A 55,684-nucleotide genomic window follows, 5' to 3' on the forward strand; every position below is an offset into this window, starting at 1 on the left:
CATATAGATTTTAACAGTGTATTACAAACGATCAATTGCTGATCGATAAGGAAATATCCTGTTTAACCGTGATTTTTCAGGATAAAGGGAAAGAATTTTTTGCTGAAGTGACATTTTTTGGCTAATAATATTCTGAAATAAATTGATCAAACAATGATCAGTTGGCTTACTTGTAATTTAGTTGCGGTATTAAAAGCAGATTAATAATTATCAGGGCAATCGAAAGGGGTTAAATTTGTTAGCTGAGTGTTAATTCAAGAATGTTTACAGACGCGGCGTATTACTTTTCAATACGTAGACGTTAAAAGGTATTTGATTTACTATTTATTCAGAAGCAACGTTACAGAAGATTTTAAATTTATTACTAACCACAACGTATTCAGTGTTATTTTCGGCCAGAAGTCATTCCTCAGTTGAAGGATATCTGTGTATGGCCTTCTGAAAATATACGGATTATCACCATGGGATGGACCCTGCTTTATTCTATAAGGTCGCGTCACCCATTCTGCTAAAACCCTTTCGGTGGCGTTTTTAAATCCTTATAGCGGTTATTGTACCTGGTACAACAAGTCTATATCTGTTTAATTTACAGAGGGGAAAGTGTTCCAAATGAAAATCAAAAATGTGGCGCTGGCGATTGCCGCGGCGGGGCTGCTGTTATCTTCTCAATCGGTACTGGCAAGCAGTGATTCTGGCGTTAATGCTTCTCTGGATACCGGTGCGGGTTCGCAAAGTACGGGCGGGGTGATCAATTTTACCGGGAAGATTACCCTTATTTCCTGTGATATTACTCCGGCCTCAAAAAACAAAACGGTAGACCTTGGGGCGTGGGCACAAAGTTACTTTGACGATCACAACGAAACGACGCCGCGCGAGTTCAAAATCAACGTGGAAAACTGCCCGAAGACGGTTGAATCGGTTGCGGTACTGTTTGACGGAACCAAAGATACGGTGAATGACACACTGCTACAGGTTACGCCAGGCGAAGGTATGGCGACGGGTGTCGGCGTGAAGCTTTATAACAGCGATCGCAGCACCGCGATTAAACCGGGTACGGTATCTGAAACAACCGCACCGGATGCAGAAGGCAATGCTGAATTAACTTTCTATGCCGCACTTGACAAAGATGGCACGGAAATCAACGCCGGCGATGTTAACGCCGTTTCTAACTTCCTGATGGTTTATAACTGATTTCACTGTCAGCCACCTCCAGAGATAATAATGATGAAACGTTTATCGTATATTATGCTCACTGCATTAATGGTTAGTTCTGCGTCAGTTTCCGCTGGCGTTGTAATGGGGGGAACACGGATCGTATACCCACAACACAGCAAGGAGGTGGCATTTTCTGTTTCTAATATGGAAAGTGCGGTTCCCTATCTTATTCAGTCGTGGGTTGAAGGCGATGGGCAGGGTAAAAATAACGCTGCGCCATTTATTGTCACGCCACCTCTGTTCAGACTTGATCCGGAGCAGACCAACACGCTGCGTATTCAATATACCGGCGCTCCGCTGCCCACAGATCGTGAATCTGTATTCTGGCTCGATATTAAAGCGATTGCGCCAAAGCCAAAAGAGAGCAGCAACGAATTACAAGTTAACGTTAAATCGAAATTTAAAATTTTCTATCGCCCGGACAATCTGAAAGGGGACGCTGCCACTGCCTGGCAGAAAATAACGTTTTCGCGGACGGGAAAAGGGCTTAAGGCCGCCAACCCGACGCCATACTACGTCTCTTTTTATCGGCTGTCCGTTGGCGGGCATAAAATTGAGCAGCCGGGCATGATCGGTCCAGGGGAAACCCGTGAATGGCCTGTGTCCGCCTCCGGGGGCGTAAGCTGGTCGGCTATTAATGATTTTGGTGCCATCACCGCCACCCACACCCAGCCTCTTTAAGACCATGCCTTTTCGCCTGTTTCGTTACGCGCCGCTTTCGGTGTTGCTGCTTAGCTTCAGCCGCGCGGGGATGGCCGAGGATTACTTTGATCCCGCCGCGCTGGAGCTTTCCTCTACCGAACAGAAAACGGCGGATCTGCACTATTTCTCTGAAAAGGGCGGGCAAATGCCAGGTACCTGGCTCGTGACGCTGGAGATTAACGGACGCGAGGAGCGGCATCAGGAGATCACCTTCGTCAATGAGAAAGGCAACCTGCAACCCGTTTTTAGCGTATCGCTGCTGGAAGCGCTTGGCGTAAATGTAGGGGCCATTCCTGCATTCTCCCGGTTGCAGGAGGGAGAAACGTTCACGCACCTCGAGGATTTTATTCCGGCAGCACGAACCTCTTATGATTTCAACCAGCAGCGTCTTTTTCTCAGCCTGCCGCAGGCGGCGATGAAACACCGCAGCCGTGGCTACGTGCCGCAGTCGCAGTGGGACGATGGTATCCCGGCGGCATTTACTGATTACAGTCTGTCGGGCGGCCAGGCACATCATCAGCGTGGCGTCACGACATCCAGCTATCTGAGCCTGCGTAACGGTATCAATCTGGGGGCGTGGCGGTTGCGCAACACCTCCGCCTGGAGCCACAGCGACGCGGGCGGCGACCATTTTCAGTCGCAAAGTAGCTGGCTGACCCGGGATATTCGCCGTCTTAACAGCCAGCTACGGATCGGCGATGCCTGGACCGCAGGTGACGTCTTCGATAGCGTGGCGTTTCGCGGGGTACAGCTCACATCAAGCGAAAGCATGTTGCCCGACAGCCAGCGCGGCTTCGCACCAACCATCCGCGGCGTCGCACACAGCTTCGCTAAAGTCTCCGTTTCGCAAAATGGCTATGTGATCTATGAAACCTGGGTGGCCGCCGGGCCATTTATCATTAACGATCTGTTCCCCGGCGCACAAAGTGGCGATCTACAGGTGACGATCACGGAAAGTGACGGCTCAACGCGCGTCTTTACCCAACCCTATTCTGCGGTGCCGTTTATGCGACGCCTGGGCAGCCTGAAATACAGCCTCAACGCCGGACGATTTCACTCCGGCTCCGGCGATGCGCGTTCACCTGAGTTTGTTGAAGGCGCTTTCTTCTACGGCCTGCTCTCGAGGATGACGGTGTATGGCGGCTTTCGTACGGCGAGCAACTATCAGGCCGGTGCAATTGGCGTAGGCAGAGGGTTTGGCGCATTCGGCTCGCTGGGCATTGACGATACGCTGGCAAAAAGCCGTTTACCCGACGGCAAAAGCGCGATGGGGCAAGCGTGGCGCATTCAGTACCAGAAAGATTTCAGCGCTACCGGCACCGCCTTCAACCTGGCGAGTTATCGCTATGCCTCGCGCAATTACTATGAATTTAGTGAACTGAATCAGTCTGACAGCCAACAGCTGCAACTCAATAATCGCCGTAGCCGCTCGCAGGTCACCTTCTCACAGACGCTGGGTCAGTTCGGCAGCCTCAGCGTCTCGGCATGGATGCAGGATTACTGGCATACGTCCGGGCAGGATAAAACCATCCACATTGGCTGGTACACCAGCTGGCGAGGCATTTCCTGGGGCGCGGGGTATGACTACACCGACTCAGCGCTTGAGCAGCATCCCGATCGTACCGTGTCGTTTAACGTCAATGTTCCGCTTGGTCACTGGTTACCGGACAGCTCGGTCAGTTACTTCATCAACCACAACAATCGTGGGATGACCACTCAGCAGGTGTCACTCAACGGCAGTGCGCTGGCGAATCGCAACCTTAATTACAGCGTTCAGCAGAGTAAGGCCAGCGAGGGACAAGCCGACAGTACCAGCCTTGCGCTGCAATACAACGGTGGCTACGGCAACGTCAGCCTCGGTTATGACCACAGCCGAAGCGGTAGCAACGCGAGCCTCGGACTCGCCGGAGGCGTTATCGCCACGCAGTATGGCGTCACGCTTAGCCAGCCGCTGGGCGATACCGTCGCCCTGCTACGCGTGCCCGGCGCGGCGAACGTTGAGCCGGAGGGCTACAACGGGATCCATACCGACAGCCGCGGCTATGCGGTCATGCCAACGCTCTCGGCGTATCGCAAAAATACCGTCAGCCTTGATACGGCGACGCTGGGTGAGAACGTCGACGTTGAGCAGAGCGGTCTGACGCTCATTCCCACCAGCGGCGCGGTGGTGCTGGCCAATTACAAAACCCACATTGGTTATCGCGTTCTGTTTTCCCTGCGCTACCACGGTGAACCGTTGCCGTTTGGCGCGCAGGCTGAAGTGGTGGAGCAGAACCGCCATTCTGCAAACCGAAGCATGGTCGCTGACGGCGGTCAGGCCTACCTGAGCGGCGTACCAGAGCGCGGCACCCTGCGCGTCACCTGGTATGAAAACGGGGAACAGCAGCAATGCCAGACACCTTTCAGACTGGGAAAAGCGCATATGGCCCCCGGTATCGCCACGCTGTCAGTTGAGTGCCATTAGAGGAATATCATGCGTCGTTTTATTCACTGGTTTTTCTATCTGAGCCTTCTTTCGCTTTTTGGCATGCTGAGTTTTCATGCCCATGCCCAGACTTCAACCTGCCGCACCACGCGCGATCAGTGGGTCGTTCAGGTGCCTTATGCCATTGGGTATGCGCCCGGCACGGCTGACTGGACGCCGATCTCAGCGCCGATACAGTCTACCGGGGCGGATTTCTACAGCTGTGATGGCGGGAATGATGCCTGGCGTAGTATTGGCTTTGTCGACGTGGATAACCCCGTCGGCACGGTGGTTGGTGAAGACGGCGCGTCACGTCACGTCTACAAAACTCAGATCGACGGCATCGGCTACGCGCTGGGATTCCGGGAACAGCAGTACTGCGGCGCCGATGCGATACGCTATATTGACGGCACCAGCCCGGTGAATGGCAATGAGTCCCGGCGCATTTGCGACGCATCGCAAAACCCCGCCTTTGCCAGCGCCTCAACGTACAAAATGCAGTTCTGGGTGGTGTTTTACAAAATTCCAACGACCAGCTCCATGCCTGACGATAACGCCAATTCCCAGGAGCAAAATGTCGGATCGCTGATATTGCAGGCGGGAGAAAATCAAGCCAGCGCCACCAACGTGGCGACACCGGTACAGATCCATCTCGCCAGCTTCACCGTCAGGCGTACCAGCTGTTCAGTGGGCTCTCGCAGCATTCTTGTTCCCATGGGGAGCGTGAGCCAGCGTGAATTTCACGGCATCGGCTCCCGCGCCGGAGGCGGACGCTTCAGCATTCCGGTGACCTGCGAAAATAACACAGCGGTGAAGATGGGTTTCTTTGGCGATACCACGCCGGGCAACGATCGGGCGCTGGCGTTGACGAAGCAGGAGAATAGCGCCAGCGGTGTCGGGATCGAACTGCTTTACGGTGACAATACCGGTTCGGTTCAGGGGCAGGTGGTACCGTGGAACACCCCGCAGGTGTCGGCGCTTGGGCAAGTGGGGGATAACCAGACGCAAACCTTCTGGTTTGATGCGCATTACATTCAGACGGAAGAGAACGTGACGGCGGGAAAAGCGGATGCGATGGCGACGTTTAACCTGATTTACAACTGAGTTTCCCCTGCCGCAGCGGCAGGGGAGGACGATCAAAACGCGGTCTTACAAAAACCCGTCATCTCTTTCAGGCCCATTTCGCGGCCAAGCTCAGTCATCGGGTGCACCACCACCAGGCCACGGACGCTTTTCTTCAGCTTACCCATGTCGGCCTGCTCTTTTTTGGTGATCGCGCGGCGATGCGGCATGTTCATCAGCTTCTGCGCTTCTTTACTCAGCTTCTGGCCTTTCACTTCGCGCAGGCGCTCAATTTCCGCCTCCAGCTTCACGGACTCTTTTTCCAGCTCGGCATATTTCTCGGCGGAATCGACCAGGGAGAGGCCAGCCATCTGATGGCGGATCAGATCCAGACGGTCGCTCAGGCGTTTAATTTCGTTCTTTTCGACTTCTTTCATGACAAATAACTCTGAAAACGGGGAATTTACAGGGAAGGATACACCAATGTGTGCGGGCTTACTTCTGAAACGCTTTTTTTAAGCTGATTTTAGAAATCAGCTCAGTCAGGGAAAGCACCATGGTGGAGCGCACAACCTGTTGATAACGCAGCTTTTGCATCGCGTACAGCTCTGGGTCGCTGTTATCAAACTGAGGTGCGGGAGGGAGCGCGGATACGCAGTGCAGTTCGCCGAAGGGCCCCAGTATCTCATCATCGGTAAAGGTGTACTCATTACCGTCATGATTGAGCTCTTCGCGCAGCGCCATTAACAGCTCGGCGTCCTCATACTCCTGGCGGTTCAGCACGCCAAGACCGTAAATCAGCTTCAGCCGTACCGATAAATCGCCCAGCGGTCCGTCTCCGTCCAGTAACGGTTCTACAGCATACTTTACCGCGTAGTCGTCTTTGCGAAACACCTGAAGCACCAGAATGTTCACCGCCTCGGTTAACAGCTCGACGGCGGCAATCAGGAAACTTCGTACGGTTTTGCCAGCATTCAGACGCTCAAGCACACGATTTTCAAAGGCCTGGGTTTGTTCCATTATTGCCTGCATATCTGACAATCTGTTATTCGGGCGCAGGCTAACCTGCGCCGGACTCTGCATCATTTGGTTGCGTTGTATGCGTTAACCGCCTCCACAACCACGTCGCTGTTGGCGTCCAGACCGGAGATCTGCGCCAGCGCAGCCTGCGCGCCTTTGTCATCAATCAGCTGAGCCAGCTCAATCGCCTGCGGGTCCTGCTCGCTGCGGTAGTGCATCGCGGCGGCAATCCCTTTCACCAGGTTGGCGTGCGGCAGGCCGTATTCCAGCGTGCCCAGCAGCGGTTTAATCAGGCGGTCACCCGCCCTCAGTTTGCGCAGCGGCTGACGACCCACGCGCTCAACGTCATCTTTCAGATACGGGTTTTCAAAACGACCGAGGATTTTCTGGATGTATGCTGCGTGTTTATCAGCATCAAAACCGTAGCGTTTGATCAGCACCGCGCCGCTCTCTTCCATTGCCCCTTTGACCACCGCACGGATGTTCTCATCGAGGATCGCGTCACGAATCGTCTGATGACCGGCCAATTTTCCGAGGTACGCGGTTATAGCATGCCCGGTGTTCAGCGTGAAGAGTTTACGTTCGACAAATGCCATCAGATTATTGGTTAATTCCATTCCCGGAATGGTCGGCAGCGCGCCCTTAAACTGGGTTTTATCGACGATCCACTCGCTGAAGGTTTCCACGGTCACTTCCAGCGGGTCGTTGGTGGCGGATTCTGACGGCGGAACGATGCGATCCACGGCGGAATCCACAAAACCGACGTGCGCTTCAACCCAGGCTTTATCTTCGTCGGCGACGGCTGCCATAACGTGGCCTTTCAGTTGCGTGGTGCCGCGCACCATGTTTTCACAGGCGATGATGTTCAGCGGCGTTTCAACGCCCTGTGCTTTACGTTTCGCCAGGCCTTTCGCAACCGCCGGGGCGATACGCTCAAGCACCACCGGACCCACGGCGGTGGTGACCAGATCAACGCTCGCGATGAGGTCAATCACGTCGTCGCCAATGCTGCTTACCGCGTTGACGCCAGAGACCGTTTCAACCTTTTCGTTTTCACCCACCACGTGAACCTGATAGCTATGACGGGCATTCAGGGCATCCAGAACCACCTGATTCACATCGGCGAATGTCAGGGTAATGCCCGCGTCTGCCAGCAGTTTACCGATAAAGCCACGACCGATATTACCTGCGCCAAAATGTAATGCTTTCATAGTGTTAACCTTCATCAATGTTTTTACCCGAGAGGGCTGGGGTGAGGAACGTTTTCCCCTCACCCTAGCCCTCTCCCCGGGGGGAGAGGGAAGAGGCGCTGTTACTTGTTCAGCAATGCCAGAACTTCTTCAACGCTGGTGGTGTTGGCCAGACGCTCAATAACCGTTTCGTCATCCAGCGCGTTGGTCAGGCTGGTAATCACCTGGATATGCTCGTTGTTGCGAGCGGCGATACCAATCACCAGACGGGCGATGTCGTCCTCTTCTTCACCGAAGCGCACACCATCAGGATACTGACAGAACACCACGCCGGTTTTCAGCACGCGGTCTTTGGCTTCCACCGTACCGTGTGGAACCGCGATGGATTCACCCAGGTAGGTTGGGGTCAGCTTTTCGCGTTCCAGCATCGCCTCAACGTACTCAGGCTGAACGTAGCCGCCTTTCACCAGCTGCTCACCGGCGAAGCGAATGGCCTCTTCTTTATTGGTCGCCGTGCGGCCAAGGAAGATGTTTTCAGCGCCCAGTTTGAACAGATGCGCGTTGCTCTCGTCGAAGCTGTCTTGCAGGCTGGTACGCACTTTCACTTCGTTATCTTCATGGCGCTGCGCCGCCACCAGGCGTTCGGTCAGGCTGGCGTACAGGCCGCTGTCGAGGAAGTTGGTCAGGGAAATGTGCTGTGCCTGCGGTACCTGACGCATAGCGCGTTCGGTCAGATCGCGGTGCGTGATCACCAGGTCAACGTCCGGCGGCAGGCTGTTAATCGCGCTGTTGGTGACGGAGATGTTGGTCAGACCCGCATCCTGCACTTTCTTACGCAGTACGCCCGCACCCATTGCGCTGGAGCCCATACCGGCATCACAGGCCACGATGATTTTACGCACGTGGCTCAGGTCGTTAGAGACATCGCCCGCCGCCAGCGGCGTTGCGCCTTTGGATTCGGCTTTCATGTCATGCATACGACGGGTTGCCGCTTCGATATCGTCGTCTTCTTTCACCTTGCTGGTTTTCAGCAGGATAGCGGAGGCCACGAAGGAGACCGCCATGGCCGCACAGATCGCCGCGATGTTCGCGAAGTAGGCGCCTTTCGGGGTCATCGCCAGCACCGCCAGGATAGAGCCCGGAGAAGCAGGAGACACCAGACCACCGCCCAGCACGCTCAGGGTGAACACGCCGGTCATACCGCCAAGGATAACGGCCAGGATCAGACGTGGGTTCATCAGCACATACGGGAAGTAAATTTCGTGAATACCGCCCAGGAAGTGAATGATCGCCGCGCCGCCAGCAGACTGTTTCGCGCTGCCGCGACCAAAGAACATGTATGCCAGCAGAACGCCCATACCCGGACCCGGGTTCGCTTCAATCAGGAAGAAGATGGACTTGCCGAGATCGTGTGACTGCTGAATACCCAGCGGTGAGAAGATACCGTGGTTGATGGCGTTGTTCAGGAACAGGATTTTCGCCGGTTCAACGAAGATAGACGCCAGTGGCAGCATGTCGTGCGCCACCATGAAGTTAACGCCCGCCGCCAGCAGCTTGGACAGCACTTCAACCGCCGGGCCAATGCCGAGGAACGCCAGAATCGCGAGGATCATCCCGATGATGCCCGCAGAGAAGTTGTTCACCAGCATTTCGAAGCCGGATTTGATCTTGCCATCAACCCAGACGTCAAATTTCTTGATCGCCCAGCCGCCCAGAGGACCGGCAATCATCGCACCGAGGAACATCGGCATATCCGCACCGACGATAACACCCATGGTTGTGATGGCACCCACGACGCCACCACGGTCACCGCCCACCAGACGACCACCGGTATAACCGATGAGCAGCGGCAGGAGATAGGTAATCATTGGGCCAACAAGTTTTGCCAGCGTTTCGTTAGGCAACCACCCTGTCGGAATAAATAATGCGGTGATAATACCCCACGCGATAAACGCGCCGATATTTGGCATCACCATGTTGCTGAGGAAACGACCAAAGCTTTGCACTTTGATCTTGAAATCGGATGACATAAAACACCCCTTCTTATGTTTACGCTTAGGCTTGTGGCCCGAGGTTTATCGTTAATGTGCGGCGGCAGAGGTAGCCGGGCCCTGTTCTGATGCTGTGAAATCTGGCACTGAATCGTTCAACTGTCCAGACAGCGAAATTTTGTGTGATCTGAATCACATGAATGTAGGGGGTGAGGACATTAATGAAGTGATCGCGATCACATAATGAGTGTGTAAAAAAAATACATCGCTCAGAATTACGCCAAAATGGGCGGCGTTTTGTGATTTGCATCACAATGTTACGTTGGCTGTTTGTTTCCAGATTGTGATTTGATTCACAAAATATTTTTATGCAGATTTCTTCCGTATCCCCTCACGGCAGGAATGCGATACGCACACCTGCCTTTTTCCACGGCTTGATCCATACTGACCTCTTTGTGGGCATTAAGGATAAGCAATGAAACTCATCGGCAGTTATACCAGTCCTTTCGTGCGTAAGATTTCGATTCTCCTGCTGGAGAAAGGGATTGAATTTGAATTCGTGAATGAACAGCCCTACAACGCAGAGAACGGCGTTGCGCAGTACAACCCGCTGGGGAAAGTCCCGGCGCTGGTAACGGACGAGGGCGACTACTGGTTTGATTCCCCGATCATTGCGGAGTACATCGAACTGCTTGGCGTTGCGCCAGCCATGCTGCCGGCGGACCCAAAAGCAGCGCTGGCGATGAAGCAAATTGAAGCCCTGGCGGATGGCATTATGGATGCGGCATTAACGTCCGTACGCGAACAGGCAAGGCCCGCCGCCCAGCAGTCAGAAAATGAGCTGCTGCGCCAGCGCGAAAAAATCAGCCGCAGCCTGGATATGTGCGAACAGCTGATCCGCGACGGGAAAATTCAGAGCGATAGCCTGAATCTGGCGACGATCGCCATCGCCTGCGCCATTGGCTACCTCAATTTCCGCCGCGTCTCGCCGGGCTGGTGCGTGGATCGTCCGCTGCTGGTCAAACTGGCGGAAACGCTCTTCCAGCGCGAAAGTTTTGCCCGGACTGAACCGCCAAAGGCTTGATGCGGGTTATAACACTTCCTGGCGGGAGGCGGTACAATCCCCCCACATGTTAACTCCCTCTCCCGTCGGGAGGGGGGAAGATATTTACTCGCCAGGCGCATTCATGACTACTCAACATTCCCTCTACAGCCAGATCCCCGCTACCGATCGTCTGCTTCGTGACCCGCGCATCACTGCGGTGCTGGAGCAGTTTGGCCATACTGCAACGGTCGACATGCTACGCCAGCTTCAGGACGATGCGCGTCGCCATATTCAGGCTGAGAACGCGCTACCCGGCTGGTGCGAGGCGTGGGAGCAGGAAGTTGAACGCAGGCTGAGCAAGCACGGGCAAAGCGCGTTGCGCCCGGTTATTAACCTGACAGGCACGGTTCTGCACACCAATCTGGGCCGGGCACAGCAGGCCGAAGAGGCAACAGAGGCCGTCACCCGTGCCATGCGCTCGCCGGTGACGCTGGAGTACGATCTGGACGGCGCCGGGCGTGGGCATCGCGATCGCGCGCTGGCGGATCTTCTCTGCCAGATCACCGGCGCGGAAGATGCCTGCATTGTGAATAACAACGCGGCGGCGGTGCTGTTAATGCTGGCGGCCACCGCGAGCGGAAAAGAGGTTGTCGTCTCTCGCGGCGAGCTGGTGGAGATCGGCGGGGCGTTTCGTATTCCGGACGTCATGCGCCAGGCGGGCTGCACGCTGCATGAAGTGGGCACAACCAACCGTACCCATGCAAAAGATTATCGCGCGGCGGTGAATGAAAATACCGCCCTGCTGATGAAAGTGCATACCAGCAATTACCATATTGAGGGGTTCACCAAAACGGTGGAAGAGGCTGAACTGGCCGCCATCGGGCGCGAGCTAAACGTGCCGGTGATTGCCGATCTCGGCAGCGGGTCGCTGGTGGATATGCGCCAGTACGGTCTGCCGAAAGAGCCGATGGTGCAGGAGATGATCGCCGCGGGCGTCAGCCTGGTCAGTTTCTCTGGCGATAAACTGCTGGGCGGGCCGCAGGCGGGGATTATCGTCGGCAGGCGCGAGCTGATTGCGCAGCTACAGCAGCATCCGCTGAAGCGCGCCCTGCGTGCCGATAAAATGACGCTGGCCGCGCTGGAAGCCACGCTGCGGCTCTATCTCCACCCGGAGAAACTGGCTGACCGCCTGCCCACGTTGCGTTTGCTGAGCCGTGATGCGGCCTCCATTCGCGCGCAGGCGGAAGCGCTACTGCCGCAGGTTGCTCCTCATTACCCTGAGTTTGACGTTCGTATCGAGCCTTGCCTGTCGCAAATTGGCAGCGGCTCGCTGCCGGTGGACAGGTTACCGAGCGAAGCGCTGACGTTCACCCCGCGCGACGGACGCGGAAGCCAGCTTGAGGCGCTGTCGGCGCGCTGGCGCGCATTACCGACGCCGGTGATTGGCCGGATCGGTGACGGGCGCATGTGGCTGGATTTACGCTGTCTGGAAGATGAAGTGCGGTTTCTGGAGATGATGTTGAAATGATTATTGCCACCGCCGGTCACGTTGACCACGGCAAAACCACGTTATTGCAGGCCATTACAGGCGTGAATGCCGATCGCCTGCCGGAAGAGAAAAAGCGCGGCATGACCATTGACCTGGGTTACGCCTACTGGCCGCAGCCCGACGGTCGCGTGCTGGGCTTTATCGACGTGCCCGGCCACGAGAAGTTTCTTTCCAATATGCTCGCGGGCGTGGGCGGGATCGATCATGCTCTGCTGGTGGTCGCGTGCGATGACGGGGTGATGGCGCAAACGCGCGAGCATCTGGCGATCCTCCAGCTGACGGGAAACCCGCAGTTGACCGTCGCCCTCACCAAAGCGGACCGTGTGGATGAGGCGCGAATCGACGAGGTGCGTGAAGAGGTGCTGACGGCGCTGAGTGAATACGGTTTTAAGGATGCCGCATTGTTTGTCACAGTGGCGACAGAAGGCCGCGGTATCGACGCTCTTCGCGACCATTTGCAGCAGATCCCGTCTCGTGAACAGGCCAGCCATCACCGCTTCCGTCTGGCGATCGACAGGGCGTTTACCGTGAAAGGGGCCGGGCTGGTGGTGACCGGTACCGCGCTGAGCGGCGAAGTGAACGTGGGCGATACCCTGTGGCTGACGGGCGTGAACAAACCGATGCGCGTGCGCGGGCTGCACGCGCAAAACCAGCCGGTGGAACGGGCCCACGCCGGGCAGCGTATCGCGCTGAATATTGCCGGTGATGCCGAAAAAGACCAGCTTAACCGCGGCGACTGGCTGCTGGCCGACGCGCCGCCGGAGCCTTCTGAACGGATCATCGTTTCACTCCAGACCCACACGCCGCTGACCCAGTGGCAGCCGCTGCATATCCACCACGCGGCCAGCCACATCACCGGACGCGTGTCGCTGCTGGAAAACGATCTCGCCGAACTGGTGTTCGACTCCCCGCTCTGGCTGGCGGATAACGACCGCCTGGTTCTGCGCGATATTTCGGCGCGGGAAACGCTGGCGGGCGCGCGCGTGGTCATGCTGGATCCGCCCCGTCGTGGCAAGCGTAAGCCCGAGTATTTACAGTGGCTGGCCGCGCTGGCCCAGGCCCGCGATGATAAGTCTGCGTTAGATATCCACCTTGAGCGTGGTGCGGTGGATCTGGCGGCGTTCGCCTGGGCGCGCCAGCTCAGCGGCGAAGGATTGCGTCTTCTGACGCAGGAGCCGGGTTTTATTCAGGCCGGGAACAGCCTGCTGAACGCGCCGGTGGCGGCGCGCTGGCAGCGCAAAGTGCTGAGCACGTTGGCGACCTACCATGAACAGCATCAGGATGAGCCCGGTCCGGGCCGTGAACGTCTGCGGCGCATGGCGTTGCCCATGGAAGACGACGCGCTGGTGCTGTTGCTGATTGAAAACATGCGTGAAAGCGGCGTGATTGCAAGTCATCACGGCTGGCTACACCTGCCGGAACACAAGGCTGGTTTTACCGCTGAGCAGGACGCGGTCTGGCAAAAAGTGGCAGCGCTTTTTGGCGATGAACCGTGGTGGGTGCGCGATCTGGCGCGTGAAACCCATACCGATGAGCAGCTGATGCGTCAGGTACTGCGCCATGCGGCGCAGCAGGGGATGATTGTGGCGATCGTGAAAGATCGTTATTACCGCAACGATCGGATCGTGGCGTTTGCGAACCTGATCCGGGAGCTGGATCAGGCGCGCGGATCAACCTGCGCCGCAGACTTCCGCGATCGGCTGAACGTGGGACGCAAACTGGCGATTCAGATCCTGGAGTATTTCAACCGCATCGGGTTTACGCGTCGTCGTGGCAATGACCATGTGCTACGCGACGCGCAGTTATTTCCCTAAGCGTTAAGCGCTGCGCGCCTGCTTCTGCTTAGCCAGCCAGACCGCGCCCAGCCTTCCCGCCTGGTTACCCAGCTCGCAGGGAAGGATGGGCACCCGGAGCGCCTCCCACTCCTCGAATCGCTGTAGGTATTTATCCAGCAGGAGATAGATTTTCTCCTGCTCGCTAATGCCGCCGCCAATTAGCACCGCCTGCGGATCAAACATGGAGATCACGCTGTAGATGCCCCGCGAGAGGAAATGCGCCCACTCTTCTATGGCCTCACGCAGATGCACGTCACTGTCCATGCGTTTAAACAGCTCCTCACCGTCAGGCATCTCATCTTCCGACACGGCCAGCGCGCGGCGGCAGGCTTTCATCAGGCCGCTGGCGGACGCCACTTCGTGCATCGGCTCGCCGTTGTTGCCAACGGGCAGCACGCCAAACTCACCCGCCCGGTAGTGCGACCCACGGTAGAGATCGCCCTCCATGACGATACCGCCGCCGATGCCGGTGCCGATGGTGATGCAGACGAAATGCTCATAGTCCTTACCGGCGCCCTGCCAGCGTTCGCCCAGCGCCGCGCAGTTGGCGTCATTTTCGGTTGTTACAGGGAGATCGGTCAGCTGTGCGAAAAGCTCGCACAGGTTCTCGCCGTCAAGGTAATCCAGCGCCCCGGCCTTGGCCGCTTCGCCGGTAAGGTGATTGATGTGGCCCGGAAAACTCACGCCGATGCCGACGATCTCATGCTCCTGGCGGTATTTATCCACCACCGTTTTCCACTTCTGTTTGAAGGTGCTTTCATCGTCAGGCGTATCATATTCATCGGATGTCAGTTCTTCGCCGTTTTCGTTGATCACGCCGTGTTTGATGTGGGTTCCGCCCACGTCAAAGCCGATAAATAGCTGCATTGCATCGTTCCTCATAACCCTCTGAGCTATTAAGTATGGCTCCGGCGGCAGAAACGAAACGTAAAGTACGGTAATCCGTGATACGGCTCGTAAACCCGTTACCGACTGGCGAGAAAATCACCAGCCGGAACTACCCTTGTTGTACACCTACTGCAAGGAGACGGTCATGACAAACAATCCTCCCTCATCGCGTATCCAGCCAGGCGAGTATGGTTTTCCTCTTAAGCTGAAGCCCCGCTATGGCAACTTTATCGGCGGCGACTGGGTGGCGCCCGTCGACGGTGAATACTATTCCAACCTGACGCCCGTTACCGGCCAGCCGCTGTGTGATATTGCCAGTTCGGGCAAGCGGGATATCGATTTAGCACTGGATGCGGCGCATAAGGCGAAAGATAAGTGGGGGCAAACGTCCGTTCAGGACAGAGCGGCCATTTTGTTCAAAATCGCCGATCGGATGGAGCAGAATCTGGAGCTGCTGGCGACCGCAGAAACGTGGGACAACGGCAAGCCGATCCGGGAAACCATGGCGGCGGACGTGCCGCTGGCGATTGACCATTTCCGCTATTTTGCGTCCTGCATTCGTGCCCAGGAGGGGGGAATAAGTGAAGTTGACAAAGATACCGTGGCGTATCACTTCCACGAGCCGCTCGGCGTGGTGGGGCAAATTATTCCGTGGAACTTCCCGCTGCTGATGGCGAGCTGGAAAATGGCGCCCGCGCTGGCGGCGGGTAACTGCGTTGTGCTGAAACCTGCACGCTTAACGCCGCTTTCGGTACTGCTGCTGATGGAGGTGATTGGCGACCTGTTGCCGCCGGGGGTCATTAACGTGGTCAACGGGGCCGGGGGAGAGATCGGCGAATATCTGGCTACTTCAAAGCGTATTGCCAAAGTGGCGTTTACCGGCTCAACGGAAGTGGGTCAGCAGATCATGCAGTACGCGACCCAGAACATCATTCCGGTCACCCTGGAGCTGGGCGGGAAATCGCCGAACATCTTCTTTGCCGACGTGATGGATGAAGAGGACGCCTTCTTCGACAAAGCGCTGGAAGGGTTTGCGCTGTTCGCGTTCAACCAGGGTGAAGTCTGCACCTGTCCGAGCCGCGCGCTGGTGCAGGAATCCATTTATGAGCGCTTTATGGAGCGGGCGATCCGGCGCGTGGAGTCGATTCGCAGCGGTAACCCGCTGGATAACGTCACCCAGATGGGAGCGCAGGTATCGCATGGCCAGCTGGAAACCATCCTCAACTATATTGATATCGGTAAAAAAGAGGGGGCCGATGTGTTGACCGGCGGTCGTCGTAAGGTGCTGGGCGGCGATTTGCAGGAGGGTTACTACCTTGAGCCGACCATCCTGTTCGGTAAGAACAACATGCGCGTTTTCCAGGAGGAAATTTTTGGACCGGTGCTGGCCGTCACCACGTTTAAAACCATGGACGAGGCGCTGGAACTCGCCAACGACACGCAGTATGGCCTGGGGGCGGGCGTCTGGAGTCGTAACGGTAATCTGGCCTATAAAATGGGCCGCGGCATTCAGGCCGGACGCGTATGGACAAACTGCTATCACGCCTATCCGGCTCATGCGGCATTTGGCGGCTACAAACAGTCGGGCATCGGGCGTGAAACCCATAAGATGATGCTGGAGCACTACCAGCAAACGAAATGTCTGTTGGTCAGCTACTCCGATAAACCGCTGGGGCTGTTTTAACCTCCGGGCTCAGGCCGTCCCGGGTAGGGTGACCTGAGCCGGGTTAAAGCCGGGTGGCGGCTTCGCCTTACCCGGCCTACTTTTTACTCCCTCTCCCGTGGGAGAGGGCTGGGGTGAGGGCAACAGGCCGCAGTTATTCAGCCCTCGTCCACCCATATCCGCATTTCCCCTTCTCCCCGGTTTGCCCAGCTAAACCACGGAATAAAGGTCAGCGTCCGGGGCTGACGTTCTACCGGCGAGTGGTCGTACTGCCACAGGGCATCAGTGTCCTTCGCCTGACACCCGATCCCTTCCGCCTGTATCAGCATCTTGTGCGCGAAAATGCCTTTGCCTTCAAATACCCGAAACGCGCTGTCCTTGGGCAAAGAAAGGTTATGCAGATTTGCGCCGTTATCGGCTTCTTCCAGGCAGTAAATCAGCGGTCCACGCTGCAATGCGACTTTCCCCGCCTGCTGGCGCACCTGCGGGTTGCCGTACACGCGGCGGACCGGCATCGGTAACGTCAGCGTCAGCGTGTCGCCTTCCTGCCAGCTGCGGTTGAGGTATAAGTATCCACGGGAGACCTCGCCTGTAATGGCCTGACCATTGAGCGAAACAGCCGGATCCGCACACCAGTCCGGCAGCCTCAGGGCCAGCGTGTGAGTCACCGGAACTGGTGAGGTTATCTCGATTTTCACCTGCTCATGCCACGGATAGTTCCCGCTAATCCGCAGCTGGAGGATGTTATCCCCAACCGGAATGGCGACGTCGTTCCCCACGTACAGGTTGATCAACAGCGCGTCCGGGCGAACGGTATAAATGTAGTGCCCCAGCGAGGTCAGCACGCGCGCAATATTCGGCGGGCAACAGGCGCAGCCGAACCAGCGCTGGCGCACCGGTTTGACGTGGTCATAGATATGGTTAAAGGCCAGGGTTTTCGGGTGCACTTCCAGCGGATTCACATAAAAGAAATGCTTACCGTCCAGCGCCATGCCGCCCAGCACCGTGTTGTACAGCGCGCGCTCCATCACGTCGGCGTAGTGGCCGTCCGCCTCCATCTCCAGCATCCGGCGGGCAAACATCATCAGGCCGATGGAGGCGCAGCTTTCGGCGTAGACCGTATCGTTGGGCAGATCGTAATCGCTGCTGAACGCCTCACCGCTGCTTTGCGAGCCAATCCCGCCGGTGATGTACAGCTGGCGTTGTGCCATGTTGTTCCACAGCCGCAGGCAATCCTGACGTTTCCCTTCGTCGTTGCTCAGGCGCGCCAGATGCGCCATGCCTGCCATCAGATAGACAAAACGCACGGCGTGGCCGATGGCCGTTTGTTGTTCCGCAAGGGGCAGATGCGCCTGGCTGTAGGCTTTGTCCTTAACCATCCACGCCGGGCCATAGGTGTTCCAGTATGACGTTCTGCCGCGCTTCTCGTATTCGATATCGTAGAAGTGAGGCTGCGCGCCGCGTTCCTCAATAAAGTATTTCACCAGATTGAGATAGCGTTGCTCCTGCGTGACGTCGTACAGCCGCATCAGCGCCAGCTCGATTTCCGGGTGGCCAGGGTAACCGTGCAGCTGGTTTTCGCCCGGGCCAAACACGCTGTCGATATGATCCGCCAGCCTGCACACCACGTCCAGCAGGCGGCGCTTTCCGGTTCCCTGGAAATACGCCACACCCGCTTCAATCATATGTCCGGCGCAGTACAGCTCGTGGCATTCGGCCAGATTGGTCCAGCGCTCGGCCGGTGCTTTCACCGTGAAATAGGTATTGAGATAGCCATCTTCGCACTGCGCCGCTGCGACCAGCTCGATCACCTCGTCGGCGGTTTTTTCCAGTTCAGCATCCGGCTTCTGGCACAGCGACCACGCCACGGCTTCGAGCCATTTCGCCACGTCGCTGTCCTGAAAGACCATCCCGTAGAACTCCCCCTGTTCCAGACCGGCCGCGATGCGGAAGTTGGCGATGGCGTGGCTGGGTTCGGCCTCCGCCACGCGATCGTTAAGCGCATCCCACTGGTAGGGGATCACCACATCGCGGACCAGCCGTTGGTACTGACCAAGAAACGGGTCGTTGATTTTCAGCTGATGCAGGTCGGCTTCCATTATGGTCATATCGTTCTCCTCAGGACTGTACATGACGCTGGCGCAAATCGGTGGCAATGCGCGACATCACGGGATTGTTAAGCCTGCACCAGCGGATAGCGACCGCCAGCAGCAGGTGGAAAAGGGCAGGGAGCAGCGTCTCCATGGCGGTGATGCCCTGCAATGAGGCGGGCGTCTGGTTACCTGCGCCTGGCTGATAGGCCACGGCAATAAACACCAGGCTGATGATCCCGGCGCTGGATGCCCACGCGAGCTTGATGAAAAACAGATTGAAGGCGAAGTTCATCCCCGATGAGCGCACGCCGGTTTTCCATTCGCCGTAGTCATCGGCAAAGGCCATCAGCGAGAAGTGCAGCGGCAGGGTGAAGCCCAGGATCACGCCGTTACTTAAAATCACGATCAGCCAGAGCGTCTGGTGCGCCGGGCCACCCGGCAGGAACCACATTCCCACCGCAAGCGCAGCGAGTATCAGGTTGGTGTAGTAGTAGAGTTTGACGGTATCAATCCGCCGCGACAGCGGGCTGACGATCACCGCGCCCAGAATGGCGGCAAAGGTCACCATGGTGAAAAACAGCGAGGTGTACGCCGTGCTGCCCTGAAGCACGTAGGTGATGAAGTACATGTATCCGCCGCCGCGAATGTTGAAGACGTTGATCAGCAGAAACGACATCACCAGCATCAGCAGCAGCTGATCGTTTTTCCGCAGGCCCGCCAGGTGCTCGCGCAGGGTGAATTTACCCATCAGCGCAAGCGGGACGCGCTCGCGCACCCAGAAGAAGCAGCACAAAAACATCACCACGGCGATGGCGCACAGCACGCCGACGCCCAGCTGATAACCCCGGGCGGCATTGCCCTGTCCCAGCTCTGACACCAGCCACGGCAGGCCAACGGAGACCAGAAAGCCCGCCACGCCGCACAGTACGAAGCGCCAGGACTGGCAGGATATAACCTCGTTGTGGCGGGTGGTCATGGTGTTGATCAGCGCGCAATATGGCACGTTGATGGCGGTATAGCCCACTGAAAGCAACAGATAGGTGCCGAACGCCCAGGCGATTTTCACGCCCATGCTGGCGTCCGGAACGGTGAAGGTCAGCACGCCGACGATCCCGATGGGAAGCGCGACCCACAGCTGCCACGGACGAAAACGCCCCCAGCGGCTCTGCGTGCGGTCGGCAATCACGCCCATCACCGGATCGGAAATCGCGTCAAATACCCGAAGGGCAATAAACAGCGTGCCCACCAGCGCGGGCGTCAGGCCAAATACATCGGTATAGAAAAAGGTCAGAAAGTTCATGATCAGGCAGGTAATTACCGTGCCGCCCGCGTCGCCCAGGCCGTAGCCAATTTTCTCGCGGACTGACAGCCGGTCATCGGCTGCCTGTTTTGCAACTTCTGCGTCTGTAATCGGTGTGGAAGTCATGGGGTAACTCCTCGATAAACGATTTTTTATCGTATTTGTGCAAGGTACCCCATTTATTCTGCATTCATCGGGCAGACCAACAAGGGAAGGGAAAAGTATAAAAAGGTGACGATTCCGACCTGATGGTAAAACTGTGATTTTGATCGAGCCGTTCTGCTGATATTTATTAATAATCAAGGGATAAAGACAATATCAGCCATCATAAAAGCGGAAAAATGAATATCCATGCTTGAATTATCCATAGCACTTCCGATCAGGGTTCAAAATGGCGGGTTATTTATCTCCCGGGGCGTGGGCCGTCATCCCGCACGAAAATTATCTTCGTGGGAGATAATTTTTGTCGAAAAAGGGACATTAACGATCCAGGAGGAAAATACGCTGTTTGAGGTAAACGCTGGCGAGAGTTTATTACTTTGGCCGAAGCGGCGGCATGTCGGCGTGGAAGATTTTCCGGGCGATCTCAAATTTTACTGGCTGCATTTTGAGGTGGATGAACGCTTGCCGGTGTTACCAGGCGCGACGCCGCTGTCGATTGAGCAACACTGTAGCGTGCGGGATCCGCAATATGTTATTGCGTTATTCCGTCAGTTTTTAAGCGAGCAGGAAAAATTACAGCGTAGCCAGGCGCTGGAGATAATTTTGCTGTTAATTTTGCAGCAGATATCGCTCTCGCCGGGATATGAAGATAAAGCGGATGATGCGGGCGCAGCAATGGCGTGGAAGGCCAAGCAGCTTATCCGCACGCACTTTCATTTGCCCCTGTCCACTTCGCAGCTGGCAAAAGAGCTGCACTGCAACGCAGATTACCTGGGGCGAGTATTTCGTCGGACGTTTCATTTAACCCTGACGGAGGCAATTCACCGCCAGCGCGTCAGGGCCGCTGAAAAACTGCTGCTGAACGATGCGGCCTCATTAACTGAAGTGGCCGCCCGGTGCGGTTTTAATGACGTGGGTTATTTCCGGCAAATATTCTCAAAACATACCGGGTTAACGCCCGCCGTCTGGAAACGGCGGTACTGTAAAGAGCATATTAATTCCGGATGATCACTGGCCGTAATAGGCATTTGCGCCATGCTTGCGCAGGTAATGCTTATCCAGCAATTCCTGCTGCATAACCGGAAGCTGAGGTGCAAGCTGGCGCGAGAAAAGCCCCATATAGGCGCATTCTTCCAGCACCACGGCATTGTGTACCGCATCGGCAGCGTCTTTGCCCCAGGCAAACGGGCCGTGAGAATGAACCAGCACCGCCGGGACCTGCATCGGGCTTATGTCGCGCTCCTCGAAGGTTTTGATAATGACTTCCCCCGTCTGGTATTCATATTCACCCGCGATTTCAGCCGTGGTCATCAGCCGCGTGCAGGGGATCGCACCGTAAAAATAGTCCGCGTGCGTCGTTCCCCACGCGGGTAAATCCTGCCCCGCCTGCGACCAGATGGTGGCGTGGCGGGAATGGGTATGCACAATGCCGCCAATTTCCGGGTAACGACGATACAGCGCGAGATGGGTCGGGGTGTCGGAGGAGGGCTTTTTACTCCCCTCGACCACTTTACCCGTGGCGATATTTACCACCACCATATCTTCTGCGTTCATCACGTCGTACTCCACGCCGGATGGTTTGATCACCATCATGCCGCTGGCACGGTCAACCGCGCTGACGTTGCCCCAGGTGAACGTCACCAGCTGGTGGGCGGGCAGGGCAAGGTTTGCCGCCAGCACCTCGGCTTTGAGTTGTTCTAACATGTCATGCCTCCTTCCTGCATTCGGGCTTCAATCCAGCGGCGCGCCTGGATGATCTCCAGCACCGGCTCTTTGGCTTTCTCGGTCCACATTTCAATCAGAAATGCGCCGCGATAGTTAAGTTGATTCAGCGTGTTAAACACGCCCACGAAATCGACGCAGCCCTCGCCAAACGGCACATCGCGGAACTGTCCGGGGCTTTGCTCGGTCACGGGCCGGGTATCTTTCAGGTGGATAGCGGCGATGCGGTCAATGCCCAGCGTCAGCTCGGCGGTGACGTCGTTGCCCCACGCGCTCAGGTTGCCGACGTCCGGGTAAACGCTGAACCACGGCGAGGCGAGCATGTCATCCCACTTTTTCCACTTGCTGATGGAGTTCATAAACGCAGTGTCCATGATCTCTACCGCCAGCATTACCTGCGCGGCGGCAGCCTGCTCTACGGCCCACGCCAGCCCTTCGGCAAAGCGCTGTTGCGTGCCCTCGTCGTGCTCCTCGTAGTACACGTCATAACCCGCAAGCTGGATGGTGCGAATACCCAAATCACGGGCCAGCCGGATGGCTTTGGTCATGATCTCGCGGGCGCGTTCGCGCACGATTTCATCGCGGCTGCCAAACGGGAAGCGACGATGGGCAGACAAGCACATCGACGGGATCGCCACGCCGGTCTCCAGCATCGCTTCCACCAGAGAGGCGCGCTGCGTGGTACTCCATTCAAGGCGCGATAAACGCTCATCGGTCTCATCCACCGACATCTCCACAAAATCGAAGCCGCAGCTTTTTGCCAGAACCAGGCGCTCCGGCCAGGAGAGATCTTTCGGCAGCGCTTTTTCGTAAATGCCTAACGGATGCTGACGCATGGTTACTCTCCCCAGATGTCGCGGATTTGCGAATGGAATGCCTGTGCCACCTGCGGCGGATTGGCGGCGCCTGCCAGCGCGCGCCCGGCAATGAAGGCTTTGACGTTGATCTGCTTAAACAGCGGCAGGTCGGTGGGTGTGATGCCGCCAGTTATAGAAAGCTGCAAACCGAGATCGGACAGCGCCTTCATTTTGCTGAGATCCGCCTCGCCCCACTGCTGGCCGCTGGCCTGTGCGTCGCGCCCGCGGTGGTAAATCGCCTGCTTCACCCCGATGCGATGCCACGCGCGCGCGTCGTCCAGCGTCCAGTTGCCAAACAGCTCCATCTGGATCTCGCCGCCGCCGCGCAGTGCGACCTCGTGGCCACGTTCAACGGTGGCCAGCGGGGCGGCACAGATGATGGTCATCCAGTTTGCGCCTGCGCCAAACGCCTGCTCAGCCAGCGTTTCTCCGGCATCGGCGACTTTCCAGTCCGCCACGATAATTTTATCCGGACACTGCGCGCGCAGGGCGCGAACGGCGTTTAGCCCTTCGGTCAGGCACAGGATGGTGCCGGCTTCGACGATGTCGACGTGATCGGAAAGCGTCGCGACATCGCGCTGCGCGGCCTGAAGCGAGGTGTGGTCGAGCGCCAGCTGCAATAATGGTCGGCTCATAGTTCGTACTCCTTAACACGGGCGTGATAGCCCTGTAATGCTGAAATCAGTTGCTGGTAATGGTGATATTTGCGCTGGTAGGCGGCATGGGCACGCATGTCAGGTTCAATCATCCGGATGTCATGCCTGAGGGCGCGCTGAGCGGCGTAAAAATCGGGATAGAGGCCTGTACCGACGAGCGCGGCCAGCGCCGCACCGGAACAGCCGGTCTCTTCCACCTGGGGGAGTTCAATCGCCAGGCCGCTGACGTCCGCGAGCATCTGCATCCACACGTCCGAATGGGTTGGGCCGCCCGTCACGCGCAGGGCCTGCACGTGGGGAAAGCGTTCGAGCATACGGTTGAGGTGGGTCATGTGGCTGAATACCACCCCTTCATAAACCGCCTGGAGGAGGTGCGCACGGGTATGCAGCGCCTGCAAACCATAGAAGCCGCTGGTCATCTCCAGCCCGGCGTTGCTGCCGTAGAGGAAAGGCAGGAAGAACACATCGCTTTCAGCTTTTGGCAGGCTGGCCACGGCGTGGTTAATCTCATCAAATGACATATCGCCCCATTGGGCCGTCAGCCATTCCAGGTTGCCGGACGAGGTGGGGCTGGCTTCATGAACGATGAACTGCTGCGGATGGACGTAGCGGCCATAGACGTAGGGGAACGGCTCGTTGTCGCGGATGCCGTGGGCAATCCCACTGGTTACGGCCCAGGTCCCCATTACGGCATTCAGCGTATGTTCGTCATGCAGCCCGGCGCAGATCGCGGTGGAAACCACATCAAACAGTCCACCAACGACGGGAGTACCCGCCGTGAGACCGGTCAGTGCGGCTGCCTGAGCGGTGATTTCCCCGCAAATTTCTGCTGAACCGATAATAGGCGGCAGGGCACCGTCAATGTCGCTGATGCCGAGCCAGCGCGTAAGCTGCGGATCGTACTGCCCGGTATTCATGTTGTAGAGATTGGATTCCGAGATATTGCTCTCTTCGCAGCCTTTGACTCCGGTCAGACACCAGCGCAGGTAATCGTGCGCCATCATCACGCTGCCGATTTGCTGATACCGCTGCGGCTCGTTCTCTTTAACCCAGCGCAGGAGTGAGGCCGGATGCCCCGTCCACAGCGTCTGGCGAGTATGCGGATAGAGCTTTTCGGGTATACCGTCCTGCTGCCAGCGTTGCACGATCTCCAGCGCACGGCGATCGGAGGAGAGTATGGCGTTACCCAGGGGGCGATCCTGTTTATCGAGCAGAAACAGCCCCTTGCCCTGGGCTGAAATGCCAACGCCTTTGATCTGACCGCCGTCAGCGCCTGAATTTTTAAGCAGCAGGGCGACGGTTTTGTGGCAGTGCTGCCAGAGCTGGTGCATATCCCGCTCGGCGTACCCGGCGCGTGGGCTGAGCGTGGCCACTGAGCGGCGTTCAATACAGACTTCTTTGCCCTGGCTGTTGTATAAACCGGCTTTCAGATAAGTACCGCCACAATCGATACCCAGCCAGAAGGGCTCTTTTTCACTCATCTTCTTCTCGCTTAATTGCCGGGTGGCGCTTCGCTTACCCGGCCTACGGTTTGGTTTAGTGGGTCAGGTGAGGGCCTCAGGCCGCACGCTTATGCGAGTTCACCGTGGGGTTGGGCTCTGCTCCGGCATCGCATTTCGCCGGTAACAGCAGGGCCAGCAGCGATGCCAGCGCCAGCGAAACCGCCAGGCAGTAAACGCCTGCGTCTTTGCTGTATAGGGTGATCAGTACGCCTACCGCATAGGGACCGCAGAACCCGCCGAGGTTGCCCAGGGCATTGATCACGCCGCGAGCGCCGCCCGCCATCTCAGCGCTGAACAGACGCGCCGGGATGGTCCAGAACACGCCCGCTGCGGATTGCAGGAAGAAGCCACAACCCACCAGTGCGGCATAGGCCAGCCAGGTGTGCTCTTTCAGCGCCACGGAGAGGAACATGCAGAGCGCAAAGCCAATCAATGGCAGGGAGACAAACAGCTTGCGCTTGCCGGTGCGGTCAGAGAGCGAAGAGAACAGGAACATGCCGGCAATGGCGCCGATGTAAGGCAGAATGGCGAGCATTCCCACCTGGCCGATGCTGGTGTGCGTCAGTTCTTTCAGAATGGTGGGCAGCCAGAGGGTGTAGCCGTAAATGCCGGTCTGATAGAAGAAGTTGAGGGCGATCAGCTGCCACATGGTTTTGTCAGACAGCACCGCGCTGAGCGAGGCGTTTTTCACCTCTTTACCCGCAATGGCTTGCTGCTCTGCCGCCAGGGTTTGTACCAGGTAGTTTTTCTCGGCCTCTGAGATCCAGCGCGCTTCCTGCGGGCGGTCGTAGACGGTGAATGCCCACAGCACCAGCACAACAACGGACATCAGACCTTCAATAATGAACAGCCAGCGCCAGTCGAGGGCGGTGATAATCCATCCCGACAGCGGGGCGGTGATGATCCCGGCGATGGGCACGAACATGATCACAATCGCGTTGGCGCGGCCGCGCTCGGCATCCGGGAACCAGTTACTGATCATCGTGAGCACAACGGGCAGCATCCCACCTTCCGCCACGCCGAGTAAGAAGCGCAGCACCAGCAGCTGATACTGGTTGGTTACAAGCCCGGTCAGAACCGAGATCACCGCCCAGGCAACCAGCGACCAGCCGATAAACTTCTTACCGCTGCCGTGCACGGCAATTTTGCCGCCGGGAACTTGCAGGAACAAATAGCCGATAAAAAAGATCCCCCCCGCCAGACCCGCCATCGTGGCGGAAATGCCCAGCTCTTCATCCATACCGCCGGGCATCGCAAAAGCTATATTTACGCGGTCCATATAGGAAATAATGCAGGCGATAAGAATAGGGGGAATGATCCTTAGCCAGCGCTGGCGCGGAATGTCCGCGTGTAGAGCATTAGAAGAAATATTCATAGTTAATATCTCAGTGAAGGTAACCGGAAAATGTATTCTTTATTTTTATTGTGATGCTTTATTCATAGCGCTAATGCCGTCGCGCAAAATAGCGATGCGATGGCTGACGTCAGCATTAGCATTGATTTCCAGTAATTTAATACCGGAGAATTTCAATGTTGCGGCGCTCGCCGCAGTAAATAGCGTTTTTACATGTTCAGCGGACATGAGACTGTCGGCGCAGAACGAAGAAAACGGCGCGTGCAGATCCTGCCATTCTCCGTACTCACCGTGAGGAGTCGTGCCCGAAAACATCAGCGCCCCCAGCTTCCCGGCAGCGAGTGCCGCCTGAACATGTTCCAGCGGAAGGGCGGTGTTGCGACCTTCGATAGCCGAACGTGCCCAGTTGATACAGACGCTGATATCGGTCTCTTTCACTACCTCCAGCACCTGCTCTAAGGGCAAGAATCCTTTACGCGGCGCCGGGCCGGTCATCGCATCACAGTGTTCCAGCACCAGATCGCAGCCCCAGTCCCAGTTCGCGATTTCCCGTACCGAGCGGGAGAATGCTTCTGTCGCTTGCTCAACAGAGCCATTACCCGCCTGCGGTGCGGCCTGCATTTCCAGAGCGATCACTTTCCCGGGAAAGCGGGTATTAACGGCATCAATCTTTTGATGCAGATGGCGGTAATATTCAATGCACGCTTTACGCTGTTCTTCGTCCGCGGACGCCAGGCCAAACGCGCCGTTGCTGCCGCGGCGGCGCATGGTTTCCATAACGGCTGTGACAACGATCTGCCAGTCGCCCGGCGTATGACGAAACAGCCATTCATCACCAAACGGATGGAGGTTTTCAAGGCAAGGTTGTTCCAGCCCGCGAATATTTGGCGTGTCGGAAAGTTCCCGCCAGAAGGCGTGTTCTTCCTGCTCCCCTTTCTGGTGAAACGAAGGTGCGCAGGGGTACGCACCAATAATAAAACCGGTGTTGGTCATTTCGCATTCCTGTATTTATCAGAAAATTAATCTAATTCGCTGATGGCCACTTTCACCACAATTTTACGAATTGCGGATCCCTTGTTTTTAATACAGGCAGGACGGTGAACATCCTGCGGGAAAAATATGGCGTAACTGCCAGGTATCATTTCGATAAATGACTCATGTTCGCTGTCGTGATAAAAAATAATATCCCGTTGCTCCAGCAATGATTCGCTGATTTTGTTATTCCCGGTATCAATAGCAATACCGATTTTTTCTTCGCCCCAGGCCAGAAACTGGATATCCAGATAGCGGCGATGGACTTCAGGGCGGTTCTCGTGTTGTTCCTTTGTGGTGAGGTCGAGAAGCTGGGCAAAAATGTTGCGGCCTTCAATTTCGATCACGCCCGGCGCCAGGGTGGTGAAATCCGTGGTACGCAGAAAATTAAGCGCCTTTTCTATCGCCAGCGGCAGGCGACATGGATTTGGCTGTGCAATATGTCCGAATATCATGACCCACTCCTTACAGAGACTGGATTTTCGCCCACACGCTGTCGTCAACCGTGATGCCGTTGCGGCGATTCTCCTCCAGCAGGCGTGTGAACTCATGGCCTGGCAGACGGACGGCGACATTTTCATCAGCGCGTTCTGCGGTGGTGATGAAGTCCATGATGCGCTGTAGTTTGGCATCGCGGGTTGGACCGTCGATCAGGCGATCCACTTCGATGGCGATAAAGATCTGCGATACGCCGTATTCGTCGCTGTTGTCCTGGGTCACTTCCGCGACGGACGCGCCGTCAGAGAGCAGGGTGGCGATCATGTCGAGCACAATCGACAAGCCGGAACCTTTCCAGTAGCCCATGGGCAGAATGCGACGGTTTTTCTCAATCACGCCCGGCTCTCTGGTCAGATTGCCTTCATCGTCAAAGCCGCCGTCGACCGGTAATTCGCGTCCGGCCAGGCGATTCACCTCCAGCATGCCGTAGGAGAACATCGACATCGACATATCGACCATGGTGATTGGATTCGACGGAATAGCGACGATCAGCGGGTTTGTGCCGATGCAGCATTCTTTTGATCCCCACGCGGGCATCACGGCAATAGAGTTGGTCCAGCAGATGCCGATATAGCCTTTCTCCGCCGCCTGCCAGCCGTAGCTGCCGCCGCGCATCCAGTGGTTAGCGTTACGCAGCGCCACCAGGCCGATCCCGTGATCGGACGCCAGCTCGGTAGCACGGTCCATCATCTTCTTCGCCGTCAGGTTGCCGATGGAACGCTGGGCATCCCACTGTTCGATGGCACCTAATGTCGTTACGCGTTTCGGCTGGGCGTCAGGGATGATGTCGCCTGCGTCAAGCTGCTGAATAAATCGCGGGAAGCGGTTGACGCCGTGTGAATAAACGCCGGACTCCGTGGTGCGGGCGAACATCTCGGCGCAGGCGTCTGCGGTATCCGCTTTTACACCGCGATCGAGCAGAACCCGATTGAACGCCGCTTTCAACTCTTCGAAGGTCACTTTCATCCCTGTTCTCCTGTTTTTTTAGGGGCAAGTGCGAGTGCTTTTTTATCGCTAAATTTCACTATACGAAATCTGATTTCAAATATAACGATCAAATTTTGTCAGATCAACGACATTCACGTTTTTCAAAATCGATTAAAATCAAATGGTTGTGTTTTTTCTGTTGAGATCGTGAACTAAACCACACTTTGCGCTACCATCAGGGCGCGATAAACAGGAGCCATTTGATGAGCATAAAAGAGAGCGAAATGACGCAAGAAAAAGAGAGGCCAGCAGGTAGCCAGAGCTTGTTTCGCGGTCTGATGCTGATTGAAATCCTCAGTAACTATCCGAACGGGTGTCCGCTTGCGCATTTATCAGAACTGGCGGGGCTGAATAAAAGCACCGTGCACCGGTTATTGCAGGGGTTGCAGTCGTGCGGGTACGTGACGCCGGCACCGGCGGCAGGGAGCTATCGTCTGACCACTAAATTTATCGCCGTCGGGCAAAAGGCGCTTTCATCGCTCAATATTATTCACGTGGCGGCGCCGCACCTCGAGGCGCTGAACATTGCCACCGGCGAAACGGTCAACTTCTCCAGCCGTGAAGATGACCACGCGATCCTGATTTATAAGCTGGAGCCAACAACCGGTATGCTGCGCACGCGCGCATATATCGGCCAGCATATGCCGCTCTATTGTTCTGCGATGGGCAAAATCTATATGGCGTTTGGTCATCAGGATTACGTGGCGAGCTACTGGGAAAGCCACCAGGAACAGATCCAACCTTTGACCCGCAACACCATCACCGAACTGAGCGCGATGTATGATGAGCTGGCGGAAATTCGCGATCACAGCATGGCGATGGACAAAGAAGAGAACGAGCTGGGTGTGTCATGTATCGCCGTGCCGGTCTTTGATATTCACGGGCGCGTGCCTTATGCCATCTCCATTTCGCTGTCGACGTCGCGCATGAAGCAGGTGGGTGAGAAAAACTTGTTAAAACCGCTGCGTGACACGGCGGAAGCTATCTCGAAAGAACTGGGGTTTAACGTGCGCGAGGCGTAACTGATGAACCGATTTATCCTGGCGGATCCTGAAAAATGTATCGGGTGCCGCACCTGTGAGGTGGCGTGCATGATGTCGCATCAAAGCAGCGCCACGCCAGAAGCGCTTACGTCACGGATCCGCGTGGTTAAGGGGGCAACCTTCACCACGGCCGTGGGCTGCCACCAGTGTGAAGATGCGCCCTGCGCGAATGTCTGCCCGACGGGGGCCATTCACCGCGCTGCGGGAGCCTGGCTCGTTGAGCAGGCCCGCTGTATCGGCTGCAAAAGCTGTATGGTGGCGTGCCCGTTCGGGGCAATGCAGGTTCGGGTTGTGGAAGATCGCGTTCAGGCGCTGAAATGTGATTTGTGCGCGCATCGCGAGGGCGGTCCCGCCTGCGTCGAAGCCTGTCCCACCCACGCGCTGCGCTGCATAGACCCCGCCAGATTACGCGCGGAACGGCTGCGTAATCTGGCCTGAGGTTTTATTAACCGGCCTCGCGCCAGGCGTTCTCAATCTCTTCGGCGAGAATTTTCACACCCGCTTCGATTTTTTCCGGGTCCGGGACGTAGTTCATGCGCATGCACTGGTGCGTGTGCGGCCACGGCTTATCCAGCCCCGGGAAGAAGTAATCCCCTGGCACCATCAGCACGCCACGCTTTTTCAGACGCTGATAAAGCAGCTCTGTCGTAATGGGCAGATCCTTAAACCACAGCCACAGGAAAATTGCCCCTTCCGGTTTATGGATCAGGCAGCGTTCTTCCGGTAAGTAGCGGCGAAGGATGGCGATGGTTTCCTGAACGCGCTGAGAGTAAAACGGCTTGATCACTTCATTCGACAGGCGCAGCAGGTCGTTACGCCTGATCATCTCGCACATCATCGCCGGGCCGATGCCGCCAGGGGAAAGGCTGATAATGCCGTTCATGTTGGTAATGGCGGTGATGATTTTCTCGTTAGCAATGATAATGCCGCAGCGGCTGCCCGGCAGGCCCAGCTTGGAGAGGCTCATGCAGAGGATGATGTTCGGGTTCCACAGCGGACGCGCTTCGCTGAAGATGATCCCCGGGAACGGTACGCCATAGGCGTTATCGATCACCAGTGGGATGCCGTGCTGATTCGCCAGCGCATCCAGCTTCATCAGCTCGTCGTCGGTGATCACGTTGCCCGTCGGGTTGGTGGGACGTGATACGCAGATCATGCCCGTCTCTTCACCGATATGCAGATGTTCAAAATCGACGTGGTATTTGAACTGGCCCTCTGGCAGCAACTCGATATTCGGACGTGCGGAAACAAACAGGTCTTCTTCGAGGCCGGCATCGGCATAGCCGATATACTCCGGTGCCAGCGGGAACAGCACTTTTTTCGTGGTGCCGTCGGCGCGGCGTCCGGCGAACAGATTGAATAAGTAGAAAAACGCGCTCTGACTGCCGTTTGTCAGTGCAATATTCTGTGGTTCGATATCCCAACCCAGCGCTTCCCGCAGCATTGCCGCCAGAAGCGTCAGTAGTTCTGTTTTACCCTGAGGGCCGTCGTAATTACATAGCGCATCGGTTGCTTTACCGTTTTCCAGCATCTCTGCCAGCAGCGTCTGGAAGTAGGTGTTCATCTCCGGAATTTGAGCCGGGTTTCCGCCGCCAAGCATGATAGCGCCTGGGGTGCGCAGCCCGTCGTTGAGGTCCTCCATCAGGCGGGTAATGCCTGAATGGCGGGTAAATTTGTCGCCGAATAGTGAAAACGTCATAGCAGGTGATCTGTCGGGCTTAATATGAAAGGCAGTAACCATAACGCCAGCACCGTGTTGGTGCAAATCGGCGGATGTGGTCGGATTTGTTGTTTTATGTGGCGGGTTTGTATTTGTGTGGTGAATTGTTCTGGTGAATGCCCCTCACCCCGGCCCTCTCCCCAAAGGGGCGAGGGAGAAAGAGCGCACCGTGCAATCCCCTCTCCCCCTGGGGAGAGGGTTAGGGTGAGGGGATCTATTGATTACCCGCCCACACCACCATCACCTTATCGCCCTTGTGCTCGCGCACAAAGCCGTAGCCTTCTTTCAGTGACAGCGTGGTTTGCTTGCCTTCACCCACCGCCGGATGACGGGCGCGGAACTGCCCCAGAAGCTGCCAGTGGGCGACAGTTAACGCCTGTTTACCCGTGACGTCCTGCCAGTTCATATCCGAACGGGTTCCCTGTAGCGGATCGGAGCCCGTCGGGCCGAATGGACGCTCTGATTCATCGCCGTAATAGATCTGCACGCTTCCCGGCGCCAGCAGCAGTAACTCAGCGGCGCGCTGGCCCCCTTCACGGAACAGACGCGTATCGTGGGAGGAGAGATAGCTCAGCACATTAAAACTTTGCAGCTTTTCTGCCATTTGCTGCCAGGTTAAATCCATATCGGCCAGACAGTCCACCGCTTTCGCTGCCTGCTCCTGATAGTCAAAGTTGATCATCGCATCGAAGCCGTGGCGGTAATAATCGCTCTGCATCACGCCGTGGCCCCAGGATTCACCGGTCATCCAGAATGGCGCATTGTCGAGTTTTTTGTCCGGGTTGGCGGCTTTCCACGCGGCCAGCGCCTGGCTTGCCTGGTTTTTCAGTTGCTGCCAGGCTTCAGGCTCAACGTGCTTAGCGGTATCGACCCGGAAGCCGTCGATGCCGTAGTCACGTACCCACTGACTGAGCCAGTGAGTCAGGTAATTTCGCGGTGTGAAATTCGTCATCACTTTCGCGTTGGTATCGGGCTTGTGTTGATAAAAGTTCGGCAAACCTGACGGGATCTTAGATTCCGTTTTCAGATCAGGCAGGAAGGCCAGCGACATGGTCAGATCGTCAAAGCCCGGGTTGTCGTAATCACCGATATCGGTACGGATCCATTTTTTACCCCACCATTTTTCCCATGCGGCTTTGTCACTGAAGTTGATGTAATCGTTGAAGCTGTGCCAGCTTTGACCCGCGCCTGGCTTCCAGTCAGTCCAGCGCTCGCCGAGGGTTTTTTTCAGCTCATCGCCCTGCAAATAGAGCGCGCCAAACTGATACTCCTGCATATCTGCAAGCGTCGCATAACCCGCGTGGTTCATGACAATGTCAAACAGGACGCGGATACCACGCCTGTGCGCGTCGTCGACAAGCTGGCGTAAATCATCTTCGTTGCCCATGTTGGCGTCGAGTTTCGTCCAGTCCTGGGTGTAATAGCCATGATAGGCGTAGTGGGGGAAATCCCCTTTGGTGCCGCCGCCAACCCAGCCGTGGATCTGCTCCAGCGGCGAGCTTATCCAGAGCGCATTCACGCCCAGCTGCTGAAGGTAATCCAGTTTGCTGGTAAGCCCTTTCAGATCGCCGCCGTGGAAAGTACCAATCTCCTGCATACCGTCTTTATGACGGCCATAGCTGTTGTCGTTGGTGGGGTCGCCATTCACGAAGCGATCGGTCAGCACGAAATAGACGGTGGCGTTTTGCCAGCTGAACGGCGCTGGTTTGTCCGTCTCGGCGCGCTCAAGCAGCAGCAGGCCATTGCTGTTGGCGGCTGGCTGAAGAGTCACTTTGCCATTTTGAACGGTCGCGGTCTGTTTGCTGTAAAAATCACGCACCACCGTGCCTTCCGGGAAGGTGTTAACGACGTCGATTGTCAGCGGTTTGCCGTCCCACTTCGGGCACTGGCGGGTGACGTTTGCGACAGGCTGTGGCGCCGCACTTTGTACCGTTAACATCAGCGTCGGCGTTCCCGAGCGCGTATCAATACGCATCTGATAAACGCCGTCACGGAATAACCGCCACTGCGGTGGGGTGCCTTCGCACGGTTTGAGCGACAGCATCTCGTTGAGCTTAATGGCACCTGTCGGCTGCCAGCACGCGTTGTCAAGACTCAACGTCAGCGGGCGGGTACCCTTCGCAAGCGTTGCCTGGCTGGTAAAGACGCCAGTACCTTCAGCGCTAAACGCGTTAAATCCCGGTGATGACCAGTCGGCATGCGCGAATGCGGGTAACATCAGAACAGCTAATGCAGTGCGTTTCATTCCATTTTCCTGTCGCGGCATTTTTGACCAGTGTGCCACTCGGCTCAGGGGAAAAACTCCTCCTCTGAGGCTTTCTGCCAGGAGGACGCGAAGGGATGAGTGATCCCGCGCAAAATTAGGCAGTTATCTGCGATATCGCGCACATTTTTCCAGTGTTGCTGTTTTAATGAGCATGTTCCGGATGACATAGTTTCGGAATTGGACTATTTGTATACGTGCTCTTGAGGACTATTTTTGGTATGATTTGAGATTCCGCTCTCAAATTTTTGAAGAAAATAAGGTGTTGGAATGTTTATATCCGACCAGGAGACCTAATGATATCGACTCCCATTCGACGATATGGGGCCGCGATACTCATGTTACTCACCATGGCATTTTCTGGTGAGGTGCTTGCAAAGACGCACACGGATACAACGAGTAAGAAAGCCCACGTAATAAAGACGACAAGCAGTAAGGTTAGCAGTAAACAAGAGTATTCTCGCAATAGTGCAAAGAGTAGTTCACTTCCTGATTTGCGAAAATACCCTTCCGGGACACCAAGGAAAAAAGCGTTTCTCCGGACGGTAATGCCTTACATTAAAAGTCAAAATGCCGCGATTACTGCGGATCGTAACTGGCTGATCTCCAAACAGTACGATAGCCGCTGGTCGCCGTCTGAGCGCACTCGCCTGAAAGACATCGCCAAACGCTATAAAGTGAAGTGGAGCGGGAACACGCGTCGCGTGCCGTGGAACTCACTATTAGAGCGTGTGGACATCATTCCAGGCAGTATGGTCGCGACAATGGCCGCCGCCGAAAGCGGTTGGGGCACCTCGAAGCTGGCGCGCAACAACAACAATCTGTTTGGCATGAAATGCACAAAAGGTCGTTGTACTAATGCACCCGGCAAGGTGAAGGGCTATTCACAGTTTGAATCGGTGAAAGATTCCGTGAATGCCTATGTGGTGAACCTGAACACCCATCCGGCCTACTCCTCGTTCCGTAAGTCACGCGCTCAGCTGCGTAAGGCGGATCAGGAAGTAACGGCTACGGCGATGATCCACAAGCTGAAAGGTTATTCCACTCAGGGACAGCGTTATAACAATTACCTGTTCTCCATGTACCAGGATAACCAGCGTCTGATTGCCGCACATATGTAATGAAAAACGCCTTCCACTGGAAGGCGTTCTTTTTTCTAGAGCAGGACTTCACTGTACCGTTCCCGGTACTCCTTCGGCGTGGTGTCATACTCTTTTCTGAACACCGAATAGAAATACTGAAGCGACGGATAGCCGCACATCTGTGAAATCTCGTTGATCGACAGCGAGGTGGAGATCAGCAGACTGCGCGCTTTCTCCAGCTTTTCCGCATGGATCACGGCGTGAATCGTCTCACCGACTTCCTCTTTGAACCGCTTCTCCAGATTCGAACGTGAAATGCCGACCGAATCGAGCACCTGATCGACCTTAATCCCTTTGCAGGCATGATTGCGAATGTAGTGCATCGCCTGAATCACGGCCGGATCGTTTAAGGAGCGGTAGTCAGTTGAGCGACGCTCGACCACGCGAACGGGCGGAACCAGCAGACGCTGGAGCGGCAGGGATTCGTTGTCTAACAGTCTGTGCAGCAGCTTTGCGGCCTGATAGCCCATCTGACGGGTACCCTGAGCCACGGATGAGAGCGCCACGCGCGACAGATAGCGCGTAAGCTCTTCGTTATCAATACCAATCACGCACAGCTTTTCAGGCACCGGAATATGCAAATGTTCGCACACCTGTAATACGTGGCGGGCGCGGGCGTCCGTCACGGCGATAATCCCTGTCTGGGGCGGCAGCGTTTGCAGCCAGTCAGCCAGGCGATTTTGTGCGTGCTGCCAGTTTTCTGGCGCGGTTTCCAGCCCCTGATAAACGACGCCGCGATATTTCTCCTGGGCAACCAGCTGGCAGAAGGCATATTCACGCTCCATCGCCCAGCGCTTTCCGCTGGTGGCGGGCAATCCGTAAAACGCAAAACGATGTACGCCTTTCTCCTTTAAATGGAGGAAGGCGGTCTCGACCAGAGCATGGTTATCCGTGGCGATATAGTGAACGGGGGGGTAATGTTCCGGTGTATGGTAAGAGCCGCCAACGCCCACGATAGGCACGTCGACGCCACTCAGCAACTGTTCAATCACGGGGTCGTCAAAGTCAGCGATGACCCCGTCTCCCAGCCAGTCTTTGATGTTCTCCAGACGGGTACGAAAATCTTCTTCGATGAAAATATCCCATTCGGATTGCGACGCCTGCAAATATTCGCCAACCCCTTCAACCACCTGCCGGTCATAGGCTTTGTTGGCATTGAATAACAACGTAATGCGGTGACGCTTTTCAAACATGGCTCATTTCCCAAATTAGTCACGATAGTGTTATCAGGCGCGCCGCTTGGTGGCAGAGTCCATCCAGACTGCCAGCAAAAGAATGGCACCCTTGACGATATACTGCCAAAACGTCGGCACGTCCATCATACTCATCCCGTTATCCAGCGAAGCCATAATAAATGCGCCCATCACCGCCCCCGCCACGCTGCCAATGCCCCCGGCGAGGCTGGTCCCGCCAATCACGCAGGCGGCGATGGCGTCCAGCTCGGCAATGTTACCCGCAGACGGGGAGCCCGCCCCCAGTCGCGAACTGAGGATCAGCCCCGCGATGGCCACCATCAGGCCGTTGATGGCAAAGACGGCGAGTTTGGTGCGTTCTACGTTGATACCAGATAAACGCGCGGCTTCCAGATTGCCGCCGATGGCATAAATACGGCGACCGAATGCGGTACGTGTGGCCATAAACATTCCACCTAACAGCAACAGCGCCAGCAGCAGAACGGGCGTTGGGACGCCGCGATAATCGTTTAACAGCCAGATGGCGCCCAGCACAATCACCGCAGTAAGGGCCTGACGACCGACAACCGAGGTTGAAGCAGGCGAGGCCAGCCCCAGCGCCTGGCGACGCATGCGTCCCCGCCATTGCCACGCGACAAACGCCATCAGCCCAACCACGCCGATCGTAAAACCGACGCCATCAGAGAGGTAGCTTTGGCCAATCTGGGACATTGAGGCGCTGGTCGGGGAGACGGTGGTGCCGTTGGTGATCCCAATCAGAATGCCGCGGAAGGCCAGCATCCCCGCTAAGGTGACGATAAACGACGGGACTTTACGGTAGGCCACCCACCAGCCATTCCACGCCCCCAGCAGCAGACCCAGTACCAGCGTAACCGCAATCGTCAGCGGCAGCGGCCAGCCGAGCCAGACGTCAAAAATTGCCGCCACGCCGCCGAGCAGACCCATCATCGACCCTACCGACAGGTCAATTTCCGCTGAGATAATCACAAAGACCATCCCCACCGCCAGGATCCCGGTGATGGCGGTCTGACGCAGCAGGTTAGAGACGTTACGTGCGCTCAAATAGGAGCCATCGGTCATCCAGGTAAAGAACAACATGATGACGATAATGGCGGCAATCATTACAAAAACTTGCAGATTCAGCGATTTAAGTCCTGCGAACGCACCGGGCGTCGGAACAGCGACTTTGATATCAGACGGGTTGCTTTTCGACATGGTGTTCGCTCCTTAAGGCAGCTTCCATCACCTGCTCTTGTGTCAGGTTCTGGTTGTTCAGGTTGGCTTTGAGTTTCCCTTCATGCATGACCAGCACGCGGTCGCTCAGCCCCAGCACTTCAGGCAATTCGGACGAGATAACAATGACGGCAATCCCTTGCTGCACAAGCTGGTTGATCAGCTTGTAGATTTCATACTTCGCGCCGATATCGATCCCGCGGGTGGGTTCGTCCAGAATTAAAATGCGCGGATTAAGCAGCAGGCAGCGCGCCAGAATCGCTTTCTGCTGGTTGCCGCCGCTCAGGCGTCCTATCGCCAGCTCCGGCGAGGAGGTTTTCACCTTAAGCCGGGCAAGCGACTGGAGAATACACTGCTGTTCTGCGGCATCATCCAGGCTGCTCAGCGCGCCGGAAAACTGGCTGAGCGCCGCCAGCGTGATATTTTTTCCCACCGCCATTACCGGCACGATGCCGTCTTTTTTGCGGTCTTCTGGCACCATGGCAATGCCCTTAGCAATAGCCTGCTGGCAGTTGTCGATTTTTACCGGCTGACCGTCGATATAAATTTTGCCTTCCCAGCGCCCCGGCCAGACGCCAAAGAGACACTGCACAGCCTCGGTTCTTCCGGCACCCACTAAACCCGCAATGCCGAGAATTTCGCCGCGGTGAAGCGAAAAGGAGAGGTTATCCACGCGCTTGATATGGCGGTTAACGGGATGCCACGCTGTCAGGTTTTCCACGCGCAGGAGCTCTTCGCCGATGGTGTGCGGTTCGTTGGGATACAGCGCGGTGAGTTCGCGACCCACCATCATGGTGATGATGTCATCTTCGCTCATGCCTTCTGCTTCACGCGTGCCGATGTGCTGCCCGTCGCGGATGACGCAGATGGTGTCGGAAATGGCTTTCACCTCATTGAGCTTGTGCGAAATATAGATGCAGGCGATGCCGTGGTTTTGCAGGTCGCGGATAATATTGAGCAGTACGGCCGTTTCCTGTTCGGTGAGTGAAGCGGTTGGTTCGTCGAGGATCAGCAGGCGCACTTGTTTGTTCAGCGCCTTGGCGATCTCCACCAGCTGCTGCTGGCCTAAACCTAAGTCGCCCACGCGCGTATCCGGTGAGATAGCCAGGCTCACCTGAGCCAGCAGTTTTTCGCAGCGCAGCGTCATGGTGTCGTAATCCAGTACGCCATGGCGTGAGAGTTCGGCGCCGAGAAAGATATTTTCCAGCACGGTAAGGTGCTTCACCAGCGCCAGCTCCTGGTGAATGATAGCGATGCCTTTACGTTCGGTATCGCGAATGTGCGTGGCCTGGAGCACCTCACCGGCAAAAACGATTTCGCCCTCGTAGCTGCCGTGCGGGTAGATCCCGCACAACACTTTCATCAGCGTGGATTTTCCCGAGCCATTTTCGCCGCACAGCGACATCACTTCGCCGGGATTCAGCCGCAGGCTTACGTTATCGACTGCTTTCACCGCTCCGAAGGCTTTGGTGATGCTTTTCATTTCAAGTAAATAAGACATAACTGCTCCGCATAGCCCAACAGATGAACAGGGCAGGTCAATGCGCCCCTGCCGGGCAGGGGCTGCGCTGGATTACAGTTCACTCTTCTTATGGAAACCGTCTTTCACCACGGTGGCGTCAATATTCTCTTTGTTGACTTCGATAGGGGTAAGCAGGCGAGCAGGTACGTCTTTCAGGCCGTTATTTAACGTCGCGTCTGCTTTAGGTTGCTGGCCATTGCCCAGTTCAACGGCAATTTCGGCGGCCGTATTGGCAAGCTCGGTAATGGGCTTATACACCGTCATGGTCTGGGTACCCGCGATGATGCGTTTTACACCCGCAAGGTCGGCGTCCTGGCCGGAAATAGCGACTTTCCCGGCCAGACCCTGCGCGCTCAGCGCCTGAATGGCGCCACCCGCAGTGGCATCGTTAGAGGCCACCACCGCATCGATTTTGTTATTATTTGCGGTCAACGCGTTTTCCATAATTTTCAGCGCGTTTTCCGGTAACCAGCCGTCAGCCCACTGGTCGCCGACGACTTTAATTTTGCCCTCGTCGATATACGGCTTCAGCACTTTCATTTGCCCCTGGCGGAACAGTTTGGCGTTGTTATCCACGGGCGAGCCGCCCATCAGGAAATAATTCCCCTGAGGCACTTTTGCGACCAGGCTTTTAGCCTGTAATTCGCCCACCTTTTCATTGTCGAACGAAATATAATAATCAATGTCGGCATTATTAATCATGCGGTCATAAGCCAGGACTTTTATCCCTTCCTGTTTCGCTTCTTTCACCACGTTGCTTAATACCTGGCCGTTATACGGGATAATGACCAGCACATCGACGCCACGGTTGATCATATTCTCGATTTGCGACATTTGCGTCTCTTCGTTGCCGTTAGCGGACTGAACGAACACCTCCGCGCCGAGAGATTCCGCTTTTTTAACAAAGATATCGCGATCTTTTTGCCAGCGCTCCAGGCGTAAGTCATCAATCGCCATGCCGATTTTGACCTCTTTGGCGTGGCCGGCAAAGCTTGCAAGCAGGAGAGTAGTGCAGAGCGTTAGGGTCAGGTTCTTTATTTTCATAATTATTAGGCCTTTTTGTAGGGGTATGTGTAGCTGAGATAAAAGAAACGTTCACTGCTGAGACGCAGCAAATTTTTAACGTGGAAAGGCCTGCTGGCAATTACAGATTTTTATCTTCTCATTACGATATTTGGTTTATTTCTGAATTTATGACCGCGATCGGATTTTAAAAAGCGTAACCTATTAATTACATTTGATTCTGGAATGCGCGCCGAAAAATAGTTTGTCTGCACATTATTTTGCGAGCCAGCGCACAATTGCGCATTCTCTCAATAGCAGTGTGAAATAACGTAATTGAGCAACCTCCAATGTCTATTCACTATTACTCCAGAAGCAAGACCACGCCGCATACCCTGATTATGGAGCTCAATATGCAAGCTTATTTCGACCAACTCGATCGCGTTCGTTTCGAAGGCACGAAAACGACCAATCCTTTAGCATTTCGTCACTACAACCCGGATGAGCTGGTGCTGGGTAAGCGCATGGAAGATCACTTGCGCTTTGCCGCCTGCTACTGGCACACCTTCTGCTGGAACGGTGCTGATATGTTCGGCGTGGGCTCTTTTGACCGACCATGGCAACAGCCGGGCGAGGCCATTGAGCTGGCGAAGCGTAAAGCCGACGTCGCGTTCGAGTTCTTCCATAAGCTGAACGTGCCGTACTACTGTTTCCACGATGTGGACGTGTCGCCGGAAGGGGCATCGCTGAAAGAGTATCTGAACAATTTCGCGCAGATGGTCGACGTACTGGCTGAAAAACAGCAGCAAAGCGGCGTCAAGCTGCTCTGGGGTACGGCTAACTGCTTTACCAACCCTCGCTATGGCGCGGGCGCGGCAACCAACCCGGACCCGGAAGTCTTCAGCTGGGCGGCCACCCAGGTTGTGACTGCGATGAACGCCACGCATCAGCTGGGCGGTGAGAACTATGTACTCTGGGGCGGTCGTGAAGGCTATGAAACGCTGCTGAATACCGACCTGCGCCAGGAGCGTGAGCAGATTGGTCGCTTTATGCAGATGGTGGTGGACCACAAACACAAAATCGGTTTCCGCGGCACGCTGCTGATTGAGCCGAAACCACAGGAGCCAACCAAACATCAGTACGACTACGATGTCGCCACCGTGTATGGCTTCCTGAAGCAGTTTGGTCTGGAAAAAGAGATCAAAGTGAATATTGAGGCTAACCACGCTACCCTGGCGGGCCACTCGTTCCATCACGAAATCGCCTCTGCGATTGCGCTGGGCATCTTCGGATCGGTGGATGCGAACCGCGGCGATCCGCAACTGGGCTGGGATACCGACCAGTTCCCGAACAGCGTGGAAGAGAACGCGCTGGTGATGTACGAAATTATCAAAGCGGGCGGTTTCACCACCGGCGGCCTGAACTTTGACGCCAAAGTGCGTCGCCAGAGCACTGACAAATACGATCTGTTCTACGGGCATATTGGCGCGATGGACACCATGGCGCTGGCGCTGAAGGTGGCGGCCCGTATGATTGAAGACGGTGAGCTGGATAAGCGCGTCGCGAAGCGCTACAGCGGCTGGAACAGTGAGCTGGGCCAGCAAATTTTGAAAGGTCAGTTATCGCTTGCGGAGATCGCGAAGTACGCTGAACAGCATCAGCTTGCGCCGCAGCATCAGAGCGGCCATCAGGAGTTGCTGGAAAACCTGGTTAATCACTACCTGTTCGATAAATAACAGCATCCATGCCCGGTAAGCGCAGCGCCACCGGGCATTTCTGTCAAAGGAGTCACCACATGTATATCGGGATCGATCTTGGCACGTCGGGGGTGAAAGCCATCCTGTTAAGCGAGCAGGGCGATGTGTTAGCCACGCAGACTGAAAAGTTGCAGGTTTCACGCCCGCATCCGCTTTGGTCGGAACAAGATCCGGAGCAGTGGTGGCAGGCGACGGACCGCGCGATGAAAGCCTTAGGCGAGCAGCACAGCCTGCGCGGCGTGAAGGCGCTGGGCATTGCCGGGCAAATGCATGGCGCAACGTTGCTGGATAGTCAGCATCGCGTTCTGCGCCCGGCTATTCTCTGGAACGATGGCCGCTGTGCGGAAGAGTGCGCGATCCTTGAGGAGCGTGTGCCTGCGTCCCGCGAAATTACGGGCAACCTGATGATGCCCGGTTTTACCGCGCCAAAACTCCTGTGGGTGCAGCGCCATGAGCCTGAGATTTTTCGCCAGGTGGCGAAGGTTCTGTTGCCGAAAGACTACCTGCGTTTTCGCATGACGGGGGATTTTGCCAGCGACATGTCTGACGCCGCGGGCACGATGTGGCTCGACGTGGCGAAACGGGACTGGAGCGAGGCGATGCTGGATGCCTGCCAGCTGACGCGCGACCATATGCCTGCGCTGTTTGAAGGCAGTGAAATCACGGGGGCTTTGCAGCCTTCTGTTGCTGAACGCTGGAACATGCCAGCCGTACCTGTCGTCGCCGGCGGCGGCGATAATGCGGCGGGGGCGGTCGGCGTGGGGATGGTCGAGGCAGGACAGGCTATGCTCTCGCTCGGCACTTCCGGCGTCTATTTTGCCGTCAGTGACGGGTATCGTAGTAACCCTGAAAGCGCCGTACACAGCTTCTGCCACGCGTTGCCGGGTAAATGGCATTTGATGTCGGTGATGCTGAGCGCGGCTTCCTGCCTCGACTGGGCGGCAAAGCTAACCGGAATGGCGGACGTCCCGGCGCTTATCACAGCGGCACAGCAGGCAGATGATAATGCCGGTGCGGTCTGGTTTTTACCGTACCTTTCCGGCGAGCGGACGCCGCATAACAACCCGGAAGCGAAAGGGGTGTTCTTCGGTCTTACCCATCAGCACGGCCCGGCAGAGCTGGCGCGCGCGGTGCTTGAAGGCGTTGGCTATGCTCTGGCGGACGGAATGGATGTCGTGCATGACTGTGGACTGACGCCATCCAGCATTACGTTAATTGGCGGCGGTGCGCGAAGCAGCTACTGGCGGCAAATGCTTTCCGATATCAGCGGGTTGCAGCTGGACTATCGTACGGGAGGCGATGTCGGCCCGGCGCTCGGTGCGGCACGGCTGGCGCAAATTGCGCTGAACCCGGATAAACCACTGCACCAGCTTTTGCCCCAGCTGCCGCTTGAACGGCAGCATCGTCCTGATGCGAAAAATCATGCTCGCTATGCTGAAAGACGAGACGTGTTCCGCAAAATTTATCAGCAGCTTTTGCCGCTAATGTCATAAACAGGAGCCGGGTGGCGCTAACGCTTACCCGGCCTGCCAGCCTTCAACCGGGCTAGCTCACAAACCGGCGCGTATCGATTCTTTGCAGCAACATTGACAGCAGCAGGCTGACAACCAGCGTAACGGTAAATATCCAGACAATATCCAGCACCGGCCAGCTTTTAAGCTCAACGCCGCGGGTGCGCAGGGCGTGGATCACCAGCGCGTGAAAACCGTAAATGCCCAGCGAGTGGCGAGAGATAAACCCCAGCACCGGAAGCGGGCGGGCATTCAGGGTGTTTTTAACCAGCGTCAGCAGAGAGATCGCGCAGATAAAGACCATCGGGCCGCAGTAGAGATACCAGGTATCGGCAAAGTTGCCGCGCCATTGCAGCTCATGCAGCGTCCCGCGAGAGATAATAAACACACCGACGAGAAACGCGGCTGCGCAAAGCCAGTTCATTCCTCGCTTTTGCGTCTCCATCATGCCAATGGCGCGCCCCAGCATGCCGTACAGCACGTAATAAAACGTATCCCCGGTGATATAAAGGTTAACGGGCAACCATTCAAAGCCATCAATTTTCTGTGAGACGGTGTTCGGGTTGGCCACGATCCCGATGACCACCATCAGCGCCAGCAGCATTTTACCGCTGACGTTTTTTACCTGAATTAACGGTGACACCAGATAGATAACCATTATCGCGAAGAAAAACCACAGATGATAGAACACCGGTTTTTGCAACAAGTTGAGCAGGGAACGTTCAGCGTTAATTGAAGTGAACAGGATGATATAGAGCAGCGAAATGGCGCTGTAAAACAGCAGACAGGAGACAATACGGATGAAATGTCTCGGCTGTGCGCTACGCTCGCCAAAAAAGAGAAAACCGGAAATCATAAAGAACAGCGGGACACTCACGCGGGAGGCCGAGTTCAGAATATTGGCGACATCCCAGTTAACAGGGCTGATACTGTGCGCGTTCGTGACATACCAGGTCGTTGTGTGGATCATCACCACCATCAGACAGGCTATTCCCCGCAGGTTATCAATCCAGTTAATTTTTGACTGCATCAGTTCCTCTGTATTCCTGATAAAAAAAGTGTGACTGCGATTGTGTAAAACTTTTCCCTTGGAAAATTCTGAGTTTAGCCCGGCTAGCTTGTAGGGCGCTGGTGAGATTCGCAGAATGACGGACATTAATCCATAAACGTGTTGCTACTAAAAATAACAGCCACTGACCAGGGCGGTAATAAAAATGATGATGAAGCGTGGGGTGTCACTCTTTCTGCTGCTCTTATTAACAGGATGCAGTGCTTCTGAGGAGATACCTGTCCAAAAAGCGCAGCAGGGGAAAATGAGCCCGGAGCGTTCCCTGAATATGGAACAGCTGTGCAGGGATCAGGCGGCTCACCGCTATAATTCCGAAGCACAGAAAATTCATATAAACGGCTTCGAGCGCTTTCAGGGCAGCTATGAACTGAAAGGCTATACGGCGCGTAAAGAGGGCTTTGTCTGCTCTTTTGATGCAGACGGTCAGTTTTTACATCTCTCAATGCGTTAAATTGCTCGTATAAGCAGCAACCAGAGCCTTCGCAGGTTCTGGCTGTAGGGCTTATTCCCCAATTTTCCCTAAACAACCCCGTTTCGTACTGTATATCTTGCAGCCAGCGGGTATACTGATCCCTTCCATTTAAAACCACACGTATCCAGCACGAAATACTATGCAAAAGTTTGATACCAAGACCTTCCAGGGCCTGATCCTGACCTTACAGGATTACTGGGCTCGTCAGGGCTGCACCATTGTTCAACCTTTGGACATGGAAGTTGGCGCAGGCACCTCGCACCCGATGACCAGCCTGCGCGCGTTAGGGCCAGAGCCAATGGCGACCGCCTATGTGCAGCCATCCCGTCGTCCGACCGATGGCCGTTACGGCGAAAACCCTAACCGTTTGCAGCACTACTATCAGTTCCAGGTGGTGATTAAGCCATCACCCGACAACATTCAGGAACTGTACCTCGGGTCACTGAAAGAGCTGGGTATGGATCCAACCATTCACGACATTCGTTTCGTGGAAGATAACTGGGAAAACCCAACGCTGGGTGCCTGGGGGCTGGGTTGGGAAGTGTGGCTGAACGGCATGGAAGTGACCCAGTTCACCTACTTCCAGCAGGTTGGCGGTCTGGAATGTAAACCGATTACCGGCGAAATCACCTATGGTCTGGAACGTCTGGCCATGTACATTCAGGGCGTAGACAGCGTTTACGACCTGGTCTGGAGCGACGGCCCGCTGGGTAAAACCACCTACGGCGACGTGTTCCATCAGAACGAAGTGGAGCAATCCACCTATAACTTCGAATACGCGGACGTGGACTTCCTGTTCACCTGCTTCGAGCAGTACGAGAAAGAAGCCCAGCAGCTGCTGGCGCTGGAGACTCCGCTGCCGCTGCCTGCCTACGAGCGTATTCTGAAGGCTGCCCACAGCTTCAACCTGCTGGATGCCCGCAAAGCGATCTCCGTGACTGAACGTCAGCGCTACATTCTGCGTATTCGTACCCTGACCAAAGCCGTTGCAGAAGCTTACTACGCGTCCCGTGAAGCCCTTGGCTTCCCGATGTGCAACCGAAACAAATAAGAGGCGGCCATGTCTGAGAAAACTTTCCTGGTGGAAATCGGCACTGAAGAGCTGCCACCAAAAGCCCTGCGCAGCCTGGCTGAATCTTTCGCTGCGAACGTCACTGCTGAGCTGGATAACGCTGGCCTGGCGCACGGTAAAATTGAGTGGTTTGCCGCGCCGCGTCGTCTGGCGCTGAAAGTGGCAAACCTGGCGGCGTCCCAGCCGGATCGCGAAGTTGAAAAACGTGGCCCGGCCATTGCTCAGGCGTTCGACGCCGAAGGCAAGCCGAGCAAAGCGGCAGAAGGCTGGGCGCGCGGCTGCGGCATCACCGTTGATCAGGCCGAGCGTCTGACCACCGACAAAGGTGAATGGCTGCTGTACCGTGCCCATGTGAAAGGCGAAAGCGCCGAAGCGCTGCTGCCTGACATGATCGCGACCTCGCTGGCAAAATTGCCGATTCCTAAGCTGATGCGCTGGGGCGCGTCCGACGTACACTTTGTGCGTCCGGTTCACACCGTGACCCTGCTGCTGGGCGATACCGTTATCCCGGCGACCATTCTGGGCGTGGCGTCCGATCGCGTGATCCGCGGCCATCGCTTTATGGGCGAGCCGGAGTTCACCATCGACAATGCTGACCAGTACCCGCAGATCCTGCTGGAGCGCGGCAAGGTCATTGCTGACTACGAACAGCGTAAAGCCAAAATCAAAGCGGACGCAGAAGACGCGGCGCGCAAAATTGGCGGAAACGCTGACCTGAGCGACAGCCTGCTGGAAGAGGTGACCTCGCTGGTCGAATGGCCGGTTGTACTGACCGCGAAATTCGAAGAGAAATTCCTGGCCGTTCCGGCAGAAGCGCTTGTTTACACCATGAAGGGTGACCAGAAGTACTTCCCGGTTTACGCCAACGACGGCAAGCTGCTGCCAAACTTCATCTTCGTGGCGAACATCGAATCGAAAGATCCGAGCCAGATTATCTCCGGTAACGAGAAAGTGGTGCGTCCGCGTCTGGCGGATGCCGAGTTCTTCTTCAATACCGACCGTAAAAAACGTCTGGAAGACAACCTGCCGCGTCTGCAAACCGTGCTGTTCCAGCAGCAGCTGGGTACGCTGCGCGACAAGACCGACCGTATCGCGGAGCTGTCCGGCTGGATTGCCCGTGAAATTGGCGCCGACGTTAACCACGCTACCCGCGCGGGCCTGCTCTCCAAGTGCGACCTGATGACCAACATGGTGTTCGAATTTACCGACACCCAGGGCGTGATGGGCATGCACTACGCGCGTCACGATGGCGAAGCGGAAGACGTGGCGGTAGCCCTGAACGAGCAGTATCAGCCGCGCTTTGCCGGTGACGATCTGCCGTCTAACCCGGTTGCCTGCGCTGTGGCGATTGCCGATAAGATGGACACCCTGGCGGGTATCTTCGGTATCGGTCAGCATCCGAAAGGCGATAAAGACCCGTTTGCGCTGCGTCGCGCTGCGCTGGGCGTGCTGCGAATCATCGTAGAGAAGAACCTCAACCTCGATCTGCAAACGCTGACCGAAGAAGCGGTACGTCTGTACGGCGATAAGCTGACCAACGCGAAGGTTGTGGATGATGTTATCGACTTTATGCTCGGTCGTTTCCGCGCATGGTATCAGGACGAAGGTTACTCCGTTGATACCATTCAGGCGGTGCTGGCGCGTCGTCCGACCCGTCCGGCAGATTTCGATGCGCGTATGAAAGCGGTATCCCACTTCCGTACGCTGGAAGCGGCGTCTGCGCTGGCCGCGGCCAACAAGCGCGTATCCAACATCCTCGCGAAATCCGACGAGACGCTGAACGAGCGCGTCAACGCTGCAACCCTGAAAGAGCCGGAAGAGATTTCTCTGGCGATGCAGGTGGTGGTGCTGCGCGACAAGCTGGAGCCGTACTTCGCGGAAGGTCGCTACCAGGAAGCGCTGGTGGAGCTGGCGGAGCTGCGTGACGTCATCGACGCCTTCTTCGAGAAGGTAATGGTGAACGTGGAAGATAAAGAGCTGCGGATTAACCGTCTCTCGATGCTTGAGAAACTGCGTGAGCTGTTCCTGCGCGTGGCGGATATTTCGCTGCTGCAATAACGTAAAAAACCCGCCCCTGACAGGCGGGAAGAACGGCAACTAAACTTTTTCTCTCCGTAGGCCGGGAAAGCGTAGCGCCTCCCGGCAAAAGCCCGATGGCGCGATGCTTATCGGGCCTACGTTACTTTGAGATACTTTTCCTTATTTACACCCTCTCAAACACCGTCGCGATCCCCTGACCCAACCCGATACACATCGTTGCCAGACCAAACTGGGCATCTTTGCGTTCCATCAGGTTAATCAGCGTGGTACTGATACGTGCCCCGGAGCAGCCCAGCGGGTGTCCGAGGGCGATCGCGCCGCCGTTGAGGTTAATCTTCTCGTCGATCTGATCCATCAGCCCCAGATCTTTAATGCACGGCAGGATCTGCGCGGCGAACGCTTCGTTCATCTCGAACAGGTCAATATCACTTGCGCTCAGCCCCGCTTTTTTCAGCGCCAGTTTTGATGCCGGAACCGGGCCGTAGCCCATGATGGAAGGATCGCAGCCCACGACCGCCATCGAACGCACGCGGGCGCGTGGCGTCAGGCCTAATTCGCGGGCGCGGCTTTCGCTCATCACCAGCATCGCGGCGGCACCGTCGGACAGGGCAGACGAGGTGCCCGCCGTTACCGTGCCGGTGACCGGATCAAACGCCGGACGCAGGGTAGAAAGCGCTTCGACCGTGGTTTCCGGGCGGATAACTTCGTCGTAGCTGAACTGCTTCAGTACGCCGTCTGCGTCGTGACCGCCGGTTGGGATGATCTCATTCTTAAAGGCACCAGACTGCGTGGCGGCCCAGGCGCGGGCATGCGAGCGTGCGGCAAACGCATCCTGCATCTCACGGCTGATGCCGTGCAGACGGGAGAGCATCTCGGCGGTCAGGCCCATCATACCGGCGGCTTTCGCCACGTTGCGGCTCATGCCTGGATGGAAATCGACCCCGTGGCTCATCGGCACGTGGCCCATGTGCTCCACGCCGCCCACCAGACAGGCCTGCGCATCGCCGGTCATGATCATCCGCGCCGCGTCGTGCAGCGCCTGCATCGACGAACCGCAAAGACGGTTGACGGTGACGGCCGGAACCGAATGCGGGATCTCCGCCAGCAGGGACGCGTTACGGGCAATGTTGAAGCCCTGCTCCAGCGTCTGCTGCACGCAGCCCCAGTAGATATCGTCCAGCGCTGCTGGGTCCAGCGCCGGGTTACGCGCCAGCAGGCTACGCATCAGGTGCGCGGAGAGATCTTCCGCGCGCACGTTACGGAACGCACCGCCTTTTGAACGGCCCATCGGGGTGCGAATCGCATCAACAATGACAACCTTTTCCATTGTGACTCCTTAAGCCGTTTTCAGTTCGCCAACCGGACGGGCTGGCTCAACTGCTGGGTAGTAGGGTTCGTTATGGCGCGCTTTGTTACGCAGCCCTTCCGGCACCTCATAAAGCGGGCCGAGGTGCTGGTACTGCTGAGCCATATCGAGATAGCGGGCGCTGCCGAGCGTATCCAGCCAGCGGAACGCGCCGCCGTGGAACGGAGGGAAGCCAAGGCCGTACACCAGCGCCATATCCGCTTCTGCCGGGCTGGCGATAATGCCTTCTTCGAGGCAGCGCACCACTTCGTTGATCATCGGGATCATCATCCGGGCGATGATCTCATCGTCGGTGAAGTCGCGTTTCGGCTGACTGACGTCGGCCAGCAGGCCATCCACCGCCGCATCTTCTTCTTTCTTCGGTTTGCCTTTGCTGTCTTCTTTATAGCGCCAGAAGCCCAGACCGTTTTTCTGACCAAAGCGGTTGGCGTCGAACAGGGCGTCAATGGCGTCGCGATAGTCTTTCTGCATGCGCTGCGGGAAGCCCGCCGCCATCACCGCCTGCGCGTGATGGGCAGTGTCGATGCCGACAACGTCCAGCAGATACGCCGGGCCCATCGGCCAGCCGAACTGTTTTTCCATCACCTTGTCGATTTTGCGGAAGTCTGCGCCGTCGCGCAGCAGCTGGCTGAAACCGGCGAAGTACGGGAACAGCACGCGGTTAACGAAGAAGCCCGGGCAGTCGTTAACCACGATCGGCGTTTTGCCCATCTTGCTCGCCCACGCCACCACTTTGGCGATGGTTTCGTCGGAGGTTTTTTCCCCACGGATCACTTCAACCAGCGGCATGCGATGCACCGGGTTAAAGAAGTGCATCCCGCAGAAGTTTTCCGGACGCTTCAGCACGCTCGCCAGTTCGCTGATAGGAATAGTGGAGGTGTTAGAGGCCAGCACGGTTTCCGGACGCACCTTGTCTTCGGTTTCGGCCAGTACCGCTTTTTTCACTTTCGGGTTCTCGACGACCGCTTCAACCACCACGTCCACACGGTCGAAACCGCTGTATTCCAGCACTGGCTGGATGGTGGAGATCACGCCTGCCAGCTTCAGACCGTCAATTTTGCCGCGCTCAAGCTGTTTATTCAGCAGCTTGGCCGCTTCGGTCATGCCCAGCGTCAGGGATTTCTCGTTGATGTCCTTCATCACCACCGGCACGCCTTTCCAGGCAGACTGGTAGGCGATGCCGCCACCCATAATGCCCGCGCCGAGTACCGCCGCGTGTTTTGGCGTTTCAACGTTTTTGGTGAGTTGTTTGGCTTTGCCCTTCACGAACTGATCGTTAAGGAAGATACCAACCAGCGCGCGGGCTTCGTTGGTGTGCGCCAGCGGGACAAAGCTCTGGTTTTCCAGCTTCAGGGCGTCATCACGGCCCAGCCGGGCTGCCGCTTCAATGGTTTTCACCGCCGTGATCGGTGCCGGGTAGTGTTTACCCGCCGTCTGCATCACCATGCCTTTGGCGATGGTGAAGCTCATGGTGGCTTCAATTTTGCTGAGCTTCAACGGCTCCAGTTTCGGCTGACGTTTGGCTTTCCAGTCGAGATCGCCGTTAATCGCCTGACGCAGAATGGCGACAGCGCCTTCAATCAGTTTTTCAGGCTTAACCACGCCGTCCACCAGACCGATTTTCTGTGCCTGTTCCGCGCCCACATCTTTACCTGCGGCAATGATCTCCAGCGCGCTGTCGGCACCCAACATGCGCGGCATACGCACCGAGCCGCCAAAGCCCGGCATAATGCCCAGTTTGGTTTCCGGCAGGCCGATGCGCAGGTCCGGGGTCGCCAGACGGTAATCAGTGGCTAACACGCATTCGCAACCGCCGCCCAGCGCGTAACCGTTAACGGCAGAAAGGGTCGGGACAGGCAGATCTTCCAGACGATTAAAGACGCTGTTCGCGAAATGCAGCCACTGGCTCAGCTGTTCTTCGGGCACCAGGAACAGCGACAGGAATTCGGTGATATCCGCGCCAACGATAAAGGCCGCTTTGTTGGAGCGCAGCAGCAGCCCTTTTAAATCTGATTGCTTTTCAAGTACATCCAGCGCCTGGCCAAGACTGGCCACCGTCGCGGTATCAAGCTTGTTCACTGAGCCGGGGGCATCGAACACCAGTTCGGCAATGCCATCTTCCAGCCAGTCTACGTACAGGGTGTCGCCTTTGTAGAGCATGTCGGTCTCCTGAATCCAGCAATTGGATCTGGTCATACCAGATGAAACGGAGTGTGGAATTTATGTTAATAAAATGCAAATTAGTCATTAAGAAATTGCTGCGCTGATCACGGTCGGTGGAAATCACGCAGCCGGAGTGAGGTGTGCTAAGATGCGATGACTTGAGGTCAAAAAAACGAAAGGAAGAATGATGGACTCACTGGCTTCGCTTTATAAAAATCATATCGTTACCCTACAGGAACGTACCCGCGATGTACTGGCCCGCTTCAAGCTGGATGCCCTGCTGATCCACTCCGGCGAGCTGATGAATACTTTTCTTGATGACCATGCTTATCCCTTCAAGGTTAACCCGCAGTTTAAAGCCTGGGTACCTGTGACGCAGGTTCCAAATTGCTGGCTGCTGGTGGATGGCGTGAACAAGCCGAAACTGTGGTTCTACCTGCCGGTCGATTACTGGCACAACGTGGAACCGCTGCCGACCTCATTCTGGACCGAAGAAATTGACGTGATTGCGCTGCCAAAAGCAGACGGCATTGGCAGCCAGCTGCCAGCGGCGCGCGGCAACATCGGCTACATTGGTCCGGTTCCTGAGCGTGCGCTGGGTCTGGATATTCCGGCAGATAAACTCAACCCGAAAGGCGTGCTGGATTATCTGCACTACTATCGCGCCTACAAGACCGACTACGAACTTTACTGCATGCGTGAAGCGCAAAAAACGGCGGTGAATGGCCACCGTGCGGCGCACGAAGCGTTCCAGTCCGGTATGAGCGAGTTCGATATTAATCAGGCCTACCTGACGGCGACCGGCCACCGCGATACCGACGTGCCGTACAGCAACATCGTGGCGCTGAATGAACATGCCTCGGTTCTGCACTACACCAAACTGGATCATCAGGTTCCGGCTGAGATGCGCAGCTTCCTGCTGGACGCGGGGGCTGAGTACAATGGTTATGCGGCAGACCTGACCCGTACCTGGGCGGCGAATGCGGACACCGATTTTGCGCAATTGATCAAAGACGTGAACGACGAACAGCTGGCGCTGATTGGCACCATGAAGGCCGGAACCAGCTACGTGGATTATCACATCCAGTTCCATCAGCGCATCGCTAAACTGCTGCGTAAGCATCAGATTGTCAAAGACATGAGCGAAGAGGCGATGGTTGAGAACGATCTGACCGGGCCATTTATGCCGCACGGTATCGGCCACCCGCTGGGTTTGCAGGTTCATGACGTCGCGGGCTTTATGCAGGATGATACCGGTACGCACCTGGCGGCACCGTCTAAATATCCTTATCTGCGCTGCACCCGCGTTCTGGCGCCGCGTATGGTATTGACCATCGAGCCGGGCATCTACTTTATTGAATCCCTGCTGGCGCCGTGGCGCGAAGGGCAATTCAGCAAGCACTTCAACTGGGAGAAAATTGAAGCGCTGAAGCCGTATGGCGGCATTCGTATCGAGGATAACGTGGTTATTCACGAGAACAGCATTGAGAACATGACGCGAGATCTGAAGCTGGCCTGATGGAAAGCTGGCTGATACCGGCCGAGCCGGTCACCTTTGTTGAGGAAATCAAGAAAAGCCGCTTTATCACGCTGTTGGCGCATACCGACGGCGTGGAGGCGGCGAAGGCGTTCGTCGAGTCCGTCCGCGCGCAGCACCCCGATGCCCGCCATCACTGTGTGGCGTGGGTCGCGGGGCCGCCAGACGACTCACAGCAGCTTGGGTTTTCTGACGACGGTGAACCGGCGGGTACGGCCGGAAAACCGATGCTCTCCCAGTTGATGGGCAGCGGCGTGGGTGAAATCACCGCCGTCGTGGTCCGCTACTACGGGGGCATTTTGTTAGGCACCGGAGGGCTGGTTAAAGCCTACGGAGGTGGTGTCCAGCAGGCGCTTAATCTGCTGATAACAACCCGCAAAACGCCACTTACGGAATATACTTTGTTATGCGATTACGCCCAGCTATCGGGTATCGAAGCACTGCTTAAACAGTTTAACGGTGTCATCGCACACAGTGATTATCAGGCAATGGTGCAATTACGCGTGGCGCTTCCTCAGGCGGAACTGGCTGCTTTTTCAGCAAAACTCGCTGATTTTAGTCGCGGTTCATTGCAATTACTGCCGATTGAAGAATAATCCCCACCTCACAATTTTGAATACCTAAGGAAGCGGCAGAGATGCATTTTCGTGCCATTACCCGAATCGTTGGATTGCTGGTCATACTTTTCTCCGGGACAATGATTATTCCCGGACTGGTGGCGCTCATCTACCGGGACGGTGCGGGGCGTGCATTTACGCAAACCTTTTTTGTCGCGCTGACGATTGGCTCCCTGCTGTGGTGGCCAAACCGCCGTGAGAAAGGTGAACTGAAATCCCGGGAGGGGTTTCTGATTGTGGTCCTGTTCTGGACGGTACTGGGAAGCGTGGGTGCGCTGCCGTTTATCTTCTCCGAACAACCGAATCTCACCGTCACGGATGCGTTTTTTGAATCGTTCTCCGGATTAACGACCACCGGGGCCACCACGCTGGTGGGGCTGGATTCGCTCCCGCATGCGATTCTCTTTTACCGGCAGATGCTCCAGTGGTTCGGCGGTATGGGGATCATCGTCCTGGCGGTGGCTATCCTGCCCATTCTGGGCGTCGGGGGGATGCAGCTCTACCGGGCGGAGATGCCCGGCCCGCTGAAAGATAACAAGATGCGCCCGCGTATTGCGGAGACGGCGAAGACCCTGTGGCTTATCTATGTCCTGCTGACGGTGGCCTGCGCGCTGGCGCTGTGGTTTGCCGGGATGCCTGCGTTTGATGCCATCGGGCACAGCTTTGCGACTATTGCTATCGGCGGGTTCTCCACCCACGATGCCAGCGTCGGCTACTTCGACAGCCCGACAATCAATACCATCATTGCCATCTTTTTGCTGATCTCAGGCTGTAACTACGGTCTACACTTCTCGTTGCTTAGCGGAAGGAGCCTGAAGGTGTACTGGCGCGACCCGGAATTCCGGATGTTTATTGGCGTCCAGCTGACCCTGGTGGTTATCTGTACCCTGGTACTGTGGTTCCACGATGTTTATAACTCGGCGGTCACGACCCTGAACCAGGCCTTCTTCCAGGTGGTATCGATGGCGACAACCGCCGGTTTCACCACGGACAGTATTGCGCGTTGGCCACTGTTCCTGCCGGTGCTGCTGTTGTGCTCTGCGTTTATCGGCGGTTGCGCCGGGTCAACGGGCGGCGGTCTGAAGGTGATCCGTATCCTGCTGCTGTTCAAGCAGGGGAACCGTGAGCTGAAACGTCTGGTCCACCCGAATGCGGTTTACAGTATTAAGCTGGGGAACCGCGCGCTGCCGGAGCGCATCCTCGAAGCGGTGTGGGGATTCTTCTCCGCTTATGCGCTGGTCTTTATTGTCAGTATGCTGGCGATTATCGCCACGGGCGTGGATGATTTCTCTGCCTTCGCCTCTGTGGTGGCAACGTTAAACAACCTGGGGCCGGGGCTGGGCGTCGTGGCGGATAACTTCGCCAGTATGAACCCGGTGGCGAAGTGGATCTTAATCGCCAATATGCTGTTTGGGCGTCTTGAGGTCTTTACGCTGCTGGTGCTGTTTACCCCAACATTCTGGCGTGAGTAAGGAGACATTGGTGAAAACGTTAATTCTTTTCTCAACGCGTGACGGGCAAACGCGTGAGATTGCTTCATATCTGGCTTCCGAACTCAAAGAGCTGGGCATTTATTCTGATGTGGTGAACCTGAATCGCACAGAGCAGATTGCCTGGCAGGATTACGACCGCGTGGTGATTGGCGCTTCAATTCGCTACGGCCATTTCCATCCGGCGCTGGATCGCTTTGTGAAAAAGCATACGGCGGAGCTCGCTCAGCTGCCTGGCGCGTTTTACTCGGTCAACCTGGTTGCCCGTAAACCGGAGAAGCGTACGCCGCAGACCAACAGTTATACGCGCAAGTTTTTGCTGAGTTCGCCATGGCAGCCCGATATCTGTTCTGTCTTTGCTGGCGCGCTGCGTTACCCGCGTTACCGCTGGTATGACCGCTTTATGATCCGCCTGATCATGAAAATGACGGGCGGGGAAACGGATACGCGTAAAGAAGTGGTGTATACCGACTGGGCTCAGGTCGCCAGTTTTGCCCGTGAAATTGCGCGTTTAACGGACGATGCGCGGGTTAAATAAGCGTTGAGTTTGAAAAGTGAGCGAACGAAAAGTTTTTTGTATTTAGTGCTTGTCACTTCAGAAGAACTCCCTATAATGCGCCTCCACTGACACGGAACAACGGCACGCAAGCCGCCGGGTCAGCAGAGAAAAGCAAAATAAACGCTT

Annotated in this window: 45 protein-coding genes; 21 read left to right on the forward strand and 24 right to left on the reverse strand. The window is 56.3% G+C overall.

The genetic code is table 11. The annotated features are described in order from the left end of the window. The first annotated feature begins 609 nt into the window (after positions 1-609). The 4 genes from ACNQ0W_RS18045 to ACNQ0W_RS18060 are packed head-to-tail and all read left to right on the forward strand — an operon-like array spanning position 610 to position 5,485. Complete coding sequence (locus ACNQ0W_RS18045) at positions 610-1,191, forward strand: fimbrial protein (RefSeq protein ID WP_062933751.1); 582 nt, start codon at positions 610-612, stop codon at positions 1,189-1,191. A 30-nt stretch (positions 1,192-1,221) separates the two neighbouring features. Continuing rightward, positions 1,222-1,896 (forward strand): molecular chaperone, encoded by a 675-nt coding sequence (locus tag ACNQ0W_RS18050; protein ID WP_045911847.1) that lies wholly within the window; start codon positions 1,222-1,224, stop codon positions 1,894-1,896. A 4-nt stretch (positions 1,897-1,900) separates the two neighbouring features. Then, a complete protein-coding gene (locus ACNQ0W_RS18055; protein ID WP_062933750.1) occupies positions 1,901-4,381 on the forward strand; it encodes a fimbria/pilus outer membrane usher protein in 2,481 nt (826 codons plus the stop codon). Positions 4,382-4,390: 9 nt separating this feature from the next. Next, positions 4,391-5,485: a fimbrial protein gene (locus ACNQ0W_RS18060; RefSeq protein ID WP_062933749.1), complete on the forward strand. Its 1,095-nt coding sequence runs from the start codon at positions 4,391-4,393 to the stop codon at positions 5,483-5,485. A 32-nt stretch (positions 5,486-5,517) separates the two neighbouring features. Here the strand turns inward: ACNQ0W_RS18060 and ACNQ0W_RS18065 are convergent, their stop codons facing one another. The 4 genes from ACNQ0W_RS18065 to ACNQ0W_RS18080 form a co-directional block, all read right to left on the reverse strand. Further along, complete coding sequence (locus ACNQ0W_RS18065) at positions 5,518-5,880, reverse strand: YibL family ribosome-associated protein (protein WP_015572767.1); 363 nt, start codon at positions 5,878-5,880, stop codon at positions 5,518-5,520. Positions 5,881-5,938: 58 nt separating this feature from the next. Continuing rightward, a complete protein-coding gene (mtlR, locus tag ACNQ0W_RS18070; protein ID WP_015572766.1) occupies positions 5,939-6,529 on the reverse strand; it encodes a mannitol operon repressor MtlR in 591 nt (196 codons plus the stop codon). Continuing rightward, positions 6,526-7,674, reverse strand: a complete 1,149-nt coding sequence (gene mtlD / locus ACNQ0W_RS18075) for a mannitol-1-phosphate 5-dehydrogenase (protein WP_062933748.1) — start codon at positions 7,672-7,674, stop codon at positions 6,526-6,528. The genes mtlR and mtlD overlap by 4 nt, the downstream gene beginning before the upstream one ends. 101 nt (positions 7,675-7,775) lie before the next feature. After that, the gene (locus tag ACNQ0W_RS18080) at positions 7,776-9,683 is read right to left on the reverse strand and encodes a PTS mannitol transporter subunit IICBA (RefSeq protein ID WP_015572764.1); all 1,908 of its coding nucleotides are present in this window, start codon (positions 9,681-9,683) and stop codon (positions 7,776-7,778) included. 436 nt (positions 9,684-10,119) lie between these two features. Here ACNQ0W_RS18080 and ACNQ0W_RS18085 point away from each other — a divergent pair, with 436 nt between their 5' ends. From ACNQ0W_RS18085 to selB, 3 genes are all read left to right on the forward strand, one after another. After that, positions 10,120-10,728, forward strand: coding sequence for a glutathione S-transferase (locus ACNQ0W_RS18085; protein ID WP_015572763.1), 609 nt, complete (start codon positions 10,120-10,122; stop codon positions 10,726-10,728). Positions 10,729-10,831: 103 nt separating this feature from the next. Next, positions 10,832-12,217 carry an L-seryl-tRNA(Sec) selenium transferase gene (gene selA, locus ACNQ0W_RS18090; protein ID WP_062933747.1) on the forward strand — a complete coding sequence of 462 codons (1,386 nt, stop codon included), beginning with the start codon at positions 10,832-10,834 and terminating at the stop codon, positions 12,215-12,217. After that, positions 12,214-14,052 (forward strand): selenocysteine-specific translation elongation factor, encoded by a 1,839-nt coding sequence (gene selB / locus ACNQ0W_RS18095; protein ID WP_062933746.1) that lies wholly within the window; start codon positions 12,214-12,216, stop codon positions 14,050-14,052. The genes selA and selB overlap by 4 nt, the downstream gene beginning before the upstream one ends. Positions 14,053-14,055: 3 nt before the next feature. Here the strand turns inward: selB and ACNQ0W_RS18100 are convergent, their stop codons facing one another. Next, the gene (locus tag ACNQ0W_RS18100) at positions 14,056-14,940 is read right to left on the reverse strand and encodes an ROK family protein (RefSeq protein ID WP_062933745.1); all 885 of its coding nucleotides are present in this window, start codon (positions 14,938-14,940) and stop codon (positions 14,056-14,058) included. A gap of 166 nt (positions 14,941-15,106) precedes the next feature. Here ACNQ0W_RS18100 and aldB point away from each other — a divergent pair, with 166 nt between their 5' ends. Then, positions 15,107-16,645: an aldehyde dehydrogenase AldB gene (gene aldB, locus ACNQ0W_RS18105; RefSeq protein ID WP_116329996.1), complete on the forward strand. Its 1,539-nt coding sequence runs from the start codon at positions 15,107-15,109 to the stop codon at positions 16,643-16,645. Positions 16,646-16,782: 137 nt separating this feature from the next. Here aldB and ACNQ0W_RS18110 read toward each other — a convergent pair whose 3' ends face one another. Together ACNQ0W_RS18110 and ACNQ0W_RS18115 are read right to left on the reverse strand one after the other, a co-directional pair. After that, complete coding sequence (locus ACNQ0W_RS18110; RefSeq protein ID WP_062933743.1) at positions 16,783-18,732, reverse strand: glycoside hydrolase family 127 protein; 1,950 nt, start codon at positions 18,730-18,732, stop codon at positions 16,783-16,785. A gap of 10 nt (positions 18,733-18,742) precedes the next feature. Continuing rightward, on the reverse strand, positions 18,743-20,143 hold the full coding sequence (locus tag ACNQ0W_RS18115; protein ID WP_045142691.1) for an MFS transporter: 1,401 nt from the start codon (positions 20,141-20,143) through the stop codon (positions 18,743-18,745). A gap of 225 nt (positions 20,144-20,368) precedes the next feature. On the opposite strand from ACNQ0W_RS18115, the gene ACNQ0W_RS18120 reads away from it, so the two are divergent. Beyond that, on the forward strand, positions 20,369-21,187 hold the full coding sequence (locus ACNQ0W_RS18120; RefSeq protein WP_032649828.1) for an AraC family transcriptional regulator: 819 nt from the start codon (positions 20,369-20,371) through the stop codon (positions 21,185-21,187). On the opposite strand, the gene araD is transcribed toward ACNQ0W_RS18120, so the two are convergent. From araD to yiaK, 8 genes are all read right to left on the reverse strand, one after another. Next, a complete protein-coding gene (gene araD, locus ACNQ0W_RS18125; RefSeq protein WP_015572759.1) occupies positions 21,188-21,883 on the reverse strand; it encodes an L-ribulose-5-phosphate 4-epimerase in 696 nt (231 codons plus the stop codon). Further along, a complete protein-coding gene (locus ACNQ0W_RS18130; RefSeq protein WP_017693794.1) occupies positions 21,877-22,737 on the reverse strand; it encodes an L-ribulose-5-phosphate 3-epimerase in 861 nt (286 codons plus the stop codon). Before ACNQ0W_RS18130 ends, araD begins: the two co-directional genes overlap by 7 nt. Before the next feature lie 2 nt (positions 22,738-22,739). Beyond that, positions 22,740-23,393 (reverse strand): 3-keto-L-gulonate-6-phosphate decarboxylase UlaD, encoded by a 654-nt coding sequence (gene ulaD, locus ACNQ0W_RS18135; RefSeq protein ID WP_062933742.1) that lies wholly within the window; start codon positions 23,391-23,393, stop codon positions 22,740-22,742. After that, on the reverse strand, positions 23,390-24,895 hold the full coding sequence (locus tag ACNQ0W_RS18140; RefSeq protein WP_062933741.1) for an FGGY-family carbohydrate kinase: 1,506 nt from the start codon (positions 24,893-24,895) through the stop codon (positions 23,390-23,392). Before ACNQ0W_RS18140 ends, ulaD begins: the two co-directional genes overlap by 4 nt. A gap of 76 nt (positions 24,896-24,971) precedes the next feature. After that, entirely contained in the window at positions 24,972-26,291 is a 1,320-nt protein-coding gene (locus ACNQ0W_RS18145) for an MFS transporter (protein ID WP_017382592.1), read from the reverse strand. Positions 26,292-26,336: 45 nt separating this feature from the next. Then, complete coding sequence (locus ACNQ0W_RS18150; protein WP_062933740.1) at positions 26,337-27,263, reverse strand: DUF4862 family protein; 927 nt, start codon at positions 27,261-27,263, stop codon at positions 26,337-26,339. Between the two features lie 26 nt (positions 27,264-27,289). Then, positions 27,290-27,757, reverse strand: a complete 468-nt coding sequence (locus ACNQ0W_RS18155; protein ID WP_062933739.1) for a YhcH/YjgK/YiaL family protein — start codon at positions 27,755-27,757, stop codon at positions 27,290-27,292. Between the two features lie 10 nt (positions 27,758-27,767). Further along, positions 27,768-28,766 carry a 3-dehydro-L-gulonate 2-dehydrogenase gene (yiaK, locus tag ACNQ0W_RS18160; protein WP_015572752.1) on the reverse strand — a complete coding sequence of 333 codons (999 nt, stop codon included), beginning with the start codon at positions 28,764-28,766 and terminating at the stop codon, positions 27,768-27,770. A gap of 224 nt (positions 28,767-28,990) precedes the next feature. On the opposite strand from yiaK, the gene yiaJ reads away from it, so the two are divergent. Together yiaJ and ACNQ0W_RS18170 are read left to right on the forward strand one after the other, a co-directional pair. After that, on the forward strand, positions 28,991-29,809 hold the full coding sequence (yiaJ, locus tag ACNQ0W_RS18165; protein ID WP_015572751.1) for an IclR family transcriptional regulator YiaJ: 819 nt from the start codon (positions 28,991-28,993) through the stop codon (positions 29,807-29,809). A gap of 3 nt (positions 29,810-29,812) precedes the next feature. Next, positions 29,813-30,268, forward strand: coding sequence for a 4Fe-4S dicluster domain-containing protein (locus ACNQ0W_RS18170; RefSeq protein ID WP_062933738.1), 456 nt, complete (start codon positions 29,813-29,815; stop codon positions 30,266-30,268). Between the two features lie 7 nt (positions 30,269-30,275). Here the strand turns inward: ACNQ0W_RS18170 and avtA are convergent, their stop codons facing one another. Together avtA and ACNQ0W_RS18180 are read right to left on the reverse strand one after the other, a co-directional pair. Further along, positions 30,276-31,529: a valine--pyruvate transaminase gene (gene avtA, locus ACNQ0W_RS18175; RefSeq protein ID WP_015572749.1), complete on the reverse strand. Its 1,254-nt coding sequence runs from the start codon at positions 31,527-31,529 to the stop codon at positions 30,276-30,278. 235 nt (positions 31,530-31,764) lie between these two features. Beyond that, positions 31,765-33,795 carry an alpha-amylase gene (locus ACNQ0W_RS18180; protein ID WP_062933737.1) on the reverse strand — a complete coding sequence of 677 codons (2,031 nt, stop codon included), beginning with the start codon at positions 33,793-33,795 and terminating at the stop codon, positions 31,765-31,767. Positions 33,796-34,109: 314 nt separating this feature from the next. Between ACNQ0W_RS18180 and ACNQ0W_RS18185 the strand changes: the two genes are divergently transcribed. Beyond that, positions 34,110-34,934, forward strand: a complete 825-nt coding sequence (locus ACNQ0W_RS18185; protein ID WP_071886800.1) for a protein bax — start codon at positions 34,110-34,112, stop codon at positions 34,932-34,934. 35 nt (positions 34,935-34,969) lie between these two features. On the opposite strand, the gene xylR is transcribed toward ACNQ0W_RS18185, so the two are convergent. The 4 genes from xylR to xylF form a co-directional block, all read right to left on the reverse strand. Further along, entirely contained in the window at positions 34,970-36,148 is a 1,179-nt protein-coding gene (gene xylR / locus ACNQ0W_RS18190) for a D-xylose utilization transcriptional activator XylR (RefSeq protein WP_003860152.1), read from the reverse strand. 33 nt (positions 36,149-36,181) lie between these two features. After that, entirely contained in the window at positions 36,182-37,363 is a 1,182-nt protein-coding gene (gene xylH / locus ACNQ0W_RS18195; RefSeq protein ID WP_003860151.1) for a xylose ABC transporter permease XylH, read from the reverse strand. Next, a complete protein-coding gene (locus ACNQ0W_RS18200; protein WP_058646378.1) occupies positions 37,341-38,882 on the reverse strand; it encodes a xylose ABC transporter ATP-binding protein in 1,542 nt (513 codons plus the stop codon). The genes xylH and ACNQ0W_RS18200 overlap by 23 nt, the downstream gene beginning before the upstream one ends. A gap of 72 nt (positions 38,883-38,954) precedes the next feature. Further along, positions 38,955-39,947 carry a D-xylose ABC transporter substrate-binding protein gene (xylF, locus tag ACNQ0W_RS18205; RefSeq protein ID WP_006808602.1) on the reverse strand — a complete coding sequence of 331 codons (993 nt, stop codon included), beginning with the start codon at positions 39,945-39,947 and terminating at the stop codon, positions 38,955-38,957. Between the two features lie 371 nt (positions 39,948-40,318). On the opposite strand from xylF, the gene xylA reads away from it, so the two are divergent. Continuing rightward, positions 40,319-41,641: a xylose isomerase gene (gene xylA / locus ACNQ0W_RS18210; RefSeq protein ID WP_026080557.1), complete on the forward strand. Its 1,323-nt coding sequence runs from the start codon at positions 40,319-40,321 to the stop codon at positions 41,639-41,641. A 59-nt stretch (positions 41,642-41,700) separates the two neighbouring features. Then, complete coding sequence (gene xylB / locus ACNQ0W_RS18215) at positions 41,701-43,155, forward strand: xylulokinase (protein ID WP_062933735.1); 1,455 nt, start codon at positions 41,701-41,703, stop codon at positions 43,153-43,155. A 52-nt stretch (positions 43,156-43,207) separates the two neighbouring features. Here the strand turns inward: xylB and ACNQ0W_RS18220 are convergent, their stop codons facing one another. After that, positions 43,208-44,203: an acyltransferase gene (locus tag ACNQ0W_RS18220; protein ID WP_062933734.1), complete on the reverse strand. Its 996-nt coding sequence runs from the start codon at positions 44,201-44,203 to the stop codon at positions 43,208-43,210. A 184-nt stretch (positions 44,204-44,387) separates the two neighbouring features. On the opposite strand from ACNQ0W_RS18220, the gene ACNQ0W_RS18225 reads away from it, so the two are divergent. From ACNQ0W_RS18225 to glyS, 3 genes are all read left to right on the forward strand, one after another. Beyond that, complete coding sequence (locus tag ACNQ0W_RS18225) at positions 44,388-44,693, forward strand: YsaB family lipoprotein (RefSeq protein WP_017693801.1); 306 nt, start codon at positions 44,388-44,390, stop codon at positions 44,691-44,693. Positions 44,694-44,853: 160 nt separating this feature from the next. Then, entirely contained in the window at positions 44,854-45,765 is a 912-nt protein-coding gene (glyQ, locus tag ACNQ0W_RS18230) for a glycine--tRNA ligase subunit alpha (RefSeq protein ID WP_003860141.1), read from the forward strand. A 9-nt stretch (positions 45,766-45,774) separates the two neighbouring features. Beyond that, complete coding sequence (glyS, locus tag ACNQ0W_RS18235; RefSeq protein ID WP_006808596.1) at positions 45,775-47,844, forward strand: glycine--tRNA ligase subunit beta; 2,070 nt, start codon at positions 45,775-45,777, stop codon at positions 47,842-47,844. A 145-nt stretch (positions 47,845-47,989) separates the two neighbouring features. On the opposite strand, the gene fadA is transcribed toward glyS, so the two are convergent. Together fadA and fadB are read right to left on the reverse strand one after the other, a co-directional pair. Then, positions 47,990-49,153 (reverse strand): acetyl-CoA C-acyltransferase FadA, encoded by a 1,164-nt coding sequence (gene fadA, locus ACNQ0W_RS18240; protein ID WP_000416981.1) that lies wholly within the window; start codon positions 49,151-49,153, stop codon positions 47,990-47,992. A gap of 9 nt (positions 49,154-49,162) precedes the next feature. Then, positions 49,163-51,352, reverse strand: a complete 2,190-nt coding sequence (fadB, locus tag ACNQ0W_RS18245) for a fatty acid oxidation complex subunit alpha FadB (RefSeq protein ID WP_062933733.1) — start codon at positions 51,350-51,352, stop codon at positions 49,163-49,165. Positions 51,353-51,542: 190 nt separating this feature from the next. Between fadB and pepQ the strand changes: the two genes are divergently transcribed. Genes pepQ through hemG form a run of 4 tightly spaced genes read left to right on the forward strand, consistent with a single transcriptional unit; the run spans position 51,543 to position 55,537 of the window. Then, positions 51,543-52,874 carry a Xaa-Pro dipeptidase gene (gene pepQ / locus ACNQ0W_RS18250; protein ID WP_017382602.1) on the forward strand — a complete coding sequence of 444 codons (1,332 nt, stop codon included), beginning with the start codon at positions 51,543-51,545 and terminating at the stop codon, positions 52,872-52,874. Then, complete coding sequence (locus ACNQ0W_RS18255; RefSeq protein WP_015572737.1) at positions 52,874-53,488, forward strand: IMPACT family protein; 615 nt, start codon at positions 52,874-52,876, stop codon at positions 53,486-53,488. Before pepQ ends, ACNQ0W_RS18255 begins: the two co-directional genes overlap by 1 nt. 41 nt (positions 53,489-53,529) lie before the next feature. Continuing rightward, complete coding sequence (gene trkH / locus ACNQ0W_RS18260; protein WP_006808591.1) at positions 53,530-54,981, forward strand: Trk system potassium transporter TrkH; 1,452 nt, start codon at positions 53,530-53,532, stop codon at positions 54,979-54,981. A 10-nt stretch (positions 54,982-54,991) separates the two neighbouring features. After that, complete coding sequence (gene hemG, locus ACNQ0W_RS18265) at positions 54,992-55,537, forward strand: menaquinone-dependent protoporphyrinogen IX dehydrogenase (protein WP_062933732.1); 546 nt, start codon at positions 54,992-54,994, stop codon at positions 55,535-55,537. The last annotated feature ends 147 nt before the right edge of the window (positions 55,538-55,684 follow it).

Origin of the sequence: Enterobacter cloacae complex sp. 6730903 (assembly GCF_048283985.1) — a bacterium.
GTDB lineage: Bacteria > Pseudomonadota > Gammaproteobacteria > Enterobacterales > Enterobacteriaceae > Enterobacter > Enterobacter hormaechei_C.

What these genes read in the sequence shown, in the direction of transcription:
- yiaK (WP_015572752.1), bottom strand. Translation starts at nt 28,766, where the DNA reads ATGAAAGTGACCTTCGAAGAGTTGAAAGCGGCGTTCAATCGGGTTCTG.
- ACNQ0W_RS18110 (WP_062933743.1), bottom strand. Translation starts at nt 18,732, where the DNA reads ATGACCATAATGGAAGCCGACCTGCATCAGCTGAAAATCAACGACCCG.
- pepQ (WP_017382602.1), top strand. Translation starts at nt 51,543, where the DNA reads ATGGACTCACTGGCTTCGCTTTATAAAAATCATATCGTTACCCTACAG.
- mtlR (WP_015572766.1), bottom strand. Translation starts at nt 6,529, where the DNA reads ATGATGCAGAGTCCGGCGCAGGTTAGCCTGCGCCCGAATAACAGATTG.
- ACNQ0W_RS18115 (WP_045142691.1), bottom strand. Translation starts at nt 20,143, where the DNA reads ATGACTTCCACACCGATTACAGACGCAGAAGTTGCAAAACAGGCAGCC.
- xylH (WP_003860151.1), bottom strand. Translation starts at nt 37,363, where the DNA reads ATGTCGAAAAGCAACCCGTCTGATATCAAAGTCGCTGTTCCGACGCCC.
- glyQ (WP_003860141.1), top strand. Translation starts at nt 44,854, where the DNA reads ATGCAAAAGTTTGATACCAAGACCTTCCAGGGCCTGATCCTGACCTTA.
- ACNQ0W_RS18255 (WP_015572737.1), top strand. Translation starts at nt 52,874, where the DNA reads ATGGAAAGCTGGCTGATACCGGCCGAGCCGGTCACCTTTGTTGAGGAA.
- ACNQ0W_RS18065 (WP_015572767.1), bottom strand. Translation starts at nt 5,880, where the DNA reads ATGAAAGAAGTCGAAAAGAACGAAATTAAACGCCTGAGCGACCGTCTG.
- xylR (WP_003860152.1), bottom strand. Translation starts at nt 36,148, where the DNA reads ATGTTTGAAAAGCGTCACCGCATTACGTTGTTATTCAATGCCAACAAA.
- glyS (WP_006808596.1), top strand. Translation starts at nt 45,775, where the DNA reads ATGTCTGAGAAAACTTTCCTGGTGGAAATCGGCACTGAAGAGCTGCCA.
- ACNQ0W_RS18185 (WP_071886800.1), top strand. Translation starts at nt 34,110, where the DNA reads ATGATATCGACTCCCATTCGACGATATGGGGCCGCGATACTCATGTTA.
- ACNQ0W_RS18085 (WP_015572763.1), top strand. Translation starts at nt 10,120, where the DNA reads ATGAAACTCATCGGCAGTTATACCAGTCCTTTCGTGCGTAAGATTTCG.
- ACNQ0W_RS18080 (WP_015572764.1), bottom strand. Translation starts at nt 9,683, where the DNA reads ATGTCATCCGATTTCAAGATCAAAGTGCAAAGCTTTGGTCGTTTCCTC.
- araD (WP_015572759.1), bottom strand. Translation starts at nt 21,883, where the DNA reads ATGTTAGAACAACTCAAAGCCGAGGTGCTGGCGGCAAACCTTGCCCTG.
- mtlD (WP_062933748.1), bottom strand. Translation starts at nt 7,674, where the DNA reads ATGAAAGCATTACATTTTGGCGCAGGTAATATCGGTCGTGGCTTTATC.
- ulaD (WP_062933742.1), bottom strand. Translation starts at nt 23,393, where the DNA reads ATGAGCCGACCATTATTGCAGCTGGCGCTCGACCACACCTCGCTTCAG.
- ACNQ0W_RS18145 (WP_017382592.1), bottom strand. Translation starts at nt 26,291, where the DNA reads ATGAATATTTCTTCTAATGCTCTACACGCGGACATTCCGCGCCAGCGC.
- ACNQ0W_RS18050 (WP_045911847.1), top strand. Translation starts at nt 1,222, where the DNA reads ATGATGAAACGTTTATCGTATATTATGCTCACTGCATTAATGGTTAGT.
- ACNQ0W_RS18130 (WP_017693794.1), bottom strand. Translation starts at nt 22,737, where the DNA reads ATGCGTCAGCATCCGTTAGGCATTTACGAAAAAGCGCTGCCGAAAGAT.
- aldB (WP_116329996.1), top strand. Translation starts at nt 15,107, where the DNA reads ATGACAAACAATCCTCCCTCATCGCGTATCCAGCCAGGCGAGTATGGT.
- selA (WP_062933747.1), top strand. Translation starts at nt 10,832, where the DNA reads ATGACTACTCAACATTCCCTCTACAGCCAGATCCCCGCTACCGATCGT.
- ACNQ0W_RS18150 (WP_062933740.1), bottom strand. Translation starts at nt 27,263, where the DNA reads ATGACCAACACCGGTTTTATTATTGGTGCGTACCCCTGCGCACCTTCG.
- ACNQ0W_RS18100 (WP_062933745.1), bottom strand. Translation starts at nt 14,940, where the DNA reads ATGCAGCTATTTATCGGCTTTGACGTGGGCGGAACCCACATCAAACAC.
- ACNQ0W_RS18225 (WP_017693801.1), top strand. Translation starts at nt 44,388, where the DNA reads ATGATGATGAAGCGTGGGGTGTCACTCTTTCTGCTGCTCTTATTAACA.
- ACNQ0W_RS18140 (WP_062933741.1), bottom strand. Translation starts at nt 24,895, where the DNA reads ATGAGTGAAAAAGAGCCCTTCTGGCTGGGTATCGATTGTGGCGGTACT.
- fadB (WP_062933733.1), bottom strand. Translation starts at nt 51,352, where the DNA reads ATGCTCTACAAAGGCGACACCCTGTACGTAGACTGGCTGGAAGATGGC.
- ACNQ0W_RS18055 (WP_062933750.1), top strand. Translation starts at nt 1,901, where the DNA reads ATGCCTTTTCGCCTGTTTCGTTACGCGCCGCTTTCGGTGTTGCTGCTT.
- trkH (WP_006808591.1), top strand. Translation starts at nt 53,530, where the DNA reads ATGCATTTTCGTGCCATTACCCGAATCGTTGGATTGCTGGTCATACTT.
- fadA (WP_000416981.1), bottom strand. Translation starts at nt 49,153, where the DNA reads ATGGAAAAGGTTGTCATTGTTGATGCGATTCGCACCCCGATGGGCCGT.
- selB (WP_062933746.1), top strand. Translation starts at nt 12,214, where the DNA reads ATGATTATTGCCACCGCCGGTCACGTTGACCACGGCAAAACCACGTTA.
- ACNQ0W_RS18120 (WP_032649828.1), top strand. Translation starts at nt 20,369, where the DNA reads ATGCTTGAATTATCCATAGCACTTCCGATCAGGGTTCAAAATGGCGGG.
- ACNQ0W_RS18155 (WP_062933739.1), bottom strand. Translation starts at nt 27,757, where the DNA reads ATGATATTCGGACATATTGCACAGCCAAATCCATGTCGCCTGCCGCTG.
- xylA (WP_026080557.1), top strand. Translation starts at nt 40,319, where the DNA reads ATGCAAGCTTATTTCGACCAACTCGATCGCGTTCGTTTCGAAGGCACG.
- xylB (WP_062933735.1), top strand. Translation starts at nt 41,701, where the DNA reads ATGTATATCGGGATCGATCTTGGCACGTCGGGGGTGAAAGCCATCCTG.
- xylF (WP_006808602.1), bottom strand. Translation starts at nt 39,947, where the DNA reads ATGAAAATAAAGAACCTGACCCTAACGCTCTGCACTACTCTCCTGCTT.
- ACNQ0W_RS18045 (WP_062933751.1), top strand. Translation starts at nt 610, where the DNA reads ATGAAAATCAAAAATGTGGCGCTGGCGATTGCCGCGGCGGGGCTGCTG.
- ACNQ0W_RS18200 (WP_058646378.1), bottom strand. Translation starts at nt 38,882, where the DNA reads ATGTCTTATTTACTTGAAATGAAAAGCATCACCAAAGCCTTCGGAGCG.
- ACNQ0W_RS18180 (WP_062933737.1), bottom strand. Translation starts at nt 33,795, where the DNA reads ATGAAACGCACTGCATTAGCTGTTCTGATGTTACCCGCATTCGCGCAT.
- yiaJ (WP_015572751.1), top strand. Translation starts at nt 28,991, where the DNA reads ATGAGCATAAAAGAGAGCGAAATGACGCAAGAAAAAGAGAGGCCAGCA.
- ACNQ0W_RS18170 (WP_062933738.1), top strand. Translation starts at nt 29,813, where the DNA reads ATGAACCGATTTATCCTGGCGGATCCTGAAAAATGTATCGGGTGCCGC.
- avtA (WP_015572749.1), bottom strand. Translation starts at nt 31,529, where the DNA reads ATGACGTTTTCACTATTCGGCGACAAATTTACCCGCCATTCAGGCATT.
- ACNQ0W_RS18060 (WP_062933749.1), top strand. Translation starts at nt 4,391, where the DNA reads ATGCGTCGTTTTATTCACTGGTTTTTCTATCTGAGCCTTCTTTCGCTT.
- ACNQ0W_RS18220 (WP_062933734.1), bottom strand. Translation starts at nt 44,203, where the DNA reads ATGCAGTCAAAAATTAACTGGATTGATAACCTGCGGGGAATAGCCTGT.